Annotated in this window: 56 protein-coding genes and 1 pseudogene (1 of these 57 only partly in view); 33 read left to right on the forward strand and 24 right to left on the reverse strand. The window is 71.9% G+C overall.

Going from position 1 to position 56,481, the window contains the following annotated elements; translation table 11 throughout:
* From FLX08_RS41390 to FLX08_RS41395, 4 genes are all read left to right on the forward strand, one after another.
* Positions 1 to 307: cytidine/deoxycytidylate deaminase family protein (locus FLX08_RS41390; protein WP_142619611.1), on the forward strand; the 307-nt coding region annotated here is incomplete at its 5' end.
* Between the two features lie 161 nt (positions 308 to 468).
* Positions 469 to 1,701 carry an NAD(P)/FAD-dependent oxidoreductase gene (locus FLX08_RS15800; protein WP_244312676.1) on the forward strand — a complete coding sequence of 411 codons (1,233 nt, stop codon included), beginning with the start codon at positions 469 to 471 and terminating at the stop codon, positions 1,699 to 1,701.
* A gap of 305 nt (positions 1,702 to 2,006) precedes the next feature.
* Entirely contained in the window at positions 2,007 to 3,710 is a 1,704-nt protein-coding gene (locus FLX08_RS15805; protein WP_167530436.1) for a hypothetical protein, read from the forward strand.
* Positions 3,707 to 3,862 (forward strand): hypothetical protein, encoded by a 156-nt coding sequence (locus FLX08_RS41395; RefSeq protein WP_208761487.1) that lies wholly within the window; start codon positions 3,707 to 3,709, stop codon positions 3,860 to 3,862. The genes FLX08_RS15805 and FLX08_RS41395 overlap by 4 nt, the downstream gene beginning before the upstream one ends.
* On the opposite strand, the gene FLX08_RS15810 is transcribed toward FLX08_RS41395, so the two are convergent.
* Positions 3,853 to 4,755: a VOC family protein gene (locus FLX08_RS15810; RefSeq protein WP_142619613.1), complete on the reverse strand. Its 903-nt coding sequence runs from the start codon at positions 4,753 to 4,755 to the stop codon at positions 3,853 to 3,855. The genes FLX08_RS41395 and FLX08_RS15810 overlap by 10 nt on opposite strands.
* 445 nt (positions 4,756 to 5,200) lie before the next feature.
* Here FLX08_RS15810 and FLX08_RS15815 point away from each other — a divergent pair, with 445 nt between their 5' ends.
* The 3 genes from FLX08_RS15815 (at position 5,201) to FLX08_RS15825 (ending at position 8,696) form a co-directional block, all read left to right on the forward strand.
* Positions 5,201 to 6,907, forward strand: coding sequence for a tetratricopeptide repeat protein (locus tag FLX08_RS15815; protein ID WP_167530437.1), 1,707 nt, complete (start codon positions 5,201 to 5,203; stop codon positions 6,905 to 6,907).
* Between the two features lie 109 nt (positions 6,908 to 7,016).
* Positions 7,017 to 7,685 (forward strand): HEAT repeat domain-containing protein, encoded by a 669-nt coding sequence (locus FLX08_RS15820; protein WP_142619615.1) that lies wholly within the window; start codon positions 7,017 to 7,019, stop codon positions 7,683 to 7,685.
* A 21-nt stretch (positions 7,686 to 7,706) separates the two neighbouring features.
* Entirely contained in the window at positions 7,707 to 8,696 is a 990-nt protein-coding gene (locus FLX08_RS15825; protein WP_425280626.1) for a HEAT repeat domain-containing protein, read from the forward strand.
* Between the two features lie 27 nt (positions 8,697 to 8,723).
* On the opposite strand, the gene FLX08_RS15830 is transcribed toward FLX08_RS15825, so the two are convergent.
* From FLX08_RS15830 to FLX08_RS15845, 4 genes are all read right to left on the reverse strand, one after another.
* Entirely contained in the window at positions 8,724 to 9,344 is a 621-nt protein-coding gene (locus FLX08_RS15830; RefSeq protein WP_142619617.1) for a hypothetical protein, read from the reverse strand.
* A 79-nt stretch (positions 9,345 to 9,423) separates the two neighbouring features.
* A complete protein-coding gene (locus tag FLX08_RS15835) occupies positions 9,424 to 9,726 on the reverse strand; it encodes a hypothetical protein (RefSeq protein WP_142619618.1) in 303 nt (100 codons plus the stop codon).
* Complete coding sequence (locus FLX08_RS15840; protein ID WP_208761488.1) at positions 9,723 to 11,102, reverse strand: MFS transporter; 1,380 nt, start codon at positions 11,100 to 11,102, stop codon at positions 9,723 to 9,725. Before FLX08_RS15840 ends, FLX08_RS15835 begins: the two co-directional genes overlap by 4 nt.
* Positions 11,099 to 11,662: a winged helix-turn-helix domain-containing protein gene (locus FLX08_RS15845; RefSeq protein WP_142619619.1), complete on the reverse strand. Its 564-nt coding sequence runs from the start codon at positions 11,660 to 11,662 to the stop codon at positions 11,099 to 11,101. The genes FLX08_RS15840 and FLX08_RS15845 overlap by 4 nt, the downstream gene beginning before the upstream one ends.
* Positions 11,663 to 11,818: 156 nt before the next feature.
* On the opposite strand from FLX08_RS15845, the gene FLX08_RS15850 reads away from it, so the two are divergent.
* Positions 11,819 to 12,256: an ester cyclase gene (locus tag FLX08_RS15850; RefSeq protein ID WP_142619620.1), complete on the forward strand. Its 438-nt coding sequence runs from the start codon at positions 11,819 to 11,821 to the stop codon at positions 12,254 to 12,256.
* Positions 12,257 to 12,391: 135 nt separating this feature from the next.
* Here FLX08_RS15850 and pntB read toward each other — a convergent pair whose 3' ends face one another.
* Together pntB and FLX08_RS15860 are read right to left on the reverse strand one after the other, a co-directional pair.
* Entirely contained in the window at positions 12,392 to 13,798 is a 1,407-nt protein-coding gene (gene pntB, locus FLX08_RS15855; RefSeq protein ID WP_142619621.1) for a Re/Si-specific NAD(P)(+) transhydrogenase subunit beta, read from the reverse strand.
* A 2-nt stretch (positions 13,799 to 13,800) separates the two neighbouring features.
* Positions 13,801 to 15,381: a Re/Si-specific NAD(P)(+) transhydrogenase subunit alpha gene (locus tag FLX08_RS15860; RefSeq protein WP_142619622.1), complete on the reverse strand. Its 1,581-nt coding sequence runs from the start codon at positions 15,379 to 15,381 to the stop codon at positions 13,801 to 13,803.
* Positions 15,382 to 15,780: 399 nt separating this feature from the next.
* On the opposite strand from FLX08_RS15860, the gene FLX08_RS15865 reads away from it, so the two are divergent.
* The 11 genes from FLX08_RS15865 (at position 15,781) to FLX08_RS15915 (ending at position 28,564) form a co-directional block, all read left to right on the forward strand.
* Positions 15,781 to 17,031, forward strand: a complete 1,251-nt coding sequence (locus FLX08_RS15865) for a sensor histidine kinase (RefSeq protein ID WP_142619623.1) — start codon at positions 15,781 to 15,783, stop codon at positions 17,029 to 17,031.
* The gene (locus FLX08_RS15870; protein ID WP_142619624.1) at positions 17,028 to 17,702 is read left to right on the forward strand and encodes a response regulator; all 675 of its coding nucleotides are present in this window, start codon (positions 17,028 to 17,030) and stop codon (positions 17,700 to 17,702) included. Before FLX08_RS15865 ends, FLX08_RS15870 begins: the two co-directional genes overlap by 4 nt.
* A gap of 219 nt (positions 17,703 to 17,921) precedes the next feature.
* Positions 17,922 to 18,722 (forward strand): alpha/beta fold hydrolase, encoded by an 801-nt coding sequence (locus tag FLX08_RS15875; protein WP_142619711.1) that lies wholly within the window; start codon positions 17,922 to 17,924, stop codon positions 18,720 to 18,722.
* 49 nt (positions 18,723 to 18,771) lie between these two features.
* Positions 18,772 to 19,896, forward strand: coding sequence for a DUF3500 domain-containing protein (locus FLX08_RS15880; protein ID WP_142619625.1), 1,125 nt, complete (start codon positions 18,772 to 18,774; stop codon positions 19,894 to 19,896).
* Positions 19,897 to 20,067: 171 nt separating this feature from the next.
* The gene (locus FLX08_RS15885) at positions 20,068 to 21,876 is read left to right on the forward strand and encodes a gamma-glutamyltransferase family protein (protein ID WP_142619626.1); all 1,809 of its coding nucleotides are present in this window, start codon (positions 20,068 to 20,070) and stop codon (positions 21,874 to 21,876) included.
* Positions 21,873 to 22,724: a YoaK family protein gene (locus tag FLX08_RS15890; RefSeq protein ID WP_167530438.1), complete on the forward strand. Its 852-nt coding sequence runs from the start codon at positions 21,873 to 21,875 to the stop codon at positions 22,722 to 22,724. Before FLX08_RS15885 ends, FLX08_RS15890 begins: the two co-directional genes overlap by 4 nt.
* On the forward strand, positions 22,721 to 24,121 hold the full coding sequence (locus tag FLX08_RS15895; protein ID WP_142619627.1) for an MFS transporter: 1,401 nt from the start codon (positions 22,721 to 22,723) through the stop codon (positions 24,119 to 24,121). Before FLX08_RS15890 ends, FLX08_RS15895 begins: the two co-directional genes overlap by 4 nt.
* On the forward strand, positions 24,118 to 25,344 hold the full coding sequence (locus tag FLX08_RS15900; RefSeq protein ID WP_142619712.1) for an FAD-dependent monooxygenase: 1,227 nt from the start codon (positions 24,118 to 24,120) through the stop codon (positions 25,342 to 25,344). The genes FLX08_RS15895 and FLX08_RS15900 overlap by 4 nt, the downstream gene beginning before the upstream one ends.
* Before the next feature lie 342 nt (positions 25,345 to 25,686).
* Positions 25,687 to 26,910 (forward strand): mannosyltransferase family protein, encoded by a 1,224-nt coding sequence (locus tag FLX08_RS15905; RefSeq protein WP_244312677.1) that lies wholly within the window; start codon positions 25,687 to 25,689, stop codon positions 26,908 to 26,910.
* 73 nt (positions 26,911 to 26,983) lie between these two features.
* A complete protein-coding gene (locus tag FLX08_RS15910; RefSeq protein WP_142619628.1) occupies positions 26,984 to 27,712 on the forward strand; it encodes an SAM-dependent methyltransferase in 729 nt (242 codons plus the stop codon).
* A 225-nt stretch (positions 27,713 to 27,937) separates the two neighbouring features.
* The gene (locus FLX08_RS15915; RefSeq protein WP_142619629.1) at positions 27,938 to 28,564 is read left to right on the forward strand and encodes an FMN-binding negative transcriptional regulator; all 627 of its coding nucleotides are present in this window, start codon (positions 27,938 to 27,940) and stop codon (positions 28,562 to 28,564) included.
* A gap of 52 nt (positions 28,565 to 28,616) precedes the next feature.
* On the opposite strand, the gene FLX08_RS15920 is transcribed toward FLX08_RS15915, so the two are convergent.
* Positions 28,617 to 28,856, reverse strand: coding sequence for a hypothetical protein (locus tag FLX08_RS15920; RefSeq protein WP_142619630.1), 240 nt, complete (start codon positions 28,854 to 28,856; stop codon positions 28,617 to 28,619).
* Positions 28,853 to 29,308 carry a hypothetical protein gene (locus FLX08_RS15925; RefSeq protein ID WP_142619631.1) on the reverse strand — a complete coding sequence of 152 codons (456 nt, stop codon included), beginning with the start codon at positions 29,306 to 29,308 and terminating at the stop codon, positions 28,853 to 28,855. The genes FLX08_RS15920 and FLX08_RS15925 overlap by 4 nt, the downstream gene beginning before the upstream one ends.
* 128 nt (positions 29,309 to 29,436) lie before the next feature.
* On the opposite strand from FLX08_RS15925, the gene FLX08_RS15930 reads away from it, so the two are divergent.
* Positions 29,437 to 30,531 (forward strand): winged helix DNA-binding domain-containing protein, encoded by a 1,095-nt coding sequence (locus FLX08_RS15930; RefSeq protein ID WP_142619632.1) that lies wholly within the window; start codon positions 29,437 to 29,439, stop codon positions 30,529 to 30,531.
* Positions 30,532 to 30,712: 181 nt separating this feature from the next.
* Here the strand turns inward: FLX08_RS15930 and FLX08_RS15935 are convergent, their stop codons facing one another.
* Both FLX08_RS15935 and FLX08_RS15940 read right to left on the reverse strand, forming a co-directional pair.
* Positions 30,713 to 31,477 carry an ABC transporter permease gene (locus FLX08_RS15935; RefSeq protein WP_142619633.1) on the reverse strand — a complete coding sequence of 255 codons (765 nt, stop codon included), beginning with the start codon at positions 31,475 to 31,477 and terminating at the stop codon, positions 30,713 to 30,715.
* Between the two features lie 107 nt (positions 31,478 to 31,584).
* Complete coding sequence (locus tag FLX08_RS15940) at positions 31,585 to 32,376, reverse strand: ABC transporter ATP-binding protein (protein WP_142619634.1); 792 nt, start codon at positions 32,374 to 32,376, stop codon at positions 31,585 to 31,587.
* A gap of 193 nt (positions 32,377 to 32,569) precedes the next feature.
* On the opposite strand from FLX08_RS15940, the gene FLX08_RS15945 reads away from it, so the two are divergent.
* Together FLX08_RS15945 and FLX08_RS15950 are read left to right on the forward strand one after the other, a co-directional pair.
* On the forward strand, positions 32,570 to 33,718 hold the full coding sequence (locus FLX08_RS15945; RefSeq protein ID WP_142619635.1) for a sensor histidine kinase: 1,149 nt from the start codon (positions 32,570 to 32,572) through the stop codon (positions 33,716 to 33,718).
* On the forward strand, positions 33,693 to 34,340 hold the full coding sequence (locus FLX08_RS15950; RefSeq protein WP_244312678.1) for a response regulator: 648 nt from the start codon (positions 33,693 to 33,695) through the stop codon (positions 34,338 to 34,340). The genes FLX08_RS15945 and FLX08_RS15950 overlap by 26 nt, the downstream gene beginning before the upstream one ends.
* A gap of 31 nt (positions 34,341 to 34,371) precedes the next feature.
* Here the strand turns inward: FLX08_RS15950 and FLX08_RS15955 are convergent, their stop codons facing one another.
* From FLX08_RS15955 to FLX08_RS15965, 3 genes and pseudogenes are all read right to left on the reverse strand, one after another.
* Positions 34,372 to 35,355 carry an aldo/keto reductase gene (locus tag FLX08_RS15955; RefSeq protein WP_142619637.1) on the reverse strand — a complete coding sequence of 328 codons (984 nt, stop codon included), beginning with the start codon at positions 35,353 to 35,355 and terminating at the stop codon, positions 34,372 to 34,374.
* A gap of 98 nt (positions 35,356 to 35,453) precedes the next feature.
* The gene (locus FLX08_RS15960) at positions 35,454 to 36,491 is read right to left on the reverse strand and encodes an NAD-dependent epimerase/dehydratase family protein (protein WP_208761490.1); all 1,038 of its coding nucleotides are present in this window, start codon (positions 36,489 to 36,491) and stop codon (positions 35,454 to 35,456) included.
* A 234-nt stretch (positions 36,492 to 36,725) separates the two neighbouring features.
* Positions 36,726 to 37,340 (reverse strand): annotated as a pseudogene (locus FLX08_RS15965) (alpha/beta fold hydrolase); the annotation flags it as partial.
* 281 nt (positions 37,341 to 37,621) lie between these two features.
* Between FLX08_RS15965 and FLX08_RS15970 the strand changes: the two are divergent.
* Positions 37,622 to 38,083, forward strand: a complete 462-nt coding sequence (locus tag FLX08_RS15970; protein ID WP_142619639.1) for a MarR family winged helix-turn-helix transcriptional regulator — start codon at positions 37,622 to 37,624, stop codon at positions 38,081 to 38,083.
* A gap of 115 nt (positions 38,084 to 38,198) precedes the next feature.
* Here FLX08_RS15970 and FLX08_RS15975 read toward each other — a convergent pair whose 3' ends face one another.
* Positions 38,199 to 39,497: an endo-1,4-beta-xylanase gene (locus FLX08_RS15975; RefSeq protein ID WP_142619640.1), complete on the reverse strand. Its 1,299-nt coding sequence runs from the start codon at positions 39,495 to 39,497 to the stop codon at positions 38,199 to 38,201.
* Positions 39,498 to 39,654: 157 nt separating this feature from the next.
* Positions 39,655 to 40,287 (reverse strand): maleylpyruvate isomerase family mycothiol-dependent enzyme, encoded by a 633-nt coding sequence (locus tag FLX08_RS15980; protein ID WP_142619641.1) that lies wholly within the window; start codon positions 40,285 to 40,287, stop codon positions 39,655 to 39,657.
* A gap of 145 nt (positions 40,288 to 40,432) precedes the next feature.
* Between FLX08_RS15980 and FLX08_RS15985 the strand changes: the two genes are divergently transcribed.
* Entirely contained in the window at positions 40,433 to 41,116 is a 684-nt protein-coding gene (locus FLX08_RS15985) for a TetR/AcrR family transcriptional regulator (protein ID WP_142619642.1), read from the forward strand.
* Entirely contained in the window at positions 41,113 to 42,156 is a 1,044-nt protein-coding gene (locus tag FLX08_RS15990) for a hypothetical protein (protein ID WP_142619643.1), read from the forward strand. Before FLX08_RS15985 ends, FLX08_RS15990 begins: the two co-directional genes overlap by 4 nt.
* A 74-nt stretch (positions 42,157 to 42,230) precedes the next feature.
* On the opposite strand, the gene FLX08_RS15995 is transcribed toward FLX08_RS15990, so the two are convergent.
* The gene (locus tag FLX08_RS15995) at positions 42,231 to 43,469 is read right to left on the reverse strand and encodes an RNA polymerase sigma factor (RefSeq protein WP_142619644.1); all 1,239 of its coding nucleotides are present in this window, start codon (positions 43,467 to 43,469) and stop codon (positions 42,231 to 42,233) included.
* Complete coding sequence (locus tag FLX08_RS16000; RefSeq protein ID WP_142619645.1) at positions 43,466 to 43,789, reverse strand: YciI family protein; 324 nt, start codon at positions 43,787 to 43,789, stop codon at positions 43,466 to 43,468. Before FLX08_RS16000 ends, FLX08_RS15995 begins: the two co-directional genes overlap by 4 nt.
* A gap of 213 nt (positions 43,790 to 44,002) precedes the next feature.
* Between FLX08_RS16000 and FLX08_RS16005 the strand changes: the two genes are divergently transcribed.
* On the forward strand, positions 44,003 to 44,773 hold the full coding sequence (locus FLX08_RS16005; protein ID WP_244312680.1) for a sporulation protein: 771 nt from the start codon (positions 44,003 to 44,005) through the stop codon (positions 44,771 to 44,773).
* A 49-nt stretch (positions 44,774 to 44,822) separates the two neighbouring features.
* Here FLX08_RS16005 and FLX08_RS16010 read toward each other — a convergent pair whose 3' ends face one another.
* The gene (locus FLX08_RS16010) at positions 44,823 to 45,845 is read right to left on the reverse strand and encodes a cation diffusion facilitator family transporter (RefSeq protein WP_244312681.1); all 1,023 of its coding nucleotides are present in this window, start codon (positions 45,843 to 45,845) and stop codon (positions 44,823 to 44,825) included.
* Between the two features lie 220 nt (positions 45,846 to 46,065).
* On the reverse strand, positions 46,066 to 46,260 hold the full coding sequence (locus tag FLX08_RS16015; protein WP_142619647.1) for a hypothetical protein: 195 nt from the start codon (positions 46,258 to 46,260) through the stop codon (positions 46,066 to 46,068).
* Between the two features lie 157 nt (positions 46,261 to 46,417).
* Between FLX08_RS16015 and FLX08_RS16020 the strand changes: the two genes are divergently transcribed.
* Together FLX08_RS16020 and FLX08_RS16025 are read left to right on the forward strand one after the other, a co-directional pair.
* Positions 46,418 to 47,794 (forward strand): FAD-binding oxidoreductase, encoded by a 1,377-nt coding sequence (locus FLX08_RS16020; protein ID WP_142619648.1) that lies wholly within the window; start codon positions 46,418 to 46,420, stop codon positions 47,792 to 47,794.
* A 10-nt stretch (positions 47,795 to 47,804) separates the two neighbouring features.
* On the forward strand, positions 47,805 to 48,572 hold the full coding sequence (locus tag FLX08_RS16025) for a DUF429 domain-containing protein (RefSeq protein ID WP_142619649.1): 768 nt from the start codon (positions 47,805 to 47,807) through the stop codon (positions 48,570 to 48,572).
* A 52-nt stretch (positions 48,573 to 48,624) separates the two neighbouring features.
* On the opposite strand, the gene FLX08_RS16030 is transcribed toward FLX08_RS16025, so the two are convergent.
* From FLX08_RS16030 to FLX08_RS16040, 3 genes are read right to left on the reverse strand one after another with little or no spacing between them, the layout of a single operon-like run.
* A complete protein-coding gene (locus FLX08_RS16030; protein ID WP_142619650.1) occupies positions 48,625 to 49,380 on the reverse strand; it encodes an SRPBCC family protein in 756 nt (251 codons plus the stop codon).
* Complete coding sequence (locus tag FLX08_RS16035) at positions 49,380 to 49,982, reverse strand: ArsR/SmtB family transcription factor (RefSeq protein WP_208761491.1); 603 nt, start codon at positions 49,980 to 49,982, stop codon at positions 49,380 to 49,382. Before FLX08_RS16035 ends, FLX08_RS16030 begins: the two co-directional genes overlap by 1 nt.
* Before the next feature lie 24 nt (positions 49,983 to 50,006).
* Complete coding sequence (locus FLX08_RS16040) at positions 50,007 to 50,702, reverse strand: peroxiredoxin-like family protein (RefSeq protein WP_142619651.1); 696 nt, start codon at positions 50,700 to 50,702, stop codon at positions 50,007 to 50,009.
* Between the two features lie 259 nt (positions 50,703 to 50,961).
* Between FLX08_RS16040 and FLX08_RS16045 the strand changes: the two genes are divergently transcribed.
* The 4 genes from FLX08_RS16045 to FLX08_RS42935 all read left to right on the forward strand — a co-directional run bounded on the left by FLX08_RS16045 (position 50,962) and on the right by FLX08_RS42935 (position 55,245).
* A complete protein-coding gene (locus FLX08_RS16045; RefSeq protein WP_142619652.1) occupies positions 50,962 to 51,561 on the forward strand; it encodes a TetR/AcrR family transcriptional regulator in 600 nt (199 codons plus the stop codon).
* Between the two features lie 425 nt (positions 51,562 to 51,986).
* Positions 51,987 to 52,604 carry a hypothetical protein gene (locus FLX08_RS16050; protein WP_142619653.1) on the forward strand — a complete coding sequence of 206 codons (618 nt, stop codon included), beginning with the start codon at positions 51,987 to 51,989 and terminating at the stop codon, positions 52,602 to 52,604.
* A 22-nt stretch (positions 52,605 to 52,626) separates the two neighbouring features.
* On the forward strand, positions 52,627 to 52,911 hold the full coding sequence (locus tag FLX08_RS16055; RefSeq protein WP_142619654.1) for a hypothetical protein: 285 nt from the start codon (positions 52,627 to 52,629) through the stop codon (positions 52,909 to 52,911).
* Between the two features lie 156 nt (positions 52,912 to 53,067).
* Positions 53,068 to 55,245, forward strand: coding sequence for a S8 family serine peptidase (locus FLX08_RS42935; protein ID WP_142619655.1), 2,178 nt, complete (start codon positions 53,068 to 53,070; stop codon positions 55,243 to 55,245).
* A gap of 246 nt (positions 55,246 to 55,491) precedes the next feature.
* Here FLX08_RS42935 and FLX08_RS16065 read toward each other — a convergent pair whose 3' ends face one another.
* Positions 55,492 to 55,761, reverse strand: coding sequence for a DUF1876 domain-containing protein (locus tag FLX08_RS16065; protein ID WP_142619656.1), 270 nt, complete (start codon positions 55,759 to 55,761; stop codon positions 55,492 to 55,494).
* 158 nt (positions 55,762 to 55,919) lie between these two features.
* On the opposite strand from FLX08_RS16065, the gene FLX08_RS16070 reads away from it, so the two are divergent.
* Positions 55,920 to 56,481, forward strand: partial view of a universal stress protein gene (locus tag FLX08_RS16070; RefSeq protein ID WP_142619657.1) — the 5' portion only. 317 nt of this gene lie beyond the right edge of the window; only the first 562 of its 879 coding nucleotides appear in the window; it begins with the start codon at positions 55,920 to 55,922; its stop codon lies off the right edge, out of view.

The raw sequence follows: 56,481 nt of genomic DNA on the forward strand, positions 1-56,481 counted from the left end.
CGGCGGAGTGTCCCTGTGTCATGAGACCGGTGCCATCTGCCAGGCTTACACGCTCGACAAGAAGGTCACTGCCTCGGTGTGCGTTTATCGGGATTCCGGCCGTGACCGCGTCCTCGTCCTTCCCCCGTGCGGCATCTGCCAGGAGCGCTTGGCCTTGTGGGGGCCCGACGTGCAAGTCGGTGTGCCCGACGACTCCAGCGTGAAGGGATGGGGTGTTCGCACTCTTCGTGAGGTGAACCCGTTCTATTGGGGATCGCAGTTCACCGAAGATGGTGCCTGGCCTGCTCCTGACGTCCACTTTTCCTGACCTACATGACGAGCGAGCAGGCAACAGCCGGGATGATCAAGTGGACAAGGTGAATGTCGGCGCCTCGATCCGCGTCCAGATCCCCCCACTGACTTCAGTGCATCGCGTGCCTGCGCCCGTGCCCGACGAGTCGTGACCCACATCACACGCAGTCCCTGTCAGTGATCGCGCGCCTGTCCGGTTCAGGGGGTGGCAACCACCAGACAGGAGCGCATCATGAAGCACCGCATCGTCGTCCTGGGAGCCGGGTACGCCGGAGCCACACCGCCGGTCGCCTCGCCAAGCGGCTGCACCGCGACGACGTCGAGATCACCCTCGTCAACGGCGACCCGGAGTTCGTCGAGCGGATCCGGATGCACCAGCTCGCGAGCGGACAGGAGCTGCGGCCTCGCCCACTGCGCGACCTCTTCGCGGGCACCGGCGTACAGGTCCGGATCGCGCAGGTCACCGCCGTCGATGTGGAGCGCAAGACCGTCGATCTCGGCGGTGAGACCCTCTCCTACGACACCCTCGTGTACGCCCTGGGCAGCGTCATCGCCGATCAGGGCGTCCCCGGTGCCGAGGAGCACGCCTACAACGCGGCCGGCAAGCAGGCCGCTCTCCGGCTGCGGGCGCGCCTGAGCGAGGTGAAGCCCGGTGGGGCCGTGCTGATCGTGGGCGGTGGCCTGACCGGCATCGAGACGGCCACCGAGATCGCCGAAGCCCGCCCGGACCTTGAGGTCGCGATCGCCGCCCGCGGTCGCGTCGGCGGCTGGCTCAGTGACAAGGCCCAGCGTCATTTGCGCGGCGCCTTCGACCAGCTCGGCATCACGGTCCACGACGATGTCGATATCACGCGCGTGGAGGCGGACGGCGTGGTCACCGGTGCAGGCAGGATCGAGGCCCAGGTGACCGTGTGGACCGGGGGCTTCACCGTGCATCCGATCGCGGCCGCCACCACCCTCGAGGTGTCCGACACGGGCCGGATCGTCGTCGACGCCGGCATGCGATCGGTCTCGCACCCCGATGTGTACGCCGTCGGCGACGCCGCGTTCGCCGAAGGAGCGGGTGGCAAGCCGCTGCGGATGTCCTGCGCTTCGGCGAACCCGATGGCGTGGCTGGCCGCCGCCGTCATCGCCGCGCGTTTGACCGGTCGCAAGGTTCCCGAGACCACGATCGGCTACGTCTTGCAGTGCATCAGCATCGGACGCTGCGACGGCATCGTCCAGCGTGTGACCCCCGACGACCAGGTCATGCCCACCGCGTTCACGGGCCGGACCGCCGCCCGCATCAAGGAGATGATCTGCGCGAGCGCGGCCTGGGGCATCTCCCACCCGACCATGATGCGGCCGAGCCGCCGCCGCCGCCTCGCGGTCACCGGTGCGGCGGAGACCCGGACCCTCATCCGGTCGTGACGAAAAGCCCGAGCCGGCAAAGGGATTCGCGCTTGGCTTGACATAGAAACTGCTCGAATACGGAAACTCGTTGTCGGATTCGGCTACTTCGAGGCGGCCCGTACGTCCGTGCGATTGTGCCGCGCCCGGGTTTCCGGAGAACCGGAATCGAAGTCATGGAGTCGTGACGGGGCCGCTCGTCGTTCCGCTGTGTCCGGCTGTACGGCAGTGCCATACTAAGATCGCATCCCGTGCCTTCGAATGGCTTTTGGCGAATTATCAGGATTGGCGTAGTCGGCCTGGTTCTTGCGGCGGCGGTCACGGGGTTGGTGCTGGGCGACGCCTGGCTCTGGGCTGCCGTCGAATGGACGCCGCCGGCCTATGCGGAGTTCTTCATACGCGGCGGGTTCGACACCCCGATGGTTGTGGCGTTGCTCGTGGCCGCCCTGGTGAAGGCCGCGCTGCTGTGGCTGATCCTGCGTGCCCCCGCGCCGGGACCGCTGGACCGCCACGCGAAGGCACTGCGCCGGCTGCTGTATCTGGCGGTGGCGTACACCCTCGTGCTGTGGTATCCGATCGCGCTGCTTCCCGGCGCGGTCGACGCGGCGTTCCAGCTCGCGTTGTGGACCGCGATCGATGTCCTCTACCTGCTCGTCATCCGCTGGCGGTCCCGCGTGCTACGCGCGGTGGCCGGAGTGTTGTTCGCGGTCGAGCTGGCCGGGATGGCCGACGAACTGCTCGACGAACTCGACCTCCCACAGCTCGGATCGAGCACCATCGTCGAACTGAGCTTGATAGTGGGCGCAGCGGCCGCGATCGCCATCACGGTCGTCGGGCAGTGGCGCGACGGCCGGTGGAGCCGTGGCACGCAGGCCGCCGGGTGGCTGTCGGTGGGTGTCTACGCGCTGGCGATTCCGCTCAACGTTCTCCTGGGGAGGATCTCCGACGGTGGCCTGGTGGCGGTGGTCGTCATGGACGCGGCGGCGCTGATCAGCAGCGTGTGGATCGCGGCGACCGCCCGTGAACTTCCCACCGCGGGCCCCCAGGCGGACCTTCCGCCCGCGCGGCGGCGCGTGATCCGTGTCGCGGTGACGGCCGTGACCGTACTACCGGTCATCGCAGCGATCCACCCGGAGGTCACCCCGCACCTCACCTACACCGGCTGGTCGATGGACTGTTATGACCGGCCCGCATTCGGTGACCTGAAACCCGCGGAACGCGACGCCGCGTTCCTGTGCCGGGCGCGGAGCAGGGAGGGCGGAGTGCCGCCCGTGTTCCCGGACAGCCTGTCGGACCAGGAGATCCTCGCGTACGGGCGGATGCTGTGCCAGGCGAAGGACCGCGACGAGGAGCACGCGATTCTCACCCGGGCCGGGAGCGCGCGGCCCGCCTGGGGCGCGGACCCGTGGGACCTCGTCTACGTCTGCCCCGAGATCGTCGGCGCGACCCACCCGGAGCTGTTGCGGTCGACCACGGAGATGCAGGAGGCGGACGCCGCCTACATCGCCGAGCAGAACGCGAGGTGCCGCGACCCGTGGCCCCGGACGAAGGGTGTCGTCCAGGCCACGGCCAACTACTTCTTGTTCGTCGACGGCGATCCCGGCTATCTGGTCTACGACCCTGAGGACGAAGCAACCGAGGAGACGGCGGAGCAGGCGATGGACAGGGTCTTCGACGACGACGCCCTCATCGGGGTGGCCGGCAGCGCGGTGCTCATCGGCCATGTCGCGGATGTGGCCGATGTCTGCCTTACGGTGAAGGCCTTCCGCACTCCGCCGCCGCGGCGGACGGCCGGATGGGATCAGGTCAACGAGGTGCCGATCGTCAGCCGCAGCGGCAGGCTCACCGTGCCGGACATAAGCGAGGGCGGAGAGGTGGGCGCGGGTGCCCCGATGCCGAACCTGGCGATCGCGGGGAAGGGGCGCTACCGGCTCCGTGTCTACGTGCGGGTCCACGATTCAGGCGAGGAAGAGCACCTGGTCGTCGCCTTCCCGGGCACGTCGAGGAAGAGGCTCACGCTGAAGCCGTGAGCGGCCGGCGCATGACGCCGTTTCCCGTACGGCAGGCCGAGCATGCGCTCGAATGCGCCGACGGCCTGCCGTACGGTCTCCTGGATAAGGACCTGCACTGTCTCGTGGGCCGGGTGCCGGAGCCGACGTCAGGGGCACTTCCTCAGCCGTAGGTGGAGATCTCGATGAGGTTGTGGTCCGGGTCGCGGACGTACAGGCTGGTGATCGGGCCGAGCGCGCCGGTCCTGGGCACCGGACCCTCTTCGATGGGTACGCCCGAAGCGGTCAGATGGGCGGCCACCTGGTCCAGGGGTGAGTGGGTGATCAGGCACAGGTCGGCGCTGCCCGGCACGGGGTGGAGGGCGTGCGGCCGGATCTCGCGCCCGGCCTGGTGCAGGTTGATCTTGCTGGAGCCGAAGACGAGCGCGTGGCGGCCGTCGCCGAAGGTCACCGGCTCCATGCCGAGGGCGTCGCGATAGAAGGCGATGGTGCGGGGGATGTCGGCCACGGTCAGGACCAGGTGATCGAGGCTCGCGATGCGGACGGCGAAGGTCTCCTTGACGGCCTCCCAGGCGACCGGTGGCAGCAGGTCCCGGTTGCGGGCGAAGAACGCGTGCAGCGCGGCTCCGTGCTCGGTGCGGATGTCCGCGTTGTGCCGGGCGACGTCGATCTCGTTCGCGGCCGTGATCAGGATGAACGCCCGGAGTTCGGCGTCGGAGGGGTCCACCGTACGGCCCGTGAAGCGGTCGGCGAAGCGCAGGGCGGGATAGGTGGCCGCGCGGTCGCAGGAGGCGTAGAGATACACGAGCGCCTCGGCCGGGGCCCCGATCACCTCGGCCAGCGCGGCGCGATCGGCGAGGTCGAGGAGCGGGTGGTCGAAGCCGTCCGTGCCGTAGGCGGCGTGACACAGGCCGGCGAGCTGCACCTCTTCCGGCGCGCCCCAGTCCTTGAGCCGGGCGGCGACGCGCCGCAGGTGTTCCAGGAGCGTGCCCCCGGGGTGGGGGAGCCCGGCGGCGCCCCTGGAGGCGAGGAATGCGGTCGAATCCGTAAAGGTATCCGCTGTCATGTTCGCCTTGTATACACCGGCGCGTGAGAGCGGCCCGGGCAGGGGCCCTGATGCTTCAGCCTGCTTTCCCGGAGCCGGGCACGGAGGGCCGCTCTGATCGTTTCAGAGGACGGCCTCGCCGCCCTGGGTAATCTTCCCTGGTCAGGCCCTTTCTGCCGCACGGCGCGAGCCGCCGTCGGTATCGGGTTCGATCAGTGTTGCGTACAGTCCGAGGCGGTCCACGATTTCCGGGAACGCCCGCCTTCTGCCTCTTCGCGGACACCCGGAAAGCCGGCGTAGGAGCGTCGGCGGGACCGGGACGCCCGTCAGCGACGACGCTCACTGGAGGCGTGTGATGACGCCCGTTCGCCCGGCCGTTCGCCGTGGTCCTCGTTATGCGGCCGCACCCGCGAGCGCGATCGGAGCGCGGAATTCTTCTCTGCCGTGGCAGATTCTGTTCCTGATCGTGGCGGGAACGTTCGCCGTGCACGCCAACGGCCTCGGCAACGGGTTCGTCTATTTCGACGATCCCGAGGGCGTGGTGGACAACGTCTCCATCCGGGAGTTCAGTGCGGCCAACATCGGCTATTGGTTCACCACGCCGCTGCAGTTCATGTACACGCCGCTGGTGTACGTGTCGTACGCGATCGACTACATGTTCGGCCAGGGCGCCATCGGCATGTACCACTTCACGAACCTGATAGTGCACCTGGCCAACGTGGTGCTGGTGTTCCTGCTGTTCCGGCGGCTCACCGAGCGCGCTTTCCCGGCCTGTTTCGTCGCGGTGGCGTTCGCGATCCATCCCGTGAACGTCGACACGGTCGCCTGGATCTCCGCCCGCAGCAACCTGCTGGCGACGCTCTTCTCGCTGGCCGCGATTTCGCTCTACCTGCGTTATCTCGAGTCATGGCGATGGCGGCCGCTGGCCTGGTCGGTGGTCCTGTTCGGGCTGGCCGCGCTTTCCAAGTCGACCGCCGCCGCGCTTCCCGTGGTGTTGTTCCTCGTGGATTTCTGGCAGGGCCGCAGGCCGAGCCGGCGCCTGTTCCTGGAGAAGATCCCGTTCTTCGCCATCGCCGCGATCACGGTTCTCGCCGGGCTGAACGTGCGGCAGGACGTGGTCCCCCAGGGCGGATACACCGTGGCCGACCGGATCCTCCTGACCTGCTCGGCGGTGGTCGACCACCTGGTGCAGGCGGTCTATCCGTTCCATCTGTCGTTCGCCTACGAATACCCCCGCACGCCCTTCCCCTGGTATTTCTACGTTTTCCCGCTCGTGCTCGCGGCCGGGATCGCCGCCGCGTGGCTGGTGAGGCCGGCGCGCAGAATCTTCGTCTTCGGACTCGGATTCTTCGTGGTCACCATCGCGCCGACCCAGGCCGTGCTTCTCATCGACGGCTACCACGCGAACCGATACGTGTATCTGCCCTATCTCGGCCTCTTCCTCGTCTTCGGATATCTCGCGGACGCGGCGCTCCGGGGCCGCCATCGCGGGCTGCGGGCCGGTGCGATCGGGGTGACGGCGGTGTTCGCGATCCTCTTCGCCACGCTGACCGTCATCCGGAACACGGCCTGGGAGAACACGGAAACCATCATGAGCGACGCCATCGCCAAGGAGCCGGGCATCGCGTTGGCGTACAGCAGCCGGGGCATCGCCAGATTTCGCGGCGGAGACTACACGGGCGCCACATCGGATCTGGAACGCACGGTGAAACTCGACCCGGACTTCGTCCTGGCGCACCACTATCTCGGCCTGATCAAGTATTACGACGGCGACTACACCGGGGCGCTCAGGGAGCTCGACTATGAGGTGTCGCGGCTTCCGACCTTCGCGGTCGCGTACAGCGAGCGCGGTAAGACCAAAATCGCGCTGCGGGACTACTCGGGCGCGTACGCCGACCTTTCCACGGCCATCGCCTATGACCCGCAGCAGGCGGAGGCCTTCTACTCCCGGGGAGTGGCCGGGATCGGGCTGGACAACCCGCGCGATGCGATATCCGATCTGAACGCGGCGATCGGACTCATGCCCGAATATGCCGACGCCTATTATCAGCGCGGAGTGGCTGAGTCGCGGCTCGGCGACAGCGGCGCGGCCTGCGCCGACTGGAACACGGCGTCCTCCCTCGGCAACCCCGACGCGACCACGTCCCTCGCCGACAACCACTGCGCCGGTTGACCGTACGGCTGCCGGCGGGCTCCGCTTGACCTTGACTTCGCTCGGCCTTGACTTCGCTTGACCTTGACACAGTGACAAGCTCTTCACTGTGGCCGAGGAGGTGGTTGCGATGACCACGCAGGAAGGCGACACGACCACATTGCGCGTTCTGCACGCGCTGGAGGACGGCGACTCGTCGGTGCGGCTGAAGGCGGTGCTGGCGGTCGGCACGGCCCCGGACCCGCGGTTCGTCGGCAAGCTCGTCGAACGCTGCGCGATCGAGCCCGATTTCTACGTGCGCGACATGCTCACATGGGCGCTCACCCGCCATCCGTCATCGGTGACGGTTCCCAGGCTCGTGGAGGAACTCCGCTCGGAGCGTGCGCAGGCGCGCAGCCAGGCGTTGCACACGCTGTCGAAGATCGGGGACCGGCGGGCATGGCCGGCGATCACGCGGGCGCTGCTGACCGACGCCGACGACGAGGTGGCGCGGAGCGCCTGGCGGGCGGCGGTCGTGCTCGTGCCCGATGATGAAGAATCCGAACTGGCCGGAGTGCTGGCGACACAGCTCGGACGCGGCGAGCGGGAGACGCAGCTGAGCCTGAGCCGGGCCATGGCCGGGCTCGGTGAGGTGATCAAGCCGATCCTGCGCGAGGCGATGACGAGCCGCGACGAGCGCGTACGCCGGCACGCGTTGGCCACGGAACGGCTGCTGCGCGATCCGGATGCGGGATTCGAGTTCGCGATGGAGGAGGCGAAGCGCGTCGCGGTCCTCGGCACGGCCGGCCAGGAGGGGTGACATGGGGTGTTGATCGGCGAGGTGGCACGACGGTCGGGGGTCAGCGCCCGAATGCTCCGGCATTACGAGTCGCTCGGCCTGGTGCGGCCGACCGGTCGCAACGAGGCCGGCTATCGGGAGTATTCCAGCGAGGACATCGCGCGGATCTTCCACATCGAGAGCCTGCGGTCGTTGGGGCTGTCGCTGCGTGAGGTCGGGCGCGCGCTGGACGATGCCCGTTTCACGCCCTCGGAACTCGTCGAGGACCTCATCCGCCGTACGCGCGAACGCATCGCGGCCGAGACGGAGCTGCTCACGCGGCTGCGCCGGATCGGCGCCGCCGAGCCCGCCGGTTGGGAGGACGTTCTCCGGATCGTGGCACTCCTCCAGGCCCTGGGGTCGGAGAGCGCAGGCAAGCGCCAGCAGGCGGCCCTGGCCACGGCCGAAGAGGTCGCGGCGCCCGTGGAGGCGCTGGCCGAGGCGGCGTTGAGCGAGACGGACCCGAACGTCGCCGGAGCCCTTCGCTGGGCTCTGGCGCGATCGGGCGACGACGCGGTGGCGCCGCTCGCGGAGGGCCTCGGCTCACCGGTGGCCGAAGTGCGGAAGCGTGCCGTCCAGTCCATCGCCGAGATCACGGGCGATGCGGCGACCGCGCTGCTGCAGGACGCGCTCACGAACCCCGACGCCGACGTCCGCAGGCGTGCGGCTCTGGCGCTCGGGGCACGTGGGGTGGCCGGCGCGGTCCCGACGCTCATCGACATGATCGTCGAGGGGGTGAACGACGTGGACGCGGCCGATGCGCTGAGCGCGCTGGCGGCCGATCCCGTGCTGGCGGATCGGATCGCCACCGGGCTCGTCGGCCGCCTCGCCCAGGGCGGCATCGAGTCGTCCGGACGCCGGCGGCTGACGCAGGCGCTCGCCGACATCCCGGGGGACATCACCTCACGCGCCCTGGCCGATCTGTCGAACGACGACGACCGGGCCGTCGCGCTCACCGCGACCTACCTGCTCACGCTGCGCGGCGCGCAATGACGGATCTCGTCTGAAGCCGGCCCGGCATCACCGCCGGGGTTCGCGCCCGCGAACATCGAGGGAGCCCTGGCCGAGGATCAGGGACTTCCGGCTGACCGCCTCCCCGTCTGTCCACAGTCGGTGTGGGCCATCGAAGGCATCGGATCGGAGCCGGAACCGGCTCACGTCGCCCACGTCGAAAACGTGCAGCCGCCACCGCCGGCTCGGGGAGTCTCCGGCCGGTGGGTGGGCGAGCAGCACGACGGCGGAGGAGTCCCACGGCGTCTTGTAACGGGCGTGCGCGGCTGTGTACTCGGCGAGCCGGAGCTCGGCCTCCGGCGGTAGGCCGAGATCCTGTGTCCCGGGGTCCGGGAGCGCCGCCCCTTGTGCGGTGATTCCTTCGATCCATCCTCTGGTGATGTCCGGGAGTGGTTCCGAGCCGGCGATCCCACGGAGTTCGTCGATGAACCAGGGGGCCAGAGCGGGCCCGCCGTTCGTGATCCACGTCTCGACCAGGTTGCGGAAGGCGCTTTCGCGGCGGCTGCCTCGAAGGGCGCCCGCGGCCAGGATGTCCGTGCCGGCGCCGGTGAGCGCGCGGGCGAGCAGCCGGACGGGGATCCGACCGGCGTTGCGGGGGTAGTGGGTCGTGCGGATCTGCAGCATGGCCATGTGCACGAGCCTGGCGGCGACCAGCACCGCGCCCTCTGGCTGTGGCCGGTGTCGCTCACGCGCACGGCGGGTTCGTTGCCTACGAGGCGGGGTCCGCTGGTCGGTGCCCCGCCGCCGCGGCCTGTTCGACCATCCGGCTCCGCCGCTCCGGTCCGAAATCGGCCATCCATATGAGGGCCGCGCGGGCACGCCGTTCCCGCCCGATGGACGTGCGGGCGGTCGCGGCGTGGAACAGAGGGAAGGTGTTGTTGTCCCAGACGTCCGCGACCTCGTTGATGGTTCGCCGGTCGTACGTCCGTGCGTCTGACGCCTCCGCGATCTGTACGAGTGACCTGTCCAGCAACGAGCCCAGGGCGGGCAGCGCTGTCCCTCTTCTGATCATTCGCACGGGATATCACGATCGGCCCGCTCTGTGTGCAGGACCGTGTGCAGGACCGGGGGCAGGACCGGTTCCGCACGACGGCGCGGGGCGGGGAAGTCGCGCAGCGGACGGAACGGGCTGAGCAGCAGGATCGCGACCGACAGGAGCTGGACGACGGCCATCACGATCATGGTCTCGCGTACGCCGATCGCCTCGCCGAGCAGGCCGCCGAGCAGCCCGCCGAGAGGGATCGCGCCGTAGTTCAGGGCCGAGGTGCTCGCGGTGATCCGCCCGAACATGTCTGCCGGGCAGTAGTGCTGGCGGAAGGTGCCCACCAGGATGTTCGAGGCCACCACGCCCAGGCCGGTGCCGAAGCCCGCGGCGGCGAAGAGCGCCAGTCCCGCGCCGCCGGTGCCGACCGGCCCGAGCAGAGCCATCGGTGCGGCGAGCGCCTCGCACAGCAGGAACCCCCGTGCGGGTCCGAACCGCGTGGCCACCCGGCCGGACAGCGCGGCGCCGAACAGGCCGCCCGAGCTCGCCACCGCCAGCACGACGCCCACCTGTCCCGCCCCCGCCCCGAGATCCCGGGTGAGAAACACGACCTGGATCGACGCGTAGCCCATCAGGGCGATGTTGGACATCGCGCTGAAGGCGGTGAGCGTACGCAGGTAGGGGTCGCGCACGACGAACCGCAGCCCGTCGCCGATCTCCGTGCGCAGCCGCCGTTGCGCGCCGGTCTCCCGGCGGGCCTCGCGCGTGCGCACCGAACGCAGGCACAGCACGGCGATCGCGAAGCTGACCGCGTCGGCCAGCACGCCGCTGACGGCGCCGAACCACTGCGCGAGCAGCCCCGCCAGCCCGGGACCGGCGATCTGCGCGGCCGACTCGCTGCCCTGGAGTTTGGCGTTGGCCTCCAGCAGCCGCTCACGCTCGACCAGGACGGGCAGGTAGGCCCGGTAGGCGAGAGTGAAGAACACCCTCGCCGCGCCGGCCGTCGTCGCCGCCACGAGCAGGTGCGTCGTCGTCAGCGCGCCGAGCCAGGCCACGATCGGCACGCTCGCGAACACCACCATGGAGACGGTGTTGCACACCAGCATCACCGGCCGTTTCGGCATCCGGTCGACCCACGCGCCCGCGGGCAGCCCGACCAGCAGCCACGGCAGCCAGGCGGCCGCGGTCAGCAGTCCGACCGCCAGGGGGCTCGCGTGCAGGGTCACCACGGCGACCAGCGGGAGCGCCACGCCGCCGACGGAACCGCCGAGCGTGCTCGTCGTCTCGCCGATCCAGAGCAGCCGGAAGTCGCGCGTGCCCAGCAGGCCGCCGCGTGCGGCCGGCGTGGTCACGGCCGGCGTCGCGGCCACGGGCGGTGTCGCGGTCACGGGCGGCGTCGTGGTCACGGCCGGCCCGGTACGGCGCGGGCGGTGAGGAAGACCAGCTCGCGTTCCTCCCCGTCGTCGGGGACCTCCCGGTCGGCCAGCGAGGCGAACAGGGCGAGGATCTTCTCCTCCAGTTCGGCGAGCTCGGCCACCGACAGCCTCGCCCAGTGGTCGGTGGTGAACGCCGCTCGCCGCCACGCCTCCGGGTAGCCGTCGCGCTCGGCGAACCACTGCCGGGCGAGCGCGGTCTGCCGCTCGAGGACGAGCGATTCGGCCGCCGCCGCCACCGGATCGTCGGGGAAGTCCGACGCCGACCAGCTGAGGACGTCCGGCGACCTGCGCCACCAGCGTTCCCGCCGGTCACGCGCGAGCTCGGGCACCTCCTCGACGAGTTCGCTCGCGGCGAGAACCTTCAGGTGGTGGCTGATGTTGCCGACGGCCTGCCCGGTCCTGTCGGCCAGCACCGACGCCGTCGAGGGCCCGTCCACCCGCAGGATGTCGAGCAGCCGCCGGCGCAGCGGGTGGGACATCGCGGCCAGCACCTTCGAGTCGCGTACTTCACGCGTGGGGCGATCACTCACCCGCTCACCCTAGGCGTACAAGTGGCATTGTGCAACAGCTCTTGTGTATCTGCAGACGTGTCGTCTTTTGCCAAGGCAAGGCACTACGGGAACCATGAGAAAACCACTCTTTGCGTAAGTTAAGTAGCCGAGATTTCGACGCATCGAGGGTGCCTTATGGCTACTTTCTGGGACCTCAAGCACTGGTTGACCGACGCGATCAACATGCACGACATCCGGGGAATACTCGCCTGCTACAGCCCCAGCGCGGTGTATGTCACCCCGTCAGGCGTGGCGGAGGGCCACGACCAGATCGCCTGGATGTACGAGCAGTTCTTCAGGGCCTTTCCGGACTTCCGCGCGACGGCCTGGTTCGAGCTCGGCGACTGTGAGAACCCCGCCGTCACGGAATGGACCTATACCGGCACCCATGAGGGTGCTTTCCTGTTGCCGGACGGGCGCGAGATAAGGGGAACGGGCCGTCACATCACCATCCGCGCCACCTGTTCGACCTTCGTCCACGACGACAAGATCGTCACGCACCGGGAATACTTCGACCAGCTGGAGCTCTACAGCCAGCTCGGCTTCGGGCTGACGAAGATCGAGCACGGGTGACCGGGGCCGGGAGGCGTCGCGCCCCCGGCCCGGATCGTCGTCCACGGTCAGACGGTCGCAGTCAGACGGTCGCAGTCAGGCGGTCCGCAGTCAGACGGTCCGCAGTCAGACGGTCGCAGGTCCGACGGTCGCGCGTCAGAGCGCGGAGACGATCTCCTCGACCCGCTGCCGGGCGTCGCCGAAGAGCATCCTGCTGTTGTCGCGAAAGAACAGAGGGTTCTGCACACCGGCATACCCCGTGGCCATCGACCGTTTGAAGACGATCACGTTCTCCGCCTCCCACACGCGCAGGACGGGCATCCCGGCGATGGGGCTGTCCGGGTCCTCGACGGCCCCGGGATTGACCGTGTCGTTGGCGCCGATGACGAGGACGACCGTCGTGGTGGCGAAATCGTCGTTGATCTCGTCCATTTCGAGAACGATGTCGTACGGCACCTTGGCCTCGGCGAGCAGGACGTTCATGTGACCGGGCAGGCGGCCGGCGACCGGGTGGATGCCGAAGCGCACCTCGACGCCGCGCTCCCGCAGCCTGCGGGTGAGCTCGGCGACCGGATACTGCGCCTGCGCGACCGCCATGCCATACCCGGGGGTGATGACGACCGACTTGGCCTCCTTGAGCAGGTCGGCGGTCTCGACGGCGGTGATCTCCCGGTGCTCGCCGTAGTCGCGGTCGCCGGAGGGGCCCGCCTCGATGCCGAAGCCCCCGGCGATCACGGAGATGAACGACCGGTTCATCGCCTGGCACATCACGTACGACAGGTAGGCACCGGACGAGCCGACGAGGGCGCCGGTGACGATCAGCAGGTTGTTGTCGAGCAGGAACCCGGACGCCGCGGCCGCCCACCCCGAGTAGCTGTTGAGCATCGAGACGACGACGGGCATGTCCCCGCCGCCGATGGAGGCGACCAGGTGCCAGCCGAGCAGCAGCGCCACGACGGTCAGCGCGACGAGCAGCCCGAGGTTCGGGGAGGCCACGAAGAGCACGGTCAGCACCGCGAACGCCGCGAGCGCGCCCAGGTTCAGGGAGTTCTTGCCCGGCAGCATCATCGGGCGGGAGTCGATCCGGGCCGACAGCTTGAGGAACGCGACGATCGACCCGGTGAAGGTGAGCGCTCCGATGAACACGCCGATGGACACCTCGGCGTGATGGACGCCCAGCAGCGAGCCGGGCAGCTCGGCCAGCGCCCCGCCCCCGTTTTCCACCTCAAGGAAGCCGTTCCACCCGACGAGCACGGCGGCGAGACCGACGAAGCTGTGCAGGATGGCGATCAGTTCCGGCATCGCGGTCATCTCGACGATCCGGGCCCGCCAGAGCCCGACGGCGGCACCGATCGCCATCGCGACCAGCAGCAGGACCACCGTGAGGGTCGCGGCGCCGTCCGCGGCGAGGACGACCGTCGCGGCGAGCGCGATGACCATGCCGGAGATGCCCAGCACGACGCCGGAGCGCGCGGTCTCGTGCTTGGACAGCCCGGCGAGGCTGAGGATGAACAGCAGGGCGGCGACGATGTAGGCGGCCTGCGCGGCCGTGGAGAGGGTCACGGTCAGCTCCTCGTGAACATGCCGAGCATGCGCCGGGTCACGGCGAAGCCGCCGACGATGTTGATGCTCGCCAGCAGGATGGCGACGAACGACAGGACGGCGACGACCCCGTCGCCCTGGCCGATCTGGAGCAGCGCGCCCACCACGATGATCCCGGAGATGGCGTTGGTGATCGACATCAGCGGTGTGTGCAGCGCGTGGTGGACGTTGCCGATCACGTAGTAGCCGATCACGATCGACAGCACGAAGACGGTGAGGTGCTCGATCAGCGCGTTCGGCGAGAAGGCGGTCAGCAGGAACAGCACGACGGCGACGGCGGCGGTGACCAGATGGCGTCGCCGTCCGGGCGGTGACGGCGGTCGCCCGGCGGGGGCCGCGGCCGTTTCCCGCACCGGAGCGGAGGCGGCGGACGAGGGGGCGGTTGCAGGGGTTGTGGGTGCGGCGCTCACCGGCACGGGCGGCGGCGGCCAGGTCTTCTCGCCGTCGCGGACGACGGTCATCGCGCGCTGCACGACGTCGTCGAAGTCCAGCACGAGCCGGCCGTCCGCGCCGGGGGTGAGCAGCTTCATCAGGTTGACGAGGTTGGTGCCGTAGAGCTGCGAGGCCTGCGCCGGCAGCCGCCCCGCGAGGTCGGTGTAGCCGATGATGGTCACGCCGTTGCCGGTGACGACCGCCTCCCCGGGCCGGGTGCCCTCGACGTTCCCGCCCTGCGCGGCGGCCATGTCGACGACGACGCTGCCCGGGCGCATGCGCGCCACGTGCTCGGCCGTGAGCAGCCGGGGGGCGGGACGTCCGGGGATCAGGGCGGTGGTGACGACGATGTCCACGTCGGCGGCCTGCTCGGCGTACATCTCGGCGGCGCGGCGGTCGTAGTCGCGCGAGGTCTCCCGGGCGTACCCGTCCGTGCTCGCCGCCTGCGCGACCCCGACGTCGAGGAACTCCGCGCCCAGCGACCGCACCTGCTCGGCCACCTCGGGACGGGGGTCGGTCGCCCGCACGACCGCGCCCAGGCTGGTCGCCGTGGCGATGGCCGCCAGGCCCGCCACGCCCGCGCCCGCCACCAGGACCTTGGCCGGGGGGACCTTCCCCGCCGCGGTCACCTGGCCGGTGAAGAGGCGCCCGAACGCGTGCGCCGCCTCGATGACGGCGCGATAACCGGCGATGTTCGCCATCGAGCTCAGCACGTCGAGTGACTGCGCGCGGGAGACACGCGGCACGGCGTCCATCGCGAGCACGGTGATCGGCCGTCGCGCGAGCGCGTCCACCAGGCCGGGGTCGGCGGCCGGGCCGATCAGGGAGACGAGCGTGGTTCCGTCGTGCAGGGCCGTGATCTCGTCCGCCGACGGCGCGTTCACCTTGAGCACGATGTCGGCGTCCCACGTCTCCTCGCGGCCGGCGATCCGCGCCCCGGCCCCGGCGTACGCGTCGTCGGTGAAGCCCGACCGTCTGCCGGCGCCCGATTCGACGATCACCTCGTAGCCGAGCGAGACCAGATGGGGGACGGTGGCCGGGGTGGCCGCCACCCGGGTCTCGCCCGGCGCCGATTCGGCGACCACGCCCAGGCGTTGTGCTGAGTGACTCATCACGATCCTTTCTGTCGTGCGGGTCGTCGGGTTGGCCGACCCTGCGGTCGCCGCCGTCCTCCGCTCACTCGTGGGTCGCGGTGATATGGAACGGCGGCATGCCATGCGTCGCCGTACGGGCGGCGGTGAAAGGGATGAATGCAATTTGATGCGAATATCGGGGAAATTGTCCCGACTTTCCGTGGCGCGGATCAAGGTGTATCTGCCGGTGGCCGTCCACACGGTATGACGGCGATCCCTCGCGCGCAGGTGTTCGTCATCACCGCGCCGCACCAGGTGCTGTCCGGTGCCGCCGGCGAACCCCCGCGCGCCGCCGCCACGCCCGCCGGCCGGGGGCGACGCCGGGTCCGTCCCGCTTTCACATGTGTCCTGACCTCGTTAAACCCCTAGGCTGTCTCCATGACCTCAGTGAAGGAGGGAGGCCCGCACGAGCTGTTCGCGGGATCGTCCCGCCGGTGGGTGCGGCTGCTGCCTGGGGTTGTGGCGATCGTGTTGTGCGTCTGCCTGCTTCCGGCGACAAGCATCCTCCTCACCAAGTACTACGGCCTGATCGCCGTCGCCGGGACCGGGCTGGCCATCGCACAGGTCGCACCGCTGCTGCTGGCCGTCGTACGACCCCTGCAGGCCTGGTATGTGATTTTCCCGGCCGACGTGGCCGGGGCGCTCGCCCTGCTCACCGTCGACTTCCCGGAACGGCTGCTGTGGCCGTTCCCGTCCGTGGTGATCGTCGGGTACGTCGGACTCTGTCTCGCCCTGGGCCTGAGCGAGCGGCGCCGGACGCTGCTGCTGGTGTGGCTGGCCACGGCGGCCGCGAACGTGACGCTGATGGTCTTCGCGCCGCACGGCGCCGATGCCGGGGACCTGTCGTTCACCGCCCTCGGCGGCCTCGCCCTGCTGGTCGCCGTCGCGCTGCGGGAACGGGCCGAGGTGCAGCGCAGGCTGGTCGAGCAGGAGACGATCAGCGAGGCCGAGCGCGCCCGGCGGACGCTGCTGGAGGAGCGGGCCCGGATCGCCCGCGAACTGCACGACGTGGTGGCGCACCACATGTCCGTCATCACGGTGCAGGCGGACAGCGCGGAATACCGCCTCGACCGGCTGCCGCCGGAGGTGCGGGAGGAGTTCGCGAACATCGCCTCGACCGCGCGCAACTCGCTCGGCGAGATGCGGCGCCTCCTCGGCGTCCTGCGCAACGAGGAGACGCACGACGAACTCGCGCCCCAGCCGGGCCTGGCGCAGATCGACCAGCTGGTGGACGCGACGTCGCGGGCGCACGTGCCGGTGGAGTTCACCCCCTGCGACGTGAAGGTCCCCGAGTCGGTGGGCCTGTCCGCGTACCGGATCGTCCAGGAAGCCCTCGCGAACGTCGTGCGGCACGCACCCGGAGCCCGCACGCAGGTGTGCCTGTCGGTGTCGGAGCCGTCCGAAGGCGAGGGCGGTGCGGGCGGCGGGCGGCTGACCGTCCTGATCGTCAACGGACCGTCGCCTGAGCCGCGGGCCGTGCCGCTGGAGTCGAGCGGCACCGGACAGGGACTCGTCGGCATGCGCGAGCGGGTGCGGCTCGTCGGCGGCACCCTCGAGGCCGGACCGCTGCCGGACGGCGGCTTCCGAGTGGCCGCCCGGCTCCCCTTGAACGAAGAGGACTTCACGTGACGATACGAGTCGTCGTCGTCGACGACCAGGCCATGGTGCGAGCCGGCTTCGCGGCCCTGCTGGCCGCCCAGAGCGACATCGACGTGGTGGGCGACGCGTCCGACGGCGCACAGGGCGTCGAAGTGAGCCGGCACACCCGTCCGGACGTCGTGCTGATGGACGTACGGATGCCCGTCATGGACGGCCTGGAGGCCACCCGCCGGCTCCTCTCGCCCCCGCCGGGGGTGACTCACCGGCCGCGTGTGCTGATGCTGACCACGTTCGACGTCGACGACTACGTGTACGAGGCGCTGCGGGCAGGCGCGAGCGGCTTCCTGCTGAAGGACGCGCCGCCGGGCGACCTCGTCGCGGCGGTCCGCGTCGTCGCCAGAGGCGACGCGCTGCTCGCGCCGTCCGTGACGCGCCGTCTCATCGCGGACTTCGTCAAGCAGCGCCCCGTGGGCCGGGGCAAGCCCGCGCAGCGGCTGAAGGAGCTGACCGAACGCGAGACCGAGGTGCTGACCTTGGTGGCTCGCGGCTATTCGAACCAGGAGATCGCCCAGGCTCTGGTGCTGGCCGAGCAGACGGTCAAGACGCACGTGAGCCGCGTGCTGACCAAGCTCGACCTGCGCGACCGCGCCCAGGCGGTGGTCTTCGCCTACGAGTCGGGACTGGTGGCTCCCGGCGAGTAGTCACACCCGATACACCCCCTACCGCGGTATCACCTTCGGCTTGGCTCTCAGGTGTGACGCCGGACATGTGGCCGTCGGCCCACACTCTTTCTCAACCCGTTGAACCCACCCCCGGGTGAACGGGTTCTCCCATGGCTCGACGCCAGACATCTGTCGCAAATCGGACCTATGTTCCGACGTGCGCCACCGACGCCACCCATCAGGAGGTCCGCAGTGACGATGCCCGATGACACGACCGCACCCGCCGGCCCGGCCACATCGATCGTACGGGCGGGTGACCTCGAGGTCGGGATCATCGACAGCGGGTCCGGCGTGCCGCTCGTGCTCGTGCACGGTGGAGAGAGCGACCGCACCCAGTTCACGGCACTGCGTGCCCATCTCGGCCCGGGGATCCGGGTCATCTCGTACGACCAGCGTGACTCGGGCGTCACCGTCAACCCGCCGGTTCTCTACACGATGTCCGACCTCGCCGACGACCTCGTCCACCTGCTGGACGCGCTCGACCTGCCCTCCGCGCACCTGCTGGGCACGTCCTTCGGCGGCGCCGTGGCCCAGCACGTCGCGCTGCGGCATCCCGGACGGGTCGCCTCCCTCATCCTGGTCGCCACCTCACCGAGCTACTTCTTCGAAGGCGCGGCGATCGACGAGTTGCTGTCCATGACCCACGAGGAGCGGCAGCGCTCGGCGGTCGACTTCTTCTTCACGCCGGAGGGCCGGGCCGCGCAGGGTGGCCGGGTCGGTGTGCTCACCAAGCGCAGCCCCGACAAGAACGCCCGCCGTGAGCACGTCATCCGGCAGCACGAGGTCCGGGACCGGCTGGCGGAGATCTCGGTGCCCACCCTCATCGTGCACGGCACGGAGGACCGGCTGGCGCCGTACGCCGGTGCGGTCCTCATGGAGCAGCAGATTCCGAACGCCGAATTGAAGGCCATCGAGGGTGGACGTCACGCGATCGCGCAGGAGTTCGCCGACACGGTCGCGCTGTGGGTGCGCGAGTTCCTGGGGGTGGAGGCGAGATGAGCACCGCCGGCGCACCCCCGCACGTTCGGAAGCAGGAGGGGATTCAGGCATGACAGACGCAGCGCGCGAGGTCGCGGACCTGATGGCCAAGGCGGCCCGGGAGTGGCTCGACTCCCTGGACGCGGAGCAGCGCCGGCCGGCGGTCGGACCGGCACCGGGCGCGGGGGAGGCGGCCGAGGCCGAACGCACCAGCTGGTACTACACGCCCACCGACCACGGCGGCCTGACGTTCTCCCGGCAGCGTCCCGCCCAGCACCGGATGGTGATGCGGCTGGTCGCGAGCGGACTGTCCGAAGCCGGGTACAACACGGTCGCCACCGTCATCGGCCTGGAGAACGTGCTCGACCGCGTCGAGGACTTCTCGGTGTACTGGGGCAGGGAGCGGTCCCGCGACCCGAACATGTACTACCTGCGGGTCTTCGGGGAGCCCGGCGGGACGGAGCCGTGGGGCTGGCGGTTCGGCGGCCACCACGTCTCGCTCAACTTCCTCGTGGCCGACGGGCGGGTCGCCGCCACCACGCCCCTGTTCATGGGCGCGGACCCGGCCGCGTCACCCCTGCTCGGCGGCGCGGCCCTGCGCCCGCTGGGCGCGCCCGAGGACCTGGCCCGCGAACTGGTCCGCTCTCTGCGGCCCGAGGCGGCCGAGCGCGCCATCCTGCTGCCGCGGCCGCCTTACGACGTCGTGGCGGGCAACAGCCCCCGGGTCGACGACCGGGTGATCAGGCGCCGTGAGCTGTGGCAGCCCGACCAGAACGTGCCGGACCGTCCCGACCAGCCGCACACCCTCCTGGACGACGCGGAGCGGCGAGCGGTGTCCCTCACTCCGCCGCTCAAGGGCGTACCCGCCGCCGAGCTCGACGCCGGCCAACGGGAGGTGCTCCGTGCCCTGCTCGGCACCTACCTCGCCCGGGTGCCTGAAGGGATCTCCCCGCTGTCGCGCTACGACGACCCGGCGCAGCTGGACGCCGTGCACTTCGCCTGGGCCGGCTCGACGGAGCCGGGCGAGCCGCACTACTACCGCCTGCACGGCCCGCGGCTGCTCGTCGAGTGGACCAAGGTCCACCGCGGCGCCAACCACGCCCACGCCGTGTGGCGGGATCCGGAGACCGACTTCGGGGGCGACGTCCTGGCCGCCCACCACGCCGCCCACCACGCCGCCCACCACGCGTCCTGATCCCGCGGCGTCCCGAGCTGCGGAGCCGCGGCGCCACGACCGGCACATGGGCCCCCGGCCCTCACGTGACCACCCCACGCCACCCCATGACCCGAGCCCCCGCACGTACACGCCACGGGGCCGGGCCGGCGCGTCCCCGATCCACCACGTGCCCCGAACGGAAGGTGACCCATGGCCGGTCAACACGGCGCGCAGACCGATCCCCCTCTTCAGACTCGCCCCACGCTGCGCGGATCCTTCGGCATGTCCGCCTCGACCCACTGGCTGGCGTCTGCGACGGCCCAGTCCGTACTGGAACGGGGCGGCAACGCCTTCGACGCGGCCACCGCGGGCGCCTTCGTGCTCCACGTGGCCGAACCCCACCTGAACGGACCCGGCGGCGACCTCGTCGCCGTGCTGGCCACTGCGGAGGACCCCACCCCGCGCGTGCTGGCCGGACAGGGCCACGCCCCGCGCGCCGCCACGATCGAGCACTTCCGCGCCGAAGGGCTCGACCACGTCCCGGGCGCGGGCGCCCTGGCCGCCGCCGTTCCCGGCGCCGTCGACTCCTGGCTGTGGCTGCTCGCCGAGCACGGCACCTGGGAGCTCGCCGACATCCTGGCCTACGCGATCGAGTACGCCGAGCGCGGCGTGCCCGTCGTGCCCCAGCTGGCCCGCGTCCTGGCCACGGTCGAGGACCTCTTCCGCACCCACTGGCCGACGTCGTACGCGCTGTGGATGCCCGAGGGCCGTGTCCCGCGGCCGTACGACACCCTCGTCAACCCCGTCTACGCCCGCACCCTGCGCCGGCTGGTCGCCGAGGGCACCGGCACGACGCGGAGGGCGCGGATCGAGGCCGCGCGACGCGCCTGGCGGACCGGGTTCGTGGCCACCGCCGTGGAGGAGGCCGCCGCCGTGCCGCACCGGCACTCGTCGGGCACCGACCACGCCGGAGTGATCACCGCCGCCGACTTCACCGGCTTCGAGCCCCGTCTCGAACCCGCCGTCACCGCGCGGTTCCGGGGGATCACGGTGGCGAAGGCGGGCCTGTGGTCCCAGGGCCCCGTGCTGCTGCAGGCCCTCACCCTGCTCGACCACTTCGACGACACGCGAATCGATCCGTCGACCGCCGAGGGCGTCCACACCATCACCGAAGCCCTGAAGCTGGCCATGGCCGACCGCGAGGCGTACTACGGGGACCTGGAACCGGCGGACGCCGAGGAGGTGGTGCGCCGGCTGCTGTCCCCGCAGTACAGCGAGGAGCGCGCCGCACTGGTCGGCCCGGACGCCTCCACCGAGTTCAGGCCCGGCGACATCGGCATCAGGCCGTACACACCACCGCTGGAGACGCGCCGGAACGTCGTGCAGGCCGATGGCGTGGGCGAACCCACCGTGCAGCAGACCGGGCAGACCCGGGGCGACACCTGTCACATCGACGTCGTCGACCGCTGGGGCAACATCATCTCCGCCACGCCGTCCGGCGGCTGGCTCCAGTCCTCCCCGGCCGTGCCCGAGCTCGGTTTCGCGCTGGGCACGCGGCTGCAGATGACCTGGCTCGACCCGGCCGCGCCCTCCCGCCTGGAACCGGGCCGGCGCCCGCGGACGACGCTGACGCCCACCCTGCTGCTGCGCGACGGCGCTCCCGTGGCCGCGCTGGGCACCCCCGGCGGCGACCAGCAGGACCAGTGGCAGTTGCTGTATCTGGTGCGCACCCTCGCTCTGGGCTTCGACCCGCAGCAGGCGATCGACGCACCCGCGTTCCACACCACCGCGGTGCCGAGCTCGTTCTGGCCGCGGACCTGGACACCGGGCGGGCTGGTGATCGAGGAACGAGCGGACCGGGCGGTCATCGACGAGCTGCGCCGGCGGGGCCACGACGTGACCGTCTCCGGGCCGTGGAGCCAGGGCCGGCTGTCGGTCGTCACCCGCGACCCGGACAGCGGCGTCCTGGGGGCGGCGGCGAACCCGCGCGGCGCCCAGGGATACGCGGTGGGGCGATGACGGGCCGTGCGGCCTGCGCCGGGACGGTGCTGCGGCGGGTGTCCCTTCCCGGCCTGATGCTCGCGCTCACCTTCGCGACGGGCGTCGTCGACGCCGTCGGATATCTGCGCCTCGACAAGGTGTTCGCGGGCAACATGACCGGCAACGTGGTCATCCTCGGGATGGCCGCCACGGGCGTGACGGACCTGCCGGTGCTCGGCCCCGCCGTGGCCCTCGTGTGCTTTCTCGCCGGCGCGGCGCTGGCCGGGCGGGTGCTGCGCACCGCCGCCCCGGGCTGGAGCGTCCGGTGTACGGGGCTGCTGACCGGCGTCGCGCTGCTCCTGGTGGCGGCGGCCCTCGTCCTGGTCGCCGTCGGGGCGGATGCCGCGCCCGGCCTGCGCCCGGCGACGGCGGCGGCGCTCGCCCTGGCCATGGGGATGCAGGCGGCGACGGCCCGCCATCTGGCGGTGAAGGACGTCACCACCGTGGTGGTCACCTCCACCCTCACCGGGCTCGCGGCGGACTCCCGGCTGGGCGCGGCCCGCGCCCAGGGTGCACTGCGGCGGGCCGCCGCCGTCATGTGGATCATCCTCGGCGCGGCCGCCGGCGCGGCGCTGTGCCAGGTGAACGAGGGCCTCGCGGTCGCGGTGGCGGCGCTCGTCGTCCTCGCTGTGAGCGGCCTCGGCGATCTCACCACCCGATCCGATTCCCACCCGGCGCCGGCCACGACCGGACCGGCCGCCTCCCCGGCGGCCGGTGACGCCCTCACACGGCCGGTCGTGCGCGAAGACAACGGCGTCCCGCGCACGACCGGCATTCAACTCGCCCGGCAGCAAGAAACCCGGCAGCAAGAAAAAGGACGCCCATGACCACACCCCCCTCCGCCTCGCCGGTCCGCATGAGCAGGGCCGCCGTGGTGGCCCTCGGACTGCTGGCCATCTCCGTCGGCTCACTGGAGTCGGTCGTGTCGCCGACACTGCCGCTCCTGCAACGCGAGCTGGGCATGAGCCCGGCCCAAGGGGCGCTGCTCAACATCATGCTCCTCATCACGGGCGCGCTCATCACTCCGATCGCCGGCACGCTGGGCGACCGCTACGGCGGCAAGCGGGTGCTGATCCGGCTCATGGCCGTGGTCTCGGTGGGAGGCCTGACCTCCGCGCTCGCGCCCAGCCTGCCGGTGCTGCTGGTCGGTCAGATCCTGCAGGGGGCGATGCTGGGATCGTTGCCCCTGGCGTTCATCGTGGTCCGCAAACACCTGCCGACGGGCGAGGCCAAGGCCGCCATCGGGCTGGTCAGCGGGATGTTCGTGGGCGGCTCGATGGTAGGGCTGCTGGCCGCCGGCCCCGTGGCGGAGTCGCTCTCCCGGCACTGGATGTTCGCGTTGCCGACCTTCGCGATCATCGGATTCACCCTGCTGGTCAGCAAGCTGATGCCCGCCGACGCGTCAAGCGGCTCGGACGGCTCGGGCATCGACTGGCCCGGCCTGCTGCTGCTGAGCGGCACTCTCTCCACCCTCATGCTCGTGCTGGCGCTGGCGCCCGAGGCGGGCTCGGCGCCGGTCGTCTTCGGCGCGCTCGTCGTCGTGCCGGCCGCCTTCGCGGCCGGGTGGATCGCCGTGGAACGCCGGGCCGTCGCGCCCATGATCGACTTGCGGATGCTGGCACGCCCCGTGGTCTGGAAGTCGTGCGTGGTGACGTTCGTGATCTGCCTCGGCACCGCGAACGGGGCCTACCTCGTGCCGCAGCTGCTCGACGTGTCCGGCGAGGGTTACGGCTTCGGGGCGTCTCCCACCACCATCGGCCTCGTCCTCCTGCCCGGCGCGCTGGCCGCGACGCTGGCCGGGCCGATCGGCGGGATCGGGGAGCGGCGCCTCGGCCCGCGCACGATGACCGTCATCTCGACCGTCATGATGGCGTTCGCCCTGCTCGGCCTGAGCGCCGTGCACGGCGAGATCTGGCACATCGTGGTCGGCAAGGCACTGATCGCGCTCGCCATTGGCCTGTGTGTCACGGCCATGATGACCAGCGTCGCCTCCTCTGTCGACGAAGGCGACACCGGCATCGCCACCAGCGTGCTCCTGGTGACCCGCGCCCTGGGCTCGGCCGTCGGCGCCATGCTCGGCGGCGCGCTCCTCACCGCCCATACCGTCGCCGGCTCCGGCGTACCGGCCGAGTCCGGCTTCGTCACCGGCTTCCTCACCGCAGGCATAACCGCGGCGCTGTGCCTGCTCGTCGTCCGTACCATGCACGAAGGAGTCAAGGCATGATCCTCACCGACCAGCCGAACCACGGCCGCGTCACGCCCGCGCGCACCGTCCTGATCTCCGGAGCCAGCATCGCGGGTCCCACCCTCGCTTACTGGCTCAACCGCTACGGCTACGAGGTCACCGTCGTCGAGAGGGCGCCCGCGCCGCGCAGCGGCGGCTACCCCATCGACATCCGCGGCACCGCCTTGGGCGTCGTCGAGCGGATGGGCCTGATGCCCCGGCTGCGGGAGGCGCACATCGAGATGGAGCGGATGACCTTCTACGAGGGAGAAGGCGACGTGGTGGCGACCCTGCGCCCGCAGAGCGTCACCGGCGGTGTCGCGGGGCGGGACCTGGAGGTGCGGCGCGGCGACCTGACCGACGCGCTGTACGCGTCGGTCCGTGACGACGTGGAGTTCCGGTTCAACGACTCCATCGTCAGCCTCGACCAGTCCGGCCACGGGGTCGACGTCACCTTCCAGGGGGGCGGCAGCCGCACCTTCGACCTGGTGATCGCCGCGGACGGCATGCACTCGCACACCCGGGAGCTGGTGTTCGGCCCGGAGGAGCCGTTCCACCGCTACCTCGGCTACTCCTTCGGCATACTCTCCATGCCCAACCTCCTCGGTCTCAAGAACGAGGTCGCGATGTGGAACGACCCGGGCAGGGCCGCGGCCTTCTACGCGACCGGCGACGAGGTGAACGCCCTCCTGACCTTCGCCCAGCCCGAAACGCCGTTCCACGCCTTCGGCGACCTGCAGACCCAGCGCGATCTGATCGGTGAGGTCTTCGCCGGCGTCGGCTGGGTGGTGCCGGACATGCTGGCCGCGCTGCGGGACACGGACGACCTGTTCTTCGACGCGGTCGCCCAGATCCGCATGCCCCGCTGGTCCAGTGGCCGTGTCGCGCTGGTCGGCGACTCCGCGTTCGCGCCGTCGTTCCTCACCGGGCAGGGCACCAGCCTTGCCCTCGTCGGCGCCTACATGCTCGCGGCCTCCCTCGCGCATGGAGACCACGTGGAGGGCTTCGCCGCCTACGAGCGCGACACCCGTGGCTTCGTCACCGCCAACCAGGACCTGGTCGGCGCGGGGCGCGTCACCCTCATGCCGACCACCGCCGAGGACCTGAGGCGGCGCGACGAAAGGCTGCGCAATCTCAGCGCGATGCCGCCCGCGGAGGGAAATCCGGTTCATTCCGCGCTCGTGCTGCCCGAACCCCCGGTCGTGGAACGGCCGTCGCGGTAGGCGCCGCCCCTGCCCCTCGGGCGGGCTGTCTCCCAATCCGGTGGGCGCTCGGCTCTCCGCGCGCTGCAACTTTCATCCGGGGCGCCGGTCTCTCCGGCTCGTCACGGGTGAAACCCGAGGTCGTCGCGGCTCGCGCGGACGGCGCCGGAGCCCGCCCTGGCGCGGCGCCGGGCGTGGTTGACATCATTGCCGATCATGGGCGCGGCCGCCGCTCGCCGCGTACGGCCCAGAGGGAGTGACAGCGGTCCGGGAGCGGACCCGCTTCGGGGCGGTGCGACACCGTGTTCCGAAGCGGTGCGACACCGCGCGGCGAGGACCGGCGGGCGCGAGAGGAGACGGCACGTGACGGCTTTCGTCGAGGAAGCTGAGCACGACCCCGAACGCGGGGAACGACCCGGGCCGGACGCGGAGGCCGCCGGGCACAAGGGTCTCCCCGATGGCGAGACCGCCGCCGAACCGCTGCGGCGCAGCGCCACCGTCCGGGACGCTCTGCTGCTGTGGGTGGGCACCAGGGCGGGCATGCTCCTCGTGGCGGTCTACGGAGCCCTTATCGTCTCCGGTCAGAACCACGCCCCCCTGCTGGAGCGGTGGAAACACTGGGACGTCGGCCTGTTCCGGAAGATCGCGGAGTTCGGATACGACGGCGATCCGAAGCTGGAGCCCGACCCCGGGCTGCCGGCCATCTTTCCCGGCATGCCGCTGGCGATGCGCCTGGTGCATCTGGTGGTCGGCGACTGGATCCTGGCCGGCCTGATCATCTCGTTCGTGGCCGGCGCGGTGGCCGTGGTGGCGCTGGCCCGGCTCGCCGACGTCGAAGGGCCCGCCGGTGCGGGCCGCTGGGCCGTCGTGGCGCTGCTGCTGAGCCCGCCCGCCGTCTTCCTGTTCGCCGGTTACTCCGAGGCGCTGTTCCTCGCCTTCGCGCTGCCCGCCTGGCTGGCGGCCCGCCGCCGTGCCTGGCCGCTGGCCTGTGCCCTGGCCGCCGGGGCGTCCTGCGTACGGATCACCGGCCTGTTCCTGGCCGTCGCGCTGATCGTCGAGTTCGTGGTGAGCCGCGTCCGGAGGGACGGCTGGGCGGGCTGGCGGCGGGGAGCCTGGCTGGCGCTGCCGTTCGCGCCGCTCTTCGCGTACGCCGCCTATCAGTACTCCCGTACGGGTGACTGGCTGGCCTGGAACAACGCGCAGCAGACCGGATGGGGACGGACACTGGTCTGGCCCTGGGAGGCGTTCCGCACGACCTGGGACTCGACCGGCGGTGACGAAGGGTTCGGGCCGATGTTCCGGCTCGAGATCGCGGCGGCGATCGTCGGGGTGCTGCTGCTCGTCTGGCTGCTCGTCACCCGCCGCTGGGCCGAGTTCGTCTACGTCGGGCTGCAACTGGGCGCGCTGGTCACCTCCACGTTCTACATGTCGATCCCCAGGTCGGCGCTGCTGTGGTGGCCGCTGTGGGTGCTCGTCGGCAGGGCGGGCGCCCGGCACCATTCGGTCATCATCGTCTACGCCACGGTGATCGGGCCGCTCATGGTGCCGATGCTGATGTCCTTCCTCAACAGCTCCTGGACCGGCTGAACCGCCCGGCTCCCGGTCCGGTGCCCAAAATAACCGGATGCGGGCGCTTAGCCGGGATCGACAGGATGGCGAGGTGGATCGACAACTGCTCAGTGCCATCGCCCATCGTGACCACCCCATCGCCGGTCCCGTCTCGGCCGCGAGCCTCGACCTGCTGCTGCGCCGCGCCGCGCTGCCGGAGGGAGCCCGCATCATCGACCTGGGATGCGGAGCGGCCGAGTGGTCGCTCCGGGCGCTCGAACTCGTCCCGGCCGCTCACGCCGACGGCGTGGACACCTCGCCGCACGCGGTGGCGTCCGCGAACGAGGCGGCCGCCAGGCGGGGACTGGCCGACCGGCTGACGCTGCACACGATGCCCGCCGACGCCTTCACGGCCGACCGGCCGTACGACCTGGCGCTGTGCGTGGGCTCGACCCACGCCTTCGGCGGGCTGACGGAGACGATGGAGGCGCTCGCCCGGTTCGTACGGCCCGGCGGCCTCGCACTCGTGGGGGAGGGCTACTGGGAACGCCCTCCCGCTCCCGAGGTCGCCGAGGCGATCGGCGAATATCCGGACCTCGCGGGCACGGTGGAGGCCGCCGAGTCCAAAGGGTGGCTGACCGTCTATGCCCACGTGAGCGACCTGGCGGAATGGGACGAGTACGAGTGGTCGTGGACCGGCACGCTGGCGCGCTGGGCCGCGGACAACCCGGGCCCCGATGGTGAGCAGGCCCTCGCCGTGATGCGGGAGCATCGCGACATGTGGCTCCGCGGCTACCGGGGCAACTTCGGTTTCGTCACCCTGCTCCTGCGGCGCGTCTGACGCGTCGGCGGCGCGGCAGCCGTACGAGGCGGAACGCCGCGAGGGCGCCGGCTCCGGAGTGGGCCGTGACGAGGGCGGTCTGGAAGACCCGCCGGGGCGCTCGGCGTCTCCGATCGCGCCGCGGCGGTGGCGCACGCCAGGGACGCCGGACTCGGCGTAGGACCCGGTCCGCGCCTCGGGTCTCCCTGATCGAGCGCCGGCCGCGGCCGTGCGTACAGTGAAGGGGTGTTGATCCACCCCTGGGACGCCGGCACGGACGAGGAGGCGCTGGCCTTCGTCCGCGCGAACGAGTTCGGCCACCTCATCGCGTCCGGACGTGACCGCGACGTGCCGGTGGTCGTGCCGACGCAGTTCCTCCTCACCGACGCGTCCACGATCCTGCTGCACCTCGCCCGGCCGAACCCCGTCTGGCCGGCGATCGAGGAGAACCCCGCCGTGGTCATGGCCGTGGCCGGCGACTGGGCGTACGTCGAGGGGGCGTGGAAGGCGCTGCCCGACGCCGGTGAGGACCCTCGGCTCGGGGTCCCCACGACCTACTACGCGGCCGTCCAGCTGGTCTGTCACGCGGAGATCGTCGACGACCCGGACGGCAAGCTCGGCATCCTGCGTGCCCAGCTCGCCCACCTGGACCACGATCTCGCCGACCCCGCCGAGCATCACCGGCGCCTGCCGGGCATCCGCGGGCTCCGGCTGGCCGTCCAGAAGGTCAACGGCAAGTTCAAGTTCGGCGGGAACGTGGACGAGGCCCACCGCCGGTACGTCGCGGAACGCCTCGCGGAGCGAAGCGGCCCCGGCGACCGCGCCGCCCGCGACCACCTCCTGCGCCGGCTCGGCCGCGAGCACCGCTCCTGAGCCGCCGTGGCGGCGCACAGACCACCCCCCCTGAGGGATCTTCGGCGACGGATCAGGCGTCTCCGATGAGCGCGAAGGCGAACGCGAGACGCCGATCCAGCCATTCCTTGCGGATCCTGACGTGGGCGCCGCCCTCCGACGTCATCACGATCTCCTCGCCGGACCGCCATTCGAGCGAGCGGGGTCCCCGGCCGCGGTCGGACAGCTCGGGGCCGGAGAGCATGCTGTCGAGGGCCTCGTGCAGCAACCGTTCGGCCGCCCGGCCGGCGACGTCCTTGAGGCCGCCGCTCACCCCATTCGTTGCGCCCCCGTGATCTCCGGATGGCCCGGCTGCTCGATCCGCCAGGTGTGCCGGAACGGACGCTTCGGCGGGATCCGCTTCACGGCGCCGATGACCTGGCCCTGACCGTCGTGCACGACGTGGTGGCGCTCTCCGTCCACCTCCTGCGCAGGCGCGATGTAGCAGAGCAGGCGCTGCTGTGCGGCGTCCTCGAAGAGGGTCAGATCCGGAGCGGCGGGCAGTCCTGTGAGCTGCCTCGAGGCGACGTACGCGCATGGGGCGAAGACCCTGTCGGACTTCCCTCCGCGGGGCACCCGTATCGCACGGGCCCCCCGAGTGGCCGTTCTGCGCTTGGGCGTCTCCGGGCGTTCCACCGTGCTCACGACGAACTCCCAGACGTCCGTCCAGGCGACGGGTTCCACCGGCGGCTCGGCCGCTTTCCCGGCGACTCTGCGGAACATCACGACTGCCTCCCGATCCCTCCGTCCCTTCAGGGAGCGACAACTCTAGCCCCGAGATCGCGGCGGCGGAGAACCCGCGTGACCGTGCCCGGCGTGCGCGATGTGTCGTACCCGAGGTGTAGAAGTGTGGCGTGGTTGCCGAGACGACCTGGGCGCAGGTGTTCGCCTGGAGGCTGAGACGGCAGTTCGTCGAGCCCGCGTGCGGCGGTGACGCGGTGGCGATCGTCCGGCGGCTGTGCGGGGTGCAGGCACAGGTCGCCTCGTCGGCGGCGCTCGCCGTGGCCGTACGGCACGCGAGCCCGCGTCCGGGAGAGATCGAGGACGCCCTGTGGCGGGACCGCACGCTGGTCAAGACCTGGACGATGCGCGGCACGCTCCATCTCCTCCCGGCCGACGAGTTCCCCGCCTATCGCGCCGCCCTCGGGGCGCTCCGGTTCTGGGAGAGAGCCTCCTGGCAGCGCGGTCACGGGGTGGCCGCGCGGGAGATCGCGGCCCTCATGGACGCCGTTCCGCAGGCGTTGTCCGGCCGGGCGCTGACCCGTGAGGAACTGGTCGAGGCGGTCATCGAGGTGACCGGGGACGCCCATCTGCGCGAGGCTCTCACGTCCGGCTGGGGCGCGCTGCTCAAGCCGCTCAGCTTCCTGGGCGAGCTGTGCTACGGCCCGCCGCGCGACCGCAGGGTCACCTTCACCAGCCCGGCCGACTGGCTACCGGGCGGCCGGGGAGAGGCGCTCTCGCCGGAGGAAGGGGGAGCGCGGGTGCTCCGCGCCTTTCTCGGCGCCCACGGCCCGGCCACCCCCCGGATGTTCGACGCGTGGCTGTTCCGCGGCCTCACGCCGAAGGCCGTGCTGCGCGGCTGGTTCGGGGAGCTGGAGGGTGAGCTCGCGCAGGTCGAGGTGGAGGGCATGCCCGCCGTGCTGCCGGCGGAGCTGCTCGACGACCTGCTGGCCTGCCCGCCGTCCGAGGACGTGCATCTGCTGCCCGGCTTCGACCAGTTCATCCTCGGGGCGCCGCGTGATCTGGAGCCGCTCCTGCCGGCGTCCGTACGGCCCAAGGTGAGCCGGGCGGCGGGGTGGATCTCGCCTGTGGTGATCCACCGGGGCCGGGTGGCGGGGGTGTGGGAGGCCAAGGAGGGGCGGCCGGTCGTCGAGCTCTTCGAACCGGTGCCGGAGCACCTCCTGGCCGCGGAGACCGACCGCGTCGCCGCGCTCCTCGACGGGCTGTAGCTCGCGGCCGAGGCCGGTCAGGCGTCCAGGGCGCGGAGACCGTCCGCGTCGCCGCGCTCCTCGACGGGTTATAGCTCGCGGCCGAGGCCGGTCAGGCGTCCAGGGCGCGGAGACCGTCCGCGTCGCCAGGCTCCTCGACGGGCTGCAGCCCACGGCCGGGCCGCAGCCGGGGCGCGGCCGGTCAGGTCACCTCCTTGCGGAGCACGCGGACCACCCCGGCGGCCATGGGCAGGACGATCCAGAAGACGGCCGACGTGGCGAGCCGGGCTCCCTCGCCCCAGGTCATGCCGCCGCTCGCGAGAGGGGCGGCGGTGGTGTTGAGGTCGAGCCACTCGGCGAGGGCGGCGCCGGCCGAGCCGAGTCTGCCGACGACGGCCCACAGGACCGGCGTCGACAGGCTGATCACGATCGCGGCGGGCGCGTTGAGGAGCAGCGTGCCCAGGGCGAGGCCCTGCGCGGCCATGAGCACGTTCACGCCGGTCCAGCCGAGCAGCCAGAGCGGCTGTATGTCCCAATCGGCGGGGCCGCCGCCGGCCTGGGCCACGACGGCCGTGACCGGCACCGCGACCAGCATGGCGAGCAGAGAGAGCGCCACCGCCGCGACCAGGGGCGGCACGCTCTTGGCGGCGAGGACGCGATGGCGGCGCGGTTCGAGCGCGAAGGTGGTCAGCGCCGTGCGATGCGCCCACTCGCCGGTCATGGTGAGGATGGCGAGCACCGGGAGCAGGGTGCCGAGGGCGATCCCGGCGGTGGCCGCCAGGGTCTGCGGCTTCGGCCCGGCGACCGTGCCGCGCGCGGCGACCGACGCGACCACCAGCCCGACCATGACCACAGTGATGATCTTTCCGCTGCGGGTGTCGGCGAGCTTGCGGGCTTCGACCGCGAGCAGCCTGCGGAACGGGATCGGACGGTCGGCGTTCATCGTGTCGTCCATCGTGTCGTTCATCGTGTCGTCCTTTGTGACGGGGCCCGGCGCGGTCCCCGTGATCTCCGCGGGGTGGTAGCCGGTGCGGGCACCTCGGCTCGCGTCGTTGGGGTGGTGGCCGACGCGAATCATGCGGCGCCCCGGCCCGCGTCGGTGCCCGGGTGCGTGCCCGCGCCCGGGAACATGCCGCCGCCGGGGTACGTGCCGGTGCCCGGGCCCCGGTCGGTGTGCGCGGTCAGTTCGAGGAAGGTCTGTTCGAGACCGCGTCCCCGGCTCAGCTCCTCGACCGTGCCCTGGGCGAGCACGCGTCCACGGCCGATCATCACGATGTTGTCCGCCACCTGCTCCACCTCGTGCAACAGGTGGGAGCTGAGCAGCACGGCGCACCCGGAGTCCGCGAGGTGGCGCAGCAGCCCGCGCATCCAATGGATGCCCTGAGGGTCGAGGCCGTTGGCGGGTTCGTCCAGGACGAGCACCTCGGGGTCGCCGAGCAGTGCGTGCGCGATACCGAGCCGCTGCCGCATCCCGAGCGAGTAGCCGCCGATCGTCCGCCGGCTCTCCCGTTCGGTCAGGCCCACCAGGTCGAGCACCTCGCCGGCCCGCGTCCGCGGCAGTCCGAGGGTCATCGCGCCGAGTGTCAGGACCTCCCTGCCGGTGTGGCCCGGATGCCGGGCCCCCGCGTCGAGCAGGGTGCCGACCCGCAGGCCCGGGCAGCCCATCTCGGCGTACGGCAGGCCGAGCACGGTCGCCGAACCAGAGGTGGGGCGGGCGAGTCCCACCAGGATGCGCAGGGCGGTCGACTTCCCGGCGCCGTTGGGCCCGAGGAAGCCGGTGACGCTCCCGGCCCCGACGGTGAAGGACACGTCGTCGAGCGCTCGCACCTTCCCGTACATCTTGCTGACGTTTCTGAACTCGATCACGCCGTCCAGTCCACCGCGAGGACGGACGCCGCCGCATCGGACCGGGGTCCGGCGCGCCTCGACGCGGGGCCAGGCATGTCGCCCCGGAGCGATACCCGGGGTTGTCCACAGGTCGACCCAGGTCGCTAAAAGCTGTCCGATGCGGTCCCTAAGCTGTGGGGCTGTGCACGGCCGACCGGACTACCAGCCACCCTTGGACAGGTGGGGTGTCGCGCTGCGTTACCTGTGCGCCGTGGTGCCGATGCTCTTCAACGGCATCGTGCTGTCATGGCTCGTCTTCCAGGAGGGCGACCGTCTCCCGCAGGTGCTGATCGACGCCATGCTCGGCCTGGCCGGGCTGGTCCTGATGGGATGGCGGCGCCGGTGGCCGTGGCAGATCTCCCTGGCGACCGCCCTGCTGACCACGTTCTCGTCCACGGCGACCGGCCCCGCTCTCGTCGCGTACGTGTCCCTGGTGACCCATCGCCGGTGGAGCCGGACGGTTCCGGTCGCGGCCGCGTACCTGGTGTTCCTGGCGGTCGGCGGGGCTCTCGGCGGCATCGACCAGGCCACGGTCGTCTCGTTCGTGACGGGGCTGACGATTCTCGGCGGGCTGACCGTGTTCGGCCTCTACCTGCGCGGACGCCGCGATCTGGAGCTGTCCCTGCGCGAGCGGGCGCGGGCCGCCGAGCGTGAGCAGCGGCAGCGTATCGACCAGGCGCGGCTGGCGGAACGCGTCAAGATCGCCCAGGAGATGCACGACGTGCTCGCGCACCGGATCTCCCTGCTGGCGATGCTGGCCGGCGGCCTGGCCTACCGCACCGACCTCGGCCCGGAGCAGACGCGCGAGGCCGCGCTGGCCATCCAGGAGAACGCGCACCAGTCGCTCAACGAGCTGCGTACGGTGCTGCGCACGCTCCGCGACGACGGCGCCGTGGAGGCGCCGCAGCCCGACCTGACCCATCTGGAGGCGTTGTTCGGCGAGGTGCGCGCCGCCGGTCAGCGCGTCGAGGTGGACGACAGCATCGACGGCCGGGAGTCGCTGCCCGCGCACACCGGCCGGCACGCCTACCGGATCGTGCAGGAGGCGCTGACCAACGCGCGCAAGCACGCGCCGGGCGCCAGGGTCACCGCCGAGCTCGGCGGGCGGCCGGGGGAGGAGCTGCGGATCCGGGTGACGAACCCCCTGCGCCCCGGCACGGACCCCGGCCCCGGCGGCAGGCTGGGCCTGGTGGGCCTGGCGGAGCGCACGAGGATGGCCGGCGGCACCCTTAGCCATACGATCCAGGACGGGCGGTTCATTCTCGATGTCCGATTGCCATGGGAGGCTGCGGATCGTGACCCGGCTGGTGATAGTGGATGACGACGCGATGGTGCGGACCGGGCTGCGCCTGATCCTCGGCGGCGAACCCGACTTCGACATCGTCGGGGAGGCCGAAGACGGGCTGCGCGCGATGGACGTGATCCGCGACCTGCGTCCCGACGTGGTGCTGCTGGACATCCGGATGCCCAACCAGGACGGGCTGACGACCACCGAGCTGCTGCGGGCCCGCCCCGGCCCGCCGCGGATCCTCGTGCTCACGACGTTCGACGCCGACGACATGGTGCTGCGGGCCCTGCGGCTCGGCGCAGACGGCTTCCTGCTGAAGGACACCCCACCGCCCCGGATGATCGAGGTGGTCCGTGCCGTGGCGAAGGGCGATCCGGTGCTGTCGCCGAGCGTCGCCCGGCGGGTGATCGCCGCGGCGACCGGCGGATCCGGGCCGTCCCTCCCGCAGGCGAGGGAGGAGCTGAGCCGGCTCACCGAGCGGGAGCTCGAGGTCGCGGTCGAGGTGGCCCACGGCAGGTCGAACGCCGAGATCGCCGAACGCCTCTACATGAGCGTCGCCACCGTGAAGGCGAACGTCACCCGGATCTTCGCCAAGCTCGGCACCGACAACCGCGTCCAGGTGGCGATGAAGGTGCGCGACGCCGGTCTCCTGTGACCGCCCCTCTCGCCGGGGTCCACCCCGGCGGTCAGTCGAGCCAGGCGGGGGGAGAAGGCAGGTGCCGGTCGAGCTCGTCCCACAGGCCGGGCGGGATCGGGGTGGTGGCGAGGCGCAGCGTCTCCTCCATCCGCTCGGGTTCCGAGAGGCCGACGATGGTGGACGCCACCCTGGGGTCGCGCAGCGAGAACTGCAGCGCGGCGGCGGCGAGCGGCACGCCGTGCTCGTCGCACGCCCGTTGCATGGCGCGGACCGACTCCCGGACGGCCTCGCCGGTCTCCCGATAGCAGTAGCGGGGCTGGGCGTCGGGCCCCTTGACCAGCATCCCGCCGCCGTACGGCGCGCCGTTGACGAAGGCGACGCCGCGTTCGCAGGCCTCGTCGAGCAGCGGATCGGCCTCGCGGTTCACCAGGGTCCAGCGGTTGTGGCTGATCACGGCGTCGAACGCGCCGGTCGCGACGAAGTCGCGCATCAGGCCGATCGGGCCGCCCGCGATGCCGATGTGATCGGCGACGCCGGCGTCGCGCAGCGCGACCAGCGCCTCGACCGCCCCGCCGGGGCCCATGGCCTCCTCGAACGTGATGTGGTATTCGGGGTCGTGCAGGTAGAGCAGCGGCACGTTGCCGACGCCGAGCCGCTCCAGGCTCTCCTCGGCCGAACGGCGCACGCGCTCCCCGGAGAAGTCACCGGTGTCGGGATCCGCGTCGACCTTGGTGGCCAGGACGAACCCGGCGGGGACGCCGCCGCGGTCGCGGACCACGGCGCCGATGCGCCGCTCCGCGCTGCCGTTGCCGTAGTTGTTCGAGGTGTCGAGGAAGTTGAACGGCCCGTCGAACACGGCTTCCACCGTGGCCCGCGCACGCTGCTCGCCGACCTCGTATCCGTACAGTCCCGGCATGTTCGCCAGAGGGCTGGTGCCGACGCAGATCGGCGTCACCGCCAGGCCGGTGCGCCCGAACGGCCGGCGCACCGCCGGGTCGGGGACCGTCGGGTCGCCGAGCGAGTCGAGGGGCATCAGAGGGTGTCCTTCCGTCACGAGCCGTCGCCCTGACCGGGGGCCAGCCGGGCCACGGCCGCCGAGCGAGTCGAGGGGCATCAGAGGGTGTCCTTCCGTCACGAGCCGTCGCCCTGACCGGGGGCCAGCCGGGCCACGGCCGCCGAGGCGAGCCGGTGTCCTTCCGCCAGACGGGCCAGCACCGCGTCGGTCGCGGCGTCGGGCCGGGTCTCCTCCAGGTGGGCGGACCGCCAGGCGTGCAGCCGCCGTGCCCCCTCCGGCCAGGTGACGACCGGCCGGAACGACGGGACGAACCGCCTGATCTTCGTGGTGTCGAACACGGCGGTGTGCTGGAGGTCGCCGACGATCAGGTCGGACCAGAACCAGTCGGGCGCGATCCGCGGCAGGAACTCGGCGGGCAGGTGGAGGAGCCGGGCCGGCGTCGCGGCCGTCCGCCCGATGACCTCGTAGATCTCGTTCCAGGTCAGCGCCTCGTCGGAGGTGATGTGGAAGTCCTCGCCGATCGCCTGCCAGGCGCCGATCAGACCGACGAGGCCGACGGCGAAGTCGTCGGCGTGCGTGAGGGTCCACAGGTTGGTGCCATCGCCGGGCACCACGATCGCGTCGCCGCGGGCGACCCGGTCCCATGCCGTCCAGTCGCCGGGCAGCGGCGGGTGCGCGTCGTCGTAGGTGTGCGAGGGGCGGACGATCGTCACGGGGAAGTCGCGCTCGTCGTAGGCGCGGCGCAGGACGTCCTCGGCCGCGATCTTGTCCCGGGCGTACGCGAGGTAGGGGTTGCGCCGGGTGGTCGACTCCGTGATCGGCGCCCGCCGCACCGGCTTGTGGTAGATGGACGCGCTGCTGATGTAGACGTACTGGGCGGTGTGGCCGTCCAGCAGGTCCACCATCGCCGCGGCGTCCCCGGCGGTGAAGCCGAGGAAGTCGACGACGCAGTCGTACGCGCTTGCTGCCAGGACGCGGCGCAGCGCGTCGTGGTCCCGCACGTCGGCGGTAAGCGACGTGACGCCCTCGGGCAGGGGACGGCGCCGGGAGGTCCGGCCCCGGTTGAGCACGTGGACGTCAAGGCCCCGGCGCACCGACTCGGCCACACAGGCCGAGCTGATCGTTCCGGTGCCACCGATGTAGAGGACCTTCACGCGGACTCCGAGTCGTGTGGCGGTGACGGGCCGCGCCGCAACCGGCGGATGTCGGACGACCCAAAACTTTCGGGAAATTTGTGAAAATTGTCGATTTCCGGGAGCAACTTAGAGTGCGACGTCATCCACCGTCAAGAGCGTCCGTCACCCGGACACCCGGGGCCGGTCCACCTGCCTTTGATGTCCGTATGGAGCCGTCTCGCCACCATTGTGGAGGACAGCGCGTTCCGCGGTTCAACCGGGCAGGAGCTCGCGGACGCGCGCGGCGTACGCACGGGGGTGGGTGGTGTTGCCGTTGTGCCCGCCGGGGAACTCCCGTGCCTCGACTCCAAGGAGTGCGGCGAGCTCCCGCGCGCACCGGTAGTCGAAGACGTGCCGGGGCGTGGTGCGGCCGAACGCCGGGACGACGCGGACCGGCGTGTCCCTCAGCGCGGCGATGTCCAGTGTGTCGCGGACGATCGCGGTGAAGTCGTTGCGGATGAAGAAGTCGAAGCCGGCCCGCCGCCGGTCGTCCAGTGGAAACGGGGTCAGCCCGGGCTCGGTGTCCTGGGCGGCGGGGTCGATGCCCAGCACCTCGGCGATCTTGACGACCGCGTCGGCGAGCCCGCGCTCACGGTAGAGGTCCTGCAGCTCCTTCAGCTCGCGTACGTGACGTACGCGTTCGGCGGCGGTGGGGAGGAGCGAGGGGACCACCGGCTCGTGCGCGATCAGGGTGGCGAGCCGTCCGGGGTGCTCGACGGCCAGGCGCAGCCCGATGGCCGCGCCGAAGCTGCATCCGAGCATGTGCACCGGCTGGTCGGTCATGGCGGAGAGCAGGCGGTGGACGTCGTCCACGTGGTCGGCCATGGTCGCGGCCGGGGTCGTCGAGGCTGCTGCGCGACAGGCCGCGCCGGTCGTAGGTGATGACGGTGTGGTCTCCGGCGAGGTGGCGGACCAGGTCGGCGGTGCGGTCCGCGTCGCCCTCCCCGCTCTGCGAGATGAGGAGCGTGGGCCCGGCGCCGTGCACCTCGTAGTGGATGGCGGCGCCGTTCGTGCGGAGCATGCCGTTCATGGGGTCGTCCTCTCGGATCGGGTGATCCGGACGATAATCCATCAAATCTAATGCATCAAGTTTGATGTATTGTGGAGCGGTGAACGGAGTCGACCTCTTCCTGCTCGGCAGGACCCTGATGAAGATCGGCGAAGAGGCCATGCCGGTCGGGGACATCACCCCGTCGAAAGCGACGCAGGCCGCCAGCGTCCGGACCGTGCTGGTGGTCGTCGCCGACCTGCGCGCCCACCCGGAGACCTCCGTCGGGGAGATCGCGGCCCGTACGGGTCTGCCGCAGAGCGCGGTGTCGGGAGCCGTCACCCGGCTGAAGGAGGCCGGGGTGGTCGTGACGGCCCCCGATCCGGCCGACCGCCGACGGGTCCTGATCAGGCAGGCGCCGAGGCAGCCGGCACGCGTGGAGGCGGTGCGGGCGGCCGGGATCGAGGGGCCCCTCGCCGCGGCGCTGGGCACTGACGACCCGGCGCAGGTCGCCGAGGTCGTCGCGGCGCTCGAATTCCTCGCCGGCCGCCTCGCGCCGGGAACGGCCGCCCGCCGTCCCTGACCCCGGGGACTGGGCCGCTTCCACAACGCCCGCCGTCCCTGACACTGACGGACCGATTCCGGGCCGGTCATCCGCCGTCTCTGACACCGACCGGGCCGCTTTCGGAAGCGCTGCTTCAGAGGGACACGGACACCTCGGCGTCTCCGGGCTCGTCCAGCGTGAACGTGACAGAACGGCCGCCGGCCGTGATCTCGTACTCACCGAGGAAGCCGTCGAACCGGACGCGGCCGTCCGCGTCGGTGACCATCGTCGTCGGCGGCAGCCACCACTCGCCCTTGATGAGCGAGCGCAGGGCGTCGTACGACGGCTTGGGGGTGCCGTCGGCGCGGACGAAGCCGCCCGGCGCGCCGAGCCAGCCGCCGTCCGACAGGCCCCAGTAAGTCATGGCCTCCACGGCCGGGTGGGACAGCAGGGTCTTGTAGTGGCGTACGACCTCGTCGGCCTGGCGGGCCTCGCCCTCGGGCGTGGTCGGCCACTCGGGGATCTGGTAGTCGTTCAGGTCGACGATCTCCTCCGGCATGATGTGGCCGGAGACGATCGTCGTCTCGGTGAAGTGGATGGGCAGGCCATACCGCGCGAAGCGGTCGATCGTGGCGAGCGTCTTCTCCTCGCCCCAATAGCCCTGGTGCATGTGGCTCTGCAGACCGAGTACGTCGATCTTGATGCCCGCCTCCAGCACGCCCTCGATCAGGCACTCGTACGCGGCGGACATGTCGAAGTCGTTGAGCAGCAGCGTGGCGTGGGGGTTGGCCTCGCGGGCCGCGTCGAAGACCATCCGGACCATCGGGATCCGGCCGATCTCGCGGCAGATCCGGGTGATGCCGTTGTCGTACTTGTCGAAGATCGGCATGATGACGACCTCGTTGATGACGTCCCACATGTCGATGACGCCCGCGAAGTCGGTCATGTCGCGCCGGATCCGGTCCACCTGGGCCTTGGCGATCTCGGCGTTCGACAGGTCCATCAGCCAGCCGGCGGTCTCGGTGTGCCAGGCGAGCGGGTGCCCCTTGACCACGACACCCCGGTCGGCGAACCACCGCGCCGTGGTGAGGAGCCGCTCGGTGTTCGGCCGTCCCCGGACCGGCTCGAACTGCCCCCAGTAGAAGGGCAGCGTGGCGAAGTTGAACAGGTCGAACCACAGGTCGGCGACCTGCTGGGACCCGGACGCCGGGGCCTCGCCGAGCGACCGCTGCCCGCCGCTGTCCGTCGTGGTCTCGCCGTTGGCCAGGGGGATGAAGTCGAATCCGATGCAGCCGAACAGGAACTTGTGTCGGCGCTGCGCGACGACCACCTCCTGACCGGCGAGGGGCGCGCCGTTCGCGGTCACGGTGAGCGTGGCGCCGGCGGTGCGGTGCTTCCTGATCAGCGGGTCGGGGGCGACGGCCCCGGAGACGGAAGCGGGGTGGGACGACATCGAGCGGCCTCCAGCGGTCTCAAGGCGGAGAAGTCCCCTCCGGGAGCCTCTTCGCCCCGGCCGGAGAGGTCTGTGATCCCGAGCACGTTAGCGCTCTTGGCGCCCGAAAGTGCACAGACCTCTTCATCTGGTGCGATCAACGGCCGGAGTAGCGCGTTCAGTGGACGAAGTGGGTGAAGCGGGCGGCGGGTTCGCCGCGCAGCCGGCCCTCGGGCAGCCGGCGGCCGCACAGGACCAGCACCAGGTCCTGCGCCGCGCCGGACAACGGGGTGCCCGTTCCGAGCGACCAGTCGACGTCGTCGGCGCGCAGTTCGACGCCGTCCAGGTCGACGCCGAAATATCTGCGGCTCCGGGGGGACAGCGCGTTGTCGAGCAGGACGCGCAGTCGGTCGCCGGGCACCCGCCGGTCGATCCCGAGCGCCACGGTGACGTCCATGCCGTGGATGACGTCGTGCGACAGCGCGCCCGCGTAGCCGCCGCCCGGAGGCCGCCAGGGGTGCTCGGCGTTGTCCCGCAGGCACGCGGTCAGCTCTCGCGGGCCGAGCGCCGCCGCGTCCCGGCGGGCGAGGCGGTCGGCCAGCCGGTCGAAGTTCCCGCGGGCCCTGACGAGACCGGCCACCACGCTCAGCCCGGAGTGCCGGTAGGGCATCGTCATGTGAGCCACTACCTCACGCACCCGCCACCCCGCGCACAGCGAGGGCGCGTCCCATGACCGCGGCGGCAGCTCGCTCAGCAGGTCGGCCAGTTCGCGGCGTTCGGCCGCGATTTGGTGCCGGATGTCGGTGTCCATTCGTTCGTCGCCCTTCCGGTCGTGTCCGTCCGTACGCCCTCCCGACGAACGGGCGCGCGCCGGATGGACACCTGCCTGCCGTACGCGCATTGGTTGCGTGGCACGCATCTTGTGCGCGGCGCGCAATTTCCCCTAGGGTCGCCGCGTGAACGACGACGGCATGGACCTCCGGGCCCGCAACAAGCAGGCCACCCGGGAGGCGATCGGCCGGGCCGCGCTGCGCCTGGCCATCGAGCGGGGTCCCCACGGGCTCGCCCTCGTGCGGGTCCACGACATCGCCACGGCGGCGGGTGTGTCGCCCCGCACCTACAACAACTACTTCTCCAGCAGGGAGGAGGCGATCTGCGCCTTCCAGGCCGACCAGTCCAGGCGCGCCGGGCAGGCGCTGCGCGCGCGGCCCGCCGGCGAGCCGCTGGACCAGGCGGTCACCGCGGCCGTGGTCGGGCTCTACACCGACCCCGAGCCCGACAAGGCGGGCCTTCGGATGATCATGATGACGCCCGAACTGGAAGGCGAGGCGCTCAAGGCGTTCAGCATGGCGGAGGGGCCGCTCGCCGAGGCGATCGCGGCGCGCACCGGCACCGACCTCGCACGCGACGTGTACCCCGCCGTCATGGCCGCCGCGATCACCGGCGCCGTACGCGTGGCGGGACGGCACTGGCTCGAACCGGGGAACACCGAGCCCTTCGCCGCCGTCCTGCGACGCACCCTGTCCTGCGTCTTCTCGGCCAAGCCGCCCCAGCCGCCCCAGCCGCCCGCGCCGCCCGGGACTCCGCCCGGAAGGCCGCCCGGGAACTCCGAACGTCCGGAAGGGAACAACGCGACATGAACGGCAAGGGCATCAACTTCGACACCGGCTTCGCGGACGCGGCCGCCCGCGCCGCCGGGCGCAGCACCCGGGAGCCGTTCGACCTCGACGTGGTCGAACGGGAGATGCGCGTCATCCGTGAGGACCTGCACTGCACCGCCGTACGGATCACGGGCGGCGACCCTGGACGGCTCAAGGCGGCGGCCACCCGCGCCGCCGAGGCCGGCCTGGACGTCTGGCTGTGCCCGTTCACCTGCGACATCACCACTGCCGAACTGCTCGCCGTGATCGCCGACTGTGCCGAGCACGCCGAGAGGCTGCGCCGCGATGGTGCGGAGGTCGTGCTGGCCACCGGCTCGGAGGTGAGCCTGTTCACCGACGGGTTCCTGCCCGGCGCCACGTTCGCGGACCGGATGCCCCTGCTGGCCCGGCCGGAGACCCTGCGCGAGGCGCTCCCCCTGCTGCCCGGCCGCGTCAACGCCTTCCTCCGTGAGGCGGTCGGGGTGGCCCGCGAGCGGTTCGGCGGCCCGATCGGCTACTGCTCGATCCCGCTCGAACAGGTGGACTGGACCCCCTTCGACATCATCGCCACCGACGCCGGCTATCGGTCGGCCGCCACCGCGGCCCACTATCGGGACAACATCCGTGCCTTCGTCGCCCAGGGAAAGGCACAGGGCAAGCCCGTGGCGATCACCGAGTTCGGGTGCGTCACCCACCGCGGCGCGGCCGACCTGGGCGAGCGCGGCGACTCGATCGTCGAGTGGGGCGCGGACGGCGCGGCGGCCGGGCTGACCGGCGACCACGTCCGCGACGAGCACGAGCAGGCGGCCTACCTCCGCGAGGTGCTGGGAATCCTCGACGACGAGGGAGTGGACGCCGCCTTCTGGTACACCTTCGCCCGATATGACCTGCCCCACCGGGACGATCCCCGTACGGACTACGACATGGCCAGTTGCGGCGTGGTGAAGGTGCTGGAGGACCGTCCGGGCACGGCCTACCCCGGCCTGCCCTGGGAACCGAAGGCCGCGTTCGCGGCCCTGGCGGACTGCTACCGAGCCTGACACCGTGCCTGACACCCGTGCCTGACACCCGTGCCAGACACACGGGCCGTCCAGCCGATGTCAGCGTGTCAGGGTCAGCCGAGGGCGGCGAGGCGGCGGGCGAGGTAGCGGCGCTCGGCGTCGGTGGTGGCCAGGCCGGCCGCCTCCCGGTAGGCGTCGGCGGCCTCGGCCGTACGGCCCAGGCGGCGCAGCAGGTCGGCGCGGGCGGCGGGCAGCAGGTGATAGCCGGCCAGGGCGCCCGTCTCCCGCAGGGCGTCGACCAGCGCCAGGCCCGCGGCGGGGCCGTACGCCATGCCGACCGCCACCGCGCGGTTCAGCTCCACGACGGGCGAGGGGACCAGCCGGGCGAGCCGTTCGTAAAGGACGGCGATCTGCGCCCAGTCGGTGTCCTCCGGGCGCGCCGCCGTCGCGTGGCAGGCGGCGATGGCGGCCTGCACCTGGTAGGGGCCGGGCCGCCCCCGCCGCAGCGTGCCGTCGAGCAGGGCCACGCCCTCGGCGATCTGGCCGTCGTCCCACCGGCCGCGGTCCTGGTCCTCCAGCACCACCAGGTCGCCGGCCTCGTCGAGGCGGGCGGCGCGGCGCGCGTGGTGCAGCAGCATCAGCGCGAGCAGGCCCGCCGCCTCCGGCTCGTCCGGCATCAGACGCACCAGCACCCGGGCCAGGCGGATCGCCTCGTCCGCGAGGTCGTGCCGTACGAGATCGGCGCCGGCCGTCGCCGAGTAGCCCTCGTTGAACAGCAGATACACCACGGCGAGCACTGCCGGGAGGCGCTCGGGCAGCAGGTGGGCGGGCGGCACCCGATAGGGGATGCCCGCGTACCTGATCTTCTGCTTGGCCCGGGCCAGCCGCTTGGCCATCGCCTGCTCTCCGACCAGGAACGCCCGGGCGATCTCGGCCGTGCCGAGCCCGGCGAGGGTACGCAGCGTCAGCGCCACCCTGGCCTCCAGCGCGAGCGCCGGATGGCAGCAGGTGAAGATCAGCCGCAACCGGTCGTCCGGCACGTCCGGGTCGTCGCCGCCGACGGCGTCGTCACCTGTCCTGAGCACGCCCGCCACCTCCCGTAGCTTGGCGGCGCCGGTGGCCTCGCGGCGCAGCAGGTCCACGGCCCGGTTGCGCGCGGCGGTGGTCAGCCACGCCCCGGGCCTGCGCGGCACGCCGTCCCGCCGCCAGGTGCGCAGGGCCAGGGCGAAGGCGTCCTGCGCGCACTCCTCGGCCAGATCCCAGTCGCCGGTCCAGCGGATGAGGGTGGCCACGACCTGCCCCCACTCCTCCCGGAAGGCCCGGTCGACGGCGGCCTCGACCGGCGGCGTCACAGGTCGACGAGCGGCCGGATCTCGATCGTGCCGTACGCCGCGGCGGGATGGGCGGCGGCGATCTCGATGGCCTCGTCCAGGTCGGCGCACTCGATCAGGCAGAACCCGCCGAGCTGCTCCTTGGTCTCGGCGAACGGCCCGTCCGACAGCAGCACCTCGCCCTCGCGCACCCGCAGCGTGGTGGCGTCGCTCGGCGGGCGCAGCCCGGCGCCGCCCCGGAGCACGCCGCGCTCGGCCATCTTCTCCGACCACCCGCCGCACCCGTCGTCGGCGTGCTCCGCCGCCGACTCGTCGCCGCAGATCAGCAGCACATACTTCATGCGTCCTCCTCGGGCCGGTATCCCATCATGTCCGGTACGACGAACCGACGAACGGCGACGGCCGGAATGGACACCCCGAGGGCGGACGTCCGGCGGCTCCTCGCCGGGCTTCCTTTTCGACCTGCTCGCCTCGTGACGGAGTACGTACGGGAACCGGGCGGCCGGGACGGGTCGTTGGCAGCGGTGAACGACCCGCGACCAAGGGAGTGATCGGTGTTCCGCAAGCTGATGGCCGCGCTCGGGGCCGGCGTGGAGGTCGACACGGTGCTGCGCGACCCGCACGTGCGTCCGGGAGAGACCCTGCATGGCGAGGTCCGCTTCAGGGGCGGGTCGTCCGACCACAAGGTGGACGGGATCACCGTCGACTTCACGGCCGTCGTGGAGGTCGAGCGCGGTGACCAGGAACACCACGCGACCTACAGCTTCCTGCGGGCACCGGTGTCCGGGCCGTTCGACCTGCGGGCGGGGGAGGCCCGCGCGCTGCCGTTCGCGATCCCGGTGCCGTGGGAGACGCCGGTCAGCGCGGTCGGCGGACGCCCGCTGCCCGGCATGCGGCTCGGCGTGGCCACCGAGCTGGCGCTCGCGGGCGCGCTCGACAAGGGCGACCTCGACCCGCTGTACGTCGACCCGCTGCCCGCCCAGGACCATCTGCTGGGGACGCTCGTCCGCATGGGGTTCCACTTCAAGCGGGCCGACCTGGAGCGCGGCACCCTCCGGGGCTCGACCATGCCGTTCTACCAGGAGATCGAGTATCACGCCGGTCCGGAGTGGCGCCGCCACTTCAGCGAGCTGGAGCTGACCTTCATCGCCGGACCGCACGCGATGGACGTGATCCTGGAGGCCGACAAGAGGGGTGGCTTCCTCACCTCCAGCCACGACGTCTACAACCGCTTCCGTGTCGGGTATGGCGACCATCCCGGCAAGGTGGAGCAGGCGCTGCGCGACGGCCTCGCCGCGATGGCCCGGCACCGCGGCTGGTTCTGACCTCCGTACGGAAAGGCGCCCACCGAACGCCCGGCCTCTCGTGCCCGGGTCAGCCGGCGGGGTGCCGGACGAGGCCGGCCGGGGCATGGTCGTGCCGGTGGCCGTCGAGAACGGCGTGGTGGTCCACGCCGTCATCGGGCAGCGGATCGGCGTGCACGATGGCGGCCGTCAGCCGGGGGATGGCGTGGATCAGGTTGTGCTCGGCCTCGGCCGCGACCCGGTGGGCCTCCACCACCGTGGCGGCCGGGTCGACGACGACCTCGCACTCGGCCCTGAGCCGGTGGCCGATCCAGCGCAGCCGCACCTCGCCCAGGCCGAGCACGCCGGGCGTGCCCCGCAGGGTCGCCTCGGCGAGGTCCACGAGAGCGGGGTCGACGGCGTCCATCAGCCGCCGGTACACCTCCCGTGCCGCCTGCCGCAGCACCATCAGGATCGCGACCGTGATGAGCAGGCCGACGGCGGGGTCGGCCCAGGTCCAGCCGAGGGCCGCCCCTCCGGCTCCGGCGAGCACGGCCAGTGAGGTGAAGCCGTCGGTGCGGGCGTGCAGCCCGTCGGCGACGAGGGCGGCCGAGCCGATCTCACGCCCGACCCGGATCCGGTGGCGGGCGACCAGCTCGTTCCCGGCGAAGCCCACGAGCGCCGCCGCCGCGACGGCCCCCAGGTGGGAGACCTCCCGCGGCTCCAGGAGCCGTCCGATCGCGGCGTACGCGGCGGCGATCGAGGAGGCGGTGATCGTCACGACGATGACCACGCCGGCCAGGTCCTCGGCCCGCCCGTAGCCGTAGGTGTAGCGGCGGGTGGGCGGACGGCGGCCGAGCAGGAACGCGATCCCGAGCGGCACGGCGGTCAGGGCGTCGGCCGCGTTGTGCAGGGTGTCGCCCAGCAGCGCCACCGACCCCGACAAGGCCACCACGGCCGCCTGCACCAGCGTGGTCGCGCCGAGACCGGCCAGCGACACCCACAGCGCCCGCATCCCCCGGGCGGACGACTCCATCACCGAATCGATCTTGTCGGCGTGCTCGTGCGCGTGCGGGCGCAGCAGGTGCGCCACCCGCGCACGAAGCGCCGCCACACCGCGTCCATGCTCATGGCCATGTGCATGCCCGTGGCCATGCCCGTGGCCGTGTCCATGCCCGTGGCCGTGTCCATGCCCGGGGGTGACCTGTCGCCGGCTCATGGCACCCACGATGCCGCGAAAAATCCGTCGCAGCATCTCGACAAGAGCAGGGGCGGCGCAGGTGCGAACGCCCCGCACCTGCCGAGCCTCCGGAACTCCTTCTCGGCGCAACGCGTCAAGCCGCCGGGCCGACGATGCCGGCTCCCGGCGCGCCGGTGTGCGCCGGCACCTCGCGCAGCAGCAGCGTTCCCGGCGAGGTTCCCGGCGAGGTTCCCGGCGAGGTTCCTGGTGACGTTCCCGGTGACGTTCCTGGCGACGTTCCCGGCGACGCGGCGTCCTGCGACCGGCGCTTCTTCGACGGCGACGACATCGCCCCAGCATGGGGGCGATGTCTTGGACGTTTCTCGTGCGTCTCTAGGATCCCTTCGGCACGTCGCCGAACCCCCGGCCCGGCAGGCGCAAGAGAACACCAAGACGCGGCTGCGACAACTGTCACCGTCACAGCGAACGACAACCGAAGGACGGACATGCACAGCACCATCGAAGACGCGCTGCGGGGACAGGTCGCCGGCCGGGTCCTGGTCGCGGGACAGGACGGGTTCGAGGAGGAGGCCGCCGGGTTCAACCTCGCCGTGCGCCACCGGCCCGCCGTGATCGTCGCGGCGCGGGACGCCGGCGACGTGGCAGCGGCCGTACGGCTCGCCGTCGCGCACGGGCTGCCCGTCGCCGTACAGGCGACCGGCCACGGCGCCGTGCAGGCGGCCGACGGCGCGGTCCTGATCAGCACCCGCGCGATGCGCGAGGTCGTGGTGGACCCCTCCGCCCGCACCGCCACGATCGCGGCCGGCTGCACGTGGGGCGAGGTCATCGCCGCCGCCGCGCCGTACGGCCTGGCCCCGGTGTGCGGCTCGGCGACCGGCGTCGGCGTGGTCGGCTTCACGCTCGGCGGCGGCATCGGGCCGATCGCCCGGACCTTCGGGTTCGCGGCCGACCACGTGCGGGAGCTCACCGTCGTCATCGGGGACGGCGCGGCGCGCACCGCCGACGCGGTCCGCGAGCCCGACCTGTTCTGGGCGCTGCGCGGCGGCAAGGCCGGGTTCGGCGTCGTCACCTCGATCACCGTGGACCTGCTGCCGCTCACCGGCCTGTACGGCGGCGGCCTGTTCTACGCTGCCGAGGACGCCGGGCGGGCCCTGCACGCCTACCGCGGCTGGGCCGGCACGCTGCCGGAGACCACCACGACGTCGGTCGCGCTGCTGCGCCTGCCCCCGCTGCCCGAGCTGCCGCCGCAGCTCAGCGGCAAATTCGTGGTCCATCTGCGGGTCGCCCACGTGGGGGAGGGGCAGGAGGCCGAGGCGCTGCTGGCCCCCATGCGGGCCGTGGCCGAGCCGGTGCTCGACGCCGTCGGGCCGCTGCCGTACGCGGCGATCGACTCCATCCACCAGGACCCGACGCAGCCCATGCCGGTCGCGGAGCGGGGCGCGCTGCTGCGCGAGCTGACGGCCGAGACCGTGGAGGCGCTGCTCGCGGCGGCCGGCCCGGCCGCGCAGGTTCCGCTCGCCGTGGTCGAGCTGCGTCAGCTCGGCGGCGCGCTCGCCCGTCAGCCCAAGGAGCCCAACGCCGTGGGCGGGCGAGACGCCGCCTTCACCCTGCTGGCCATCGGTGCGCCGGTGCCCGAGCTGATGGACACGGCCGTCCCGGCGGCCGTACGGGGCGTGATCGAGGCCCTCGCGCCCTGGTCGACCGGCGGCGCACAGATCAACTTCCAGGGCGGTGCCCTGGCTCCCGAGCAGATCTCCCGGGCCTGGCCGGAGGAGACGCTGCGGCGGCTGGCGAAGCTGCGGGAGGTCTACGACCCGGCGAACCTGTTCCGCTTCGGCCACGTCGTCCCCCGCGAGGGCTGAACATGGTCCTGTGAAGGATGCTCGTGTGCTCGGCGTCGACGCGTGCAGGGCGGGCTGGATCGGGGTGGTCCCGTCCGCCGCGAGCGGGGGCGGGAGCGGGGGCGGGGGTGCGGCGCGTGCCTACTTCGCGCCGCGCATCGCGGACCTGGTCGCCCGGGCCGACGCGGACGGCGAGGTCGCCGTCGTGGCGGTCGACATGCCGATCGGCCTGCCCGACGGTCTTTCCGATGTCCACGCCGGCGGTCCTGGGGGCCCTGGTGGTCCTGGAGGCCGCCGCCGGGCCGACGTGCTGGCGCGCGCGGAGCTCGGCCCCCGGTGGCGGTCGGTGTTCATGACCCCGGCCCGTGCCGCGATCGAGGCGGACGACTACGCCACGGCCGTGGCCGTCAACCGCCGGCTGACCGGCGAGGGCGTCTCCCGCCAGGCGTACGGGCTCAAGGAGAAGCTTCTGGAGGTCGAGCGCTGGGTGCGGGAGGCGGGCAGGCGCGTCGTGGAGATCCACCCTGAGCTGAGCTTCGCCCGGCTCGCCGGGGCGCCCCTGCCACACCCGAAGACGACGTGGGCGGGCGCCGAGCGGCGGCGCGAACTGCTGGCGGCGGCGGGCGTCGTGCTCGCGGGCGACCTCGGCCCGGCCGGGGCGGCGGCCGGGGTGGACGACGTGCTCGACGCCGGCGCCGCCGCCTGGACCGCCCTTCGGGTGGCGTCCGGGGAGGCGCGGCCCCTGCCCGATCCTCCCGAGGTCTTCTCCGACGGCATCCCCTGCGCCATCTGGGCCTGAGCACGCCCGTCCGGAGAAGACCTCGGGGAGGGCCAGGGGAGGTCAGGGAGGGTCAGGGGAAGAGCCGGGAGAGCCAGGACCGCCAGGCGGCCTCGACCTGCTCCTGGTCGGCGTCCTCGGCGAAGACGTGGTGTCCGAGGACCACGACGTTCCCCCGCTCCGGACCGGAGTGGATGAACCGGTAGAGCCCGTCGGCGGTCCGCACGCCGAGGAAGCCCGGGAAGCCGGTGTAGTCCACCACTCCGTCCTCCGGAGGCAGCCCGTCCACCGCGAGCCGTACGGGGTCGCCCAGGCGGACCGTGGCCGGCAGCCCCAGCGCGTCCTTGATCGCCGCCCAGGCCGGCTCGCTCTCGGCCGCCTGGGGGCGCGCGGCGGACACGACCGTGACCGGGCGCCCGCGGAAGTAGGTGAGGTATTGGACCAGCTTGTGCAGGTACATGTCCCAGCCGATGCCCATGGCCTCGAACTCGGTCTCCCAGTCGTCGCCGAGGAAGCCGTGCTGCACCAGGCGCAGGACCGTGCTGCCGTGGTCGCGTCCCTCGATGAGGTACTCCATCGCCATGAACGTGCCGTCGGGGTTCTCGTCGCTGCGGAACGCGAACCGCTTGCCGGGCTCGTACGAGGTCACCGTGGTGCCCTCGCTGTTGCCGAACATGGTGAACCGGCCGCGGCCGCCCTCGACGGGCTCGATCTCGGTGCGTCCCATGAACCAGGAGTCCACCCCCGGGCCGGTGGCGATCGCCTCCCAGACCTGGTCGGGGGTCGCGTCCAGCTCGATTTCCTTGCGCAGCTCGAACTCGTGCGGCACTAGCGCTCCTCGGTGTCGGCCGTCCGGGGGACGGCGGGATGGACGGCGACGACCAGACGGTGCTCGCGCCCGCCTTCGGCCGAGTCGTCGTGATACTTGCTCACGAGCGCGGCCACGGCGGCCGACAGCTCCTCGGCGAACGCGGCGCGGTCGGCGGCCGAGGCGAAGCGCACCCGGCCGTCGATGGCGAACGTCGCGAGCTTCTTGCGTGCCTGGGACGCCCCCACGATCAGCGTGCCCACGTCGCGTACGAGCTGGGCGGCGAGCGCCAGCAGCCACCGCGCCGACAGCCGGTCGGGTGAGCGCGACGGATCGGGCGCGACCGACGCCAGCGCGGCGGGGGAGATCACGAACGACGCCGCCGTCGCCCGCATGACCCGTTCGTTGACGTTGCCCTTGCGGCGCTCCTCGACCAGCTCCACGAGGCCGTGCCGCTCCAGGGTCTTGAGGTGGTAGTTCACCTTCTGCCTCGGCAGCCCCACCTTGGCCGCCAGCATCGTCGCCGAGCTGGGTTCCGTAAGCTCGGCGAGCAACCGCGCCCGCATCGGATCCAGCGACGCCTCCGCCGCCGCCGGGTCCTCGATCACCGCCACGTCTTTCATGCCTCAAGCATGTAGCCGACAATATTAGTTGTCAATACAAGAAAAGGCGTCGGCTGTGTCTTCCGTGCCTGTCCGGCGCAGATCGGCGAGGGCGCGCAGGACATCCTCGGGCTCCGCCCGCCTGGTGTAGTCGGCGTCGGCGAACGCCCAGCGAATCGTGCCCTGGCGATCGATGACGTACGTGGCGGGGATCGGCAGGGTGCGAGGGTGCCCGCCGTTCACGCGTTGGAGGTCGAATCCGAGGGTGTCGTAGACGGCGGCGAGCTCATGGCTCAGATCGAAGGCGAGGCCGTACTGCTTGGCGGTGTCGGAGCCGACGTCGCTGAGCACCTCGAAGTCGAGTTCGTGTTTCTCCTTCAAAGAGAGGGACTCGTCGGGAATCTGAGGGGACACGGCCACCAACCGTGCCCCGAGGGCGATGATCTCATCGTGGTGCCGTTGCATCGCCCGCAAGGCGATGTTGCAGTACGGGCACCAGGTCCCACGGTAGAAGACGAGCACGACGGGCCCGTGCGCCAGCAGATCGTCGAGGGCTACCGTGCGCCCGGTCGCGGAGGGGAGGCGGAAGCGGGGAGCCCGGGCGCCCACTCCCAGTGCACGGACGGCCTGCCCGGACTCCGCGAGCTCGTCGCCGGCCCGTTTCATGATCTCCCGCACGCGGGCGGGAATCTGCTTCTGCCTGGCTTCGAAGAAGGCGCGTAGTTCGGCGTTGAGGGTCATTTGGGGACTCCTCCTCTGATGACGAAGATCTTGGAACGTTCATTCCAAGATAAGGGCATGCGTGGTCCGGCGCCAGCGGCTGTGCCGCATTCGGCCGGATGGTCGTAAAGGGATGGTGGCCCGTCGGGGTGAGTGCCTGGATGAAGGTTGGCCACTTACCGGGTGATCGTGGACGAATCCGGACCGTGTCGTGGTCTCTCTCCCACTGCCGGCGCAGGCTATCCTGGAACGCGTATTTCAAGTTGGCGGGGTGAGTGGCGTGCCGGACATCAAACACTTCGATCCGGACAGCGCCCTCGACGCGGCCCTGCGGCTGTTCTGGCGTCAGGGCGTGTCCTCTACCGGCATACAGGACGTCGTCAGTGCGACGGGCGTCAACCGGTCCAGCCTGTATGCCACCTTCGGCAACAAGCAGGACCTCTATCTCGCCGCACTCCGCCGCTACCTGAAGGAGCGGTCGCAGCCGCTGTTCGACCGCCTGGCCGAAGATGGCCGGGGACTGCCCGCGATCGCCGCGTTCTTCGCTGAATTGATCGACGCGCGTTGTTCGGGAGAGTACGCCCGATGGGGCTGCATGGTCTCCAACGCGCACGCCGGCCCCGAGAACGGCGACCCCGAGGTCAGGGCTATCCTCGACCAGCATCACCAGCGGCTGCGCGATGCCATGTACGCGGCACTTGTCAGGGCCGGCGGGCATGGGCAACTGGCTCGCGGCGTCGATCCCGGCGCCGCCGCCGACCTGCTGGCGCTGCTCGCCTACGGTGTGAACCTGCGCTCGCGCGCCGGAGCCGACGCCCGTGTGCTGCATGGGACGGTGACTGCCGCTCTCGACTCGATCGGCAGCCATACGGCGGTCTGAGCCGAAGGGGGCCGGGCGCACGCAGCAATCCGGGCGCACCCAGTAATCCGGGCGCACCCAGTGACCCTGAAGCGGCCCGTCCGGGCGGCCCTGTCCGCCTCCGGGTCCGCGCTGTCCGAAGGGGCCAGGCGCTGCCGCGCTTTCCGGCCCCGCATCCCCGGCGGGATGCGTGCACACTCCTGGCCGCCGCACTGGTCGGCGAGCCCCGCCGACGCCGCTCAGCACTGTTTCGCCGCCCTCCATGAGCCTCACCTGCCGCAGCGGATCGCCCCCGGCCGCTAAACCGGCTGACCTGATGTGGCGACGTCTTGAGTGCCAAATCGGCCTTATCCACTCATTACGCCTATAACGTTGTGCGACGGATCTGTCACGCGATGTAATCACATCGGCGATGGGTCGGACCTACTGGCTCCGAAGGAGTGAATATGACGTTCACAGCTATGAATCCCACGACCATGGCGACCACGCTGGGGTACGGCGCTCAGCAGCAGATCTCGCCCCTGCAGCAGCTCGGTCAGCAGATCCCGGGCATGCAGCACCAGCTGTCGCCGCTCGCGATGATCCAGCAGCAGGAGGAGCAGATCCTCCCGCAGGAGCACCTCGTGAGCCCGGTGACCTTCTGGACCAAGGTCGCGCGGTGCAGCGTGCGTTACGGCGCTCCCGCGGCCCGCCAGATGCTGGAGGGCGTGCTCTACCAGCACCAGGTCCGCGAGCAGATCCAGCAGCAGGTTCAGCAGCAGGTGCTCCCGCCGCAGGTTCTGCAGGCCCTCCAGGCCATCCAGGCCCAGGCCCAGCAGATCCCGCAGATTTACGGCCAGCCGTACGCCACCCAGGCGTACGCGCAGCACCCCGGCCAGCAGGCCCTCCAGCTCGGCATGCCTCAGCACCTTCAGGCGGCTTACGGCCAGCAGGTCCCGCTGACCATGCAGCCGCTGTCGCAGGTCTACGGCCAGGTCTACGGCCAGGGCTACGGCCAGGGCTACGGCCAGCTGCACCAGCAGGCCGCTCAGCAGGTCCCGGTGCCGGCCGGTGCCGCACTCTGATCGGAGGAACACCGTGGAGTCGATGGGTCCCGGGATGGGTCCGGTGACGCCCCCGGCCGTGGGAGTCGCGACGGGGCATCCGGCGCCGGTCGCGCCGCTTCAGGTGCACTGCGCCGTGACGCTCCAGCGGCTGTACGGCTGGCTGCAGGCGTCACTCCCGCAGGCGCCCCAGGTCGCGGGGATCATCCCGCTGCTGGTACAGGCGGTACAGCTGTACCGGGCCGGGCGGTACGACGCGTGCCTGGCGCAGATCCAGTTCGCGCTCGGCGCCGTCGCCCCTGGACGGCTCACGGTTCCACTGCTGTGACGTGATCACCTCGGTGGCCCGGACCGGTCGGCGGCCGGTCCGGGCCCCCGCCGTCCCGAGACCGGCGAAATGTGATGACAGAGCCTGAACTGCCGGCCGTGCCCCACGGGGCGCGGCCGGCCACACCAGCCTGAGCTGGGGAGAGTCGAGACGTTTGTGACCAGTAACGACAAGCCCAAGGACGGAAGCGAGGAGCCGCGCCCGGCGTCCCCGCGAGGGCGGCAGGCGTCCCGCCAGGCGCCGCAGCCGGTGGAGCCCCGGCCACGGCGCTACATGGTGGCCGCGCTGCCCCAGCCGCATCCCGCGGCGCCGGGAGCAGCCGTGCCGGCTCTCGATGGCGACACGGTGCGCAGGCTGCTGGAGGACGACCCCGAGGTGCGCGTGCTGCGCCGCCTGCGGGGAACGGCGGGGAACCCGGGGGCTCAGGCTCCCGGGTTCCCCGCTGTGGTCGTGGCGGAGATGACCGCCGAGCACGTCGAGGCGCTGCGGCGGCAGTATCCGCAGCTCTACTTCGAACGCGACCGGCTGCTCACCTACAGCGACGTGCCCCAGCCGCCGCGCAGGCGGCGGTCCGCCCCGGCGGTGGTGCCGCCGGGCGTGGAGAGCACGTTCACCTTCCTGGTCAGGGACGCGGACGGCACGCCGCTGCCCGGCGCGAGCATCCTGGTGACCGGGCACGGCTGGCCCGCCCAGACGTCCACGGGGGCCGACGGCCGCGCGGTGGTCACGATGGTCGGGGAGACCCCGGAGTCGATCAACGGGGTGACGGTCCGGCCGCGCTCCGGCTACTGGAGCGTCCACATCGACCGTCCCGCCCTGTCCACGACCCGGGACAACCTGATCGAGCCGGTGCGCCTGTCGGAGACCTTCGCCGGGTTCCCCGGCAGGCAGGTCTTCGGCTGGGGGCAGCAGGCGATGAACCTCGACCGCCTGCCGCCCACGCTGCGCGGCGCGGGGGTCAGGATCGCCATCATCGACTCCGGGGCCGACGTACGGCACCCCGACCTGCGCGACCGCGTCCACGCCGGCGTCGACCTCGTCGGCGGCGAGCCGGACGGCTGGTCCGTCGACGCCGCCTATCACGGCTCCCACTGCGCGGCCGTCGTCTCGGGGGCCGACGACGGCCGGGGTGTCGTCGGCTTCGCCGTCGAGGCCGAGGTGCACGTCTGCAAGATCTTCCCGGGCGGGCGGTTCAGCGACCTGATCGAGGCGCTCGACTACTGCGCCGAGCAGCGGATCGACGTCGTCAACCTGAGCCTGGCGAGCAGGCACCACTCGCCGCTCGTCGCCGCGAAGATCGAGCAGGCGCGCGAGGCGGGGGTGGCGTGCGTGGTGGCCGCCGGCAACGACGGAGGGCCGGTCGGCTTCCCCGGCATCCTGCCGGGTGTACTGACGGTCGCGGCAGTCGGCAAGGCCGACGCGTTCCCGCCCGGCACCGCCCACGAGGCCGAGGTCCGCGGGCCGGTCACGGGCGACGGCTTCTTCTCGCCGCGCTTCACCTGCCACGGTCCCGAGATCGACGTGTGCGCCCCGGGCGTGGCCGTCCTGTCGGCCGTGCCGCCGGACGGGTACGCCGCACTGGACGGCACCTCCATGGCCGCGCCGCACGTCGCCGGCCTCGCGGCCCTGGTGCTCGCTCACCACGGCGACTTCCGGGGTTCCTTCAGCGGACGGGACGCACGGCGGGTCGATCACCTCTTCCACATCATCAAGTCGAGTTGCGTACCGCTGAACCTCGGCGACCTCCACCGCACCGGGGCGGGGATGCCGAACGCGCTGCGCGCCCTCGCGCCGGCCCTCGCGCAGATCACGCCGGAGCCGGTGGAGGCCGACACGTTGCTCGGTCAGCTCACCGCCGAGATGACCGGCGCCGGACTGCTCGTGCCGGCGGCCGGAGGGCCGGACGGCGAGCCCGGCCACACGGGGCAGGACGGCCAGGCGGGCCCGGGGGTGCAGCCCGGCATGGCCCCGCAGGCGGCGTACGGCGCGGGCGGCTCGCCCAACGGGCCGGTGCCCGGCGGTCTCGTCACCGGCGGCCGGCGCGGGCGCACCACGACGACCGGCGGCACCTCGCCGACCGGCCGGGGCGGCACGGGAAGCCGGGGCAAGCGAGGTGAGACGGCCGCCGACCGGCCGTACGCCACCGGGCCCGGCAGAGGCCGGACGCCCGGCGGCGCGGCGGGCGACGTCCCGGTGCCTCCCCGTACGGCGAACGGAACGCCTGCGGGCGGGACCGGCCCGGCCGGAGGCGATGAGGCCGCCATGGCCTGGCTCAGGGAGGAGATGCGGGCTGCGGGGCTCCTCGGCGAGGACCCGGCCGACCCCGCGGAATGACAAGCCGAGAATTCAGACGCCGTGCGGCGTGACGCCGCGGGATGAGACGCCGCGGGATGAGACGCCGGGCGATGGGACGTGCGCGATGTGACGCCGCGGAATGAGACGGCGTGGGCTGAGGGCATGGAGCGCGGACTCCCGGGGGCTCCGGCGGAGCCCCCGGGGTGCCGGCTCTCCGCTACAGGTCCGGTCTCCGGCGGCGGCCTCCGGCAGGCACAGGCCGCGGCCGCAGAGCGGGCCACGGTCTCAGTACGCCTCGTAGGCGGGACCGGCGAGCTGGGCCACGTCCTCCGCGCCGTCGCCGATGAGTTTCGCCCCCAGGTCGGCGAGGGCCCGTCCGGCCGCCAGCTCGTCACCGATCTCGGGCACGGGCCGGTCGGCCGGGTTGCGGCGAGCTCGGCCGACGCTCTCGTGGCGTCGTCCCGCGGGCGTGTAGAGCACGGCGGTCGCGGTGGTGACGTCGTCGTTGTCGTCCTCGTTCACGAAGATTTCGACGGTCCAGCGTTTCGATTCCATGTCGGACCACCTCCAGGACTCCAGCATCCCTCCCGGCCGCGTGACCCCGGCAGCGGCCCCGGGCTGAGGACCTACGACCCTGGAGGGGGGCGGCCGCCGGTGGTCACATGGAGGAGGGCTCCAGACGGAACGGCCAGTGAGGAAGGAAGGAGCGTCCCATGTCCGGCCCGATCATCGTCGGCACCGACGGTTCGCCCGCCGCGACGGCCGCCGTGCGGTGGGCCGCGGACGACGCCGCCCGCCGCGGCTGCCCGCTGCGCTTCGTCTCCGTCGTGGACCACTGGGCCTACGGCATCCCGAAGTTTCCCACCTCGGGTGGCGACCCGCTCACCGCGCACGCCGAGCGGGCGCTTGCCGCCGCCGACGCCGTGGCCCGCGAGCGGCAGCCGGACGTCAAGGTCAGTACGGAGATCATCGAGGGCATCCCCTCCCGCGTCCTGCGGGACAAGGCCAAGGAGGCCGTCGAGATCGTGCTCGGCAGCAGGGGACTGGGCGGCTTCGCCGGCATCGTCCTCGGATCGGTCAGCACCAACGTCGCCGGGCACGCCCCCTGCCCGGTCGTCGTCGTACGGCCGGGGTGGAGCGGCGAGCGGGGGGAGATCGCGGTGGGCGTGGACGACTCGCCCGAATGCGAGCCCGCCCTGGCGTACGCCTTCGAGCAGGCCAGGGCACACGGCACCACGCTGCGGGCCGTGCACGCCTGGCACCTGCCCGCCCATC

Source organism: Microbispora hainanensis (assembly GCF_006874475.1).
Lineage (GTDB): Bacteria > Actinomycetota > Actinomycetes > Streptosporangiales > Streptosporangiaceae > Microbispora > Microbispora hainanensis.

Bases quoted from the DNA above. Each gene is read 5' to 3' on its own strand.
- FLX08_RS15810 (WP_142619613.1), bottom strand. From the start codon at position 4,755: ATGACAGCGGATACCTTTACGGATTCGACCGCATTCCTCGCCTCCAGG.
- FLX08_RS15820 (WP_142619615.1), top strand. From the start codon at position 7,017: ATGACCACGCAGGAAGGCGACACGACCACATTGCGCGTTCTGCACGCG.
- FLX08_RS15830 (WP_142619617.1), bottom strand. From the start codon at position 9,344: ATGGCCATGCTGCAGATCCGCACGACCCACTACCCCCGCAACGCCGGT.
- FLX08_RS15835 (WP_142619618.1), bottom strand. From the start codon at position 9,726: ATGATCAGAAGAGGGACAGCGCTGCCCGCCCTGGGCTCGTTGCTGGAC.
- FLX08_RS15850 (WP_142619620.1), top strand. From the start codon at position 11,819: ATGGCTACTTTCTGGGACCTCAAGCACTGGTTGACCGACGCGATCAAC.
- FLX08_RS15860 (WP_142619622.1), bottom strand. From the start codon at position 15,381: ATGAGTCACTCAGCACAACGCCTGGGCGTGGTCGCCGAATCGGCGCCG.
- FLX08_RS15865 (WP_142619623.1), top strand. From the start codon at position 15,781: ATGACCTCAGTGAAGGAGGGAGGCCCGCACGAGCTGTTCGCGGGATCG.
- FLX08_RS15875 (WP_142619711.1), top strand. From the start codon at position 17,922: ATGCCCGATGACACGACCGCACCCGCCGGCCCGGCCACATCGATCGTA.
- FLX08_RS15880 (WP_142619625.1), top strand. From the start codon at position 18,772: ATGACAGACGCAGCGCGCGAGGTCGCGGACCTGATGGCCAAGGCGGCC.
- FLX08_RS15885 (WP_142619626.1), top strand. From the start codon at position 20,068: ATGGCCGGTCAACACGGCGCGCAGACCGATCCCCCTCTTCAGACTCGC.
- FLX08_RS15890 (WP_167530438.1), top strand. From the start codon at position 21,873: ATGACGGGCCGTGCGGCCTGCGCCGGGACGGTGCTGCGGCGGGTGTCC.
- FLX08_RS15895 (WP_142619627.1), top strand. From the start codon at position 22,721: ATGACCACACCCCCCTCCGCCTCGCCGGTCCGCATGAGCAGGGCCGCC.
- FLX08_RS15900 (WP_142619712.1), top strand. From the start codon at position 24,118: ATGATCCTCACCGACCAGCCGAACCACGGCCGCGTCACGCCCGCGCGC.
- FLX08_RS15935 (WP_142619633.1), bottom strand. From the start codon at position 31,477: ATGAACGACACGATGGACGACACGATGAACGCCGACCGTCCGATCCCG.
- FLX08_RS15955 (WP_142619637.1), bottom strand. From the start codon at position 35,355: ATGCCCCTCGACTCGCTCGGCGACCCGACGGTCCCCGACCCGGCGGTG.
- FLX08_RS15975 (WP_142619640.1), bottom strand. From the start codon at position 39,497: ATGTCGTCCCACCCCGCTTCCGTCTCCGGGGCCGTCGCCCCCGACCCG.
- FLX08_RS15980 (WP_142619641.1), bottom strand. From the start codon at position 40,287: ATGGACACCGACATCCGGCACCAAATCGCGGCCGAACGCCGCGAACTG.
- FLX08_RS15990 (WP_142619643.1), top strand. From the start codon at position 41,113: ATGAACGGCAAGGGCATCAACTTCGACACCGGCTTCGCGGACGCGGCC.
- FLX08_RS16000 (WP_142619645.1), bottom strand. From the start codon at position 43,789: ATGAAGTATGTGCTGCTGATCTGCGGCGACGAGTCGGCGGCGGAGCAC.
- FLX08_RS16015 (WP_142619647.1), bottom strand. From the start codon at position 46,260: ATGTCGTCGCCGTCGAAGAAGCGCCGGTCGCAGGACGCCGCGTCGCCG.
- FLX08_RS16020 (WP_142619648.1), top strand. From the start codon at position 46,418: ATGCACAGCACCATCGAAGACGCGCTGCGGGGACAGGTCGCCGGCCGG.
- FLX08_RS16035 (WP_208761491.1), bottom strand. From the start codon at position 49,982: ATGAAAGACGTGGCGGTGATCGAGGACCCGGCGGCGGCGGAGGCGTCG.
- FLX08_RS16040 (WP_142619651.1), bottom strand. From the start codon at position 50,702: ATGACCCTCAACGCCGAACTACGCGCCTTCTTCGAAGCCAGGCAGAAG.
- FLX08_RS16050 (WP_142619653.1), top strand. From the start codon at position 51,987: ATGACGTTCACAGCTATGAATCCCACGACCATGGCGACCACGCTGGGG.
- FLX08_RS16055 (WP_142619654.1), top strand. From the start codon at position 52,627: ATGGGTCCCGGGATGGGTCCGGTGACGCCCCCGGCCGTGGGAGTCGCG.
- FLX08_RS16065 (WP_142619656.1), bottom strand. From the start codon at position 55,761: ATGGAATCGAAACGCTGGACCGTCGAAATCTTCGTGAACGAGGACGAC.